The organism is Dethiothermospora halolimnae, from assembly GCF_037577855.1.
In the GTDB taxonomy this organism is placed as follows: domain Bacteria; phylum Bacillota; class Clostridia; order Tissierellales; family VENL01; genus Dethiothermospora; species Dethiothermospora halolimnae.
This window is the reverse complement of record NZ_JBAKFX010000029.1, coordinates 1-48,717: the sequence shown is the minus strand read 5'-3', so window position 1 is coordinate 48,717 and position 48,717 is coordinate 1. Positions and strand designations below refer to the sequence as shown.

Here is a 48,717-nt window from a genome sequence, read left to right as displayed (position 1 = left end):
CTTTACAAGTTTATCTTCACAGTATGAAAAATTCAGATTGTCTTAGTGAACCGCCGTATACCGAACGGTACGTACGGTGGTGTGAGAGGCCGGTAGATAAATTAATTATCTACCTCCTACTCTATATAAATAAATGATATAATAAACCAAAGGATTAAAAAATTTCTTGAGGTGGTATTATGTATAAGATATTTTTAGTTGAAGATGATGAAGGATTAGTCAAGCATGTGAAAGATTTTTTAGAAAAATATAGTTATGAGGTATTTACAGTGGAGGATTTCAAAGATATAGAGGCTGAATTTGATAGGGTTAAACCCCATTTAGTTCTTCTTGATATAAATCTTCCCTATTATGATGGTTTTTATATTTGTAAGATTTTAAGAAAAAGATCAAATGTACCTATAATCATAATTTCTGCTAGAACTTCAGAGGTAGAACAGGTCATGGGTATGGAGTTTGGGGCAGATGATTATATAACAAAGCCCTTTAGCTTTCAGTTGCTATTAGCCAAGTTAAAGGCTAATATAAGACGAAATTATAGGATGCTAAAAGATGAAAATACTTTAAAGATAAATGGTTTGTATCTAAATGATAGAAACTTTAATATGTATTTTGATAGAAAGAATATAGCATTAACTAAAAATGAGTTTAAATTGTTAAAAAAACTTATGGAGAATAAGGATAATGTAGTAACTAGAGAAGAGCTTTTAGAGGTATTATGGGATAACGAGTTATTTGTTGAGGACAATACATTAAATGTAAATGTTACTAGGGTGAGGAATCGATTAAAGGAGATAGGTATAAAAGGGGCAATAAAAACTAAACGGGGTATTGGATATAGTTTGGATTCTAATATGATAGGATGATTTTATGAAGAATATTATAAAAAAATATTTAAAAGATAATATAGCAAAGACATTATTATACTTTTCAAATACATTTATCATAATATTATTTTTTTACTTGTATACCGATGGAAAGGTTCCTATTAAATATCCATTAATTGTTTCTTTTTTTATATACTTTCTATTTATATCAATACCCCTTTATAGATATATAAAGTTTAATAAAAGTATTAGAAAATCTATAGACAATCCCAATTATGGTATAGAAGTAGATACATATGAAAGGGAAGAAGTACTAAGGGTAATAACCGCTATTCATAGTCAATATAATAAAAAAATATATAAATTAAAAAATCAAATGAAGGATAGTACTAAATTTTTCTCCCAGTGGGTTCATAATATGAAGACTCCTTTATCTGTAATAGGTTTAATAATTCAAAAGATAGAAGATAAAAAAGATTATGATGATGAACTGATTATGGAATTCAAAAGGGAAAATAGTAGACTAAATGATAATCTAGAACAGATCTTAAACCTTATAAGAATTGAAGATTTTAGCACTGACTATACTCCAGAGGTAGTAAACTTATATGATTCACTAAAACAAGTTATTAATGATGAAAGAAGTAATTTTATTTATAGTAAGGTTTATCCTAAAATATTATTTAGTAAAGAAGATGTATATATATTAACTGATAAAAAATGGAATCAATTTATGTTAAAGCAAATCATTTCTAATGGGATAAAATACAGTAGAGGAGAAAAGGGTAAAAATATATTTTTTGATATAGAAAAAAAAGACAAGTATATATATTTCTCCATTGAAGATCAAGGTATTGGTATACCATTTTATGACCTCGATAGAGTGTTTGAACCATTTTTTACAGGAGAAAATGGACGAAAATATAAGAACTCTTCAGGAATAGGGCTGTATATATGTAGTGTTATAGCAGATAAATTAGGTCAAGAACTTACTATAGATTCTAAAGAAGGTGAAGGTACCACGGTAAAGATAAGATACCTTTCAAAAATGTAATGCAGTTGTAAGATAATTAGATTTCTAACAATTCCTAATGGATATAAAATAAAAATAAATAATAAGATGGGAGGTTAGAGATTATGGTTTTAGAAACAAAAGGTCTTATAAAGGTATATGGAGGCAAAAATGAAAGTAATACTACAAATGCTCTAAATGGGGTTAATATAAAGGTGAAAAGGGGAGAATTTGTGGGGGTTATGGGACCATCGGGAAGTGGTAAGACTACACTTCTAAATATATTGGGAGGGATAGATAAAGCTACATCCGGTGAAGTAAAAATAAATGGTAAAAATATAGATGATTTAAATAAAAACTCCCTAGCTTTATTTAGGAGAGAAAATATTGGGTATATTTTTCAAGATTTCAACCTTTTAGATAGTTTAACTGTAAAAGAAAATGTTATGTTACCTATGATTTTAGATGGTAATAGGTCTAGTAAAATGGAAAATAAATCAAAGGTTATTATGGAGTTCTTTGATATATATGATATAGGTGATAAATATCCCTATAATATATCTGGGGGACAGCAGCAAAGGACAGCAATCTGTAGAGCCCTTATAAATGATCCAGTTATTGTCCTTGCAGATGAACCAACAGGTAATCTTGATTCAAAGTCATCTAATAATGTAATGGATAATCTAAAGAGAATGAATGAAGGTCGGGGAAGTACTATACTCATGGTTACCCATGATGCCTTTGCAGCGAGTTTTTGTCATAGAGTAATATTTATAAAAGATGGAAAAATACATATGGAAATAATGAAAAAGAAAAATAGAAAAGAATTTTTTGATAGGATATTAGACTGCCTTGCAGTAATGGGTGGTGATAGAAGATGACATTTAAAGATATAGCAATTAAAAATTTTAAATTTAATGTCAAAAGATATATATCATATATAGGATGTAGTTTATTTTCTATAACAGTATTATTTATCTATAGTACCTTACTTTACAATAAAGAAATAGAGAGGGCGGTTAAGCACACTCCAATTGAAGGTATGATAAATATGATTTTTGGTGCCCTTGTTGTATTTTCTTTTGTTTTTATAAGTTATTCATATATTTCTTTTACAAAGTCTAGGGGAAAAGAATTCGGATTATTTTTAACATTGGGAATGACTAAAAAGGATATAAATAGGATAATAAGGGTTGAAAATAGTTTGATAGTCATAATATCCCTTATAGTTGGATTATTAATAGCTACTGTGTTTTCAAGGGTATTTTTTATGATAATAGTAAGAATATTAAATATAGGCATAGAGGGCTATGCCTTAAGCTATAAAAGCTATATATTAACCAGTGGAGTTTTTTTGGTATCTTTATTGATAATACTAATATTAACTAAATTTTATATAGGAAAACTAGAAATAACCGATATTATAAAAGTATCACGAAAAGGTGATATATATAAAGGTTATCGTCCTTTGTTAGGGATTTTAGGACTTATATTGTTAATATTATCTTTTTTATTAATGTACTTTACATTTACAGGAAAAATATCTAAAAGGACAGGGGGGATGGTATCTTTATATATAATAATGTGCTTAGTAGGATTATATTTAACCATATCTCAGTTTGGAAATATATTAATATACTTTACAAAAAAGAATAAAGAAATATATTTTAGAAATATAATAGGCTTAACGGATATAAGTTATAGATTTAGGCAATACAAAAATATACTTTATACTATAACGGTATTAAGTGCAACAGTAGTATTTTTTATAGGGTTATGTTATGGGGTCTATATGGGAATTCCAGATATGATTAAGGCTGAACAACCCTATGACATGATGTATATTGAAACAAATACTAGAAATAATATCCCTAGTGCTGAGCTAGATAAAATATTAAAAAGTGGAGATACAAAGCTTACTGAAAAAAAACATATGGAATTTTTGCAAATGAAAATAGCCACAAGACAGAAGGGTCAATACAGATGGTGGACTAGATTTATTCCAATAATATCGGATCAAATACTAAAGGAGATATTAGAAGTAGATATAGATGTAAGTAGAGGTAAAGCTATTTTATGGAAGACTAGTGATGAGGTTATGTCACTATCTGAAAATGAAAAATCTATAAAGGTATCTGATGAAGCTAGTGGTAAAGCATATGACTTTCAATTACAAGGTGAGGGGTCTGGAGCATTTATAAATAAATCGGCAGATAGCACCCACTTTATAATAATAGATAACCAGGATTATCAAAGAGTATTAAAGGATATAAGTAAGTCGAAAGTAGGGGAATTTCATTTGTTTAATTTTAAAGACTGGAAAAAGACAGAAAGTATCCATGATAAACTTTTAGAAAAAATACTCAAAGTAAATAATATATCAACGGATAAAGATAAATATCAATTACGATATGCTTGGAAATTAAGACTAAATTTTGTTTCGAAAGTAGTGGAATACAATGCTATGCTTAAAGAAAATGGTTTTTATCTATTTATTATGATATTTATAGGGTTACTATTTTTTATTTCCAGTGGAGTAGTTTTATATTTTAAAATATATAATGATATAGAAATAGGAAAAAAAAGATATAGAAAATTGCTGAAAGTAGGTATAACAGACATTGAAATGAAAAAAATAATATCGAAGGAACTAAAGGTTATGTTTTTTATTCCATTGATCATGGGAAGTTTTATCGGTATAGGATATATAGCTATAATGATGATGGATATATCTATATACAGTGAATTAATCTTAAACTCTATAATTGTTGTAGCAATATATTTCTTGTTTCAAATGGTATTTTACTTTATAACAAAGAAAAAATATATAGCTGAGGTAATAGAGTAATATGAAGGTATATAAAGGTCGTAAAGATTTTAACATTCTTTGGCATAATAGGTCTTCAAGAAGAAAACCTAAGGGCTTTAATATATTTAAGCCTACATAAATTTATGGACTCACCAATTCCCTGATCTCTGCACCTTGCACCCTGCACAGAACAAAGAAGCGCCAACGGCGCCTTTGTTCTTTTTTTGGGGAATATTTAATAGTTTATATCAAATACTAATGGAAATAGCCCTAGGAGGAAGATATTTTGAATAAAGAAGTTATTTCAGAAAAACAAGGGATATCTCTTTTAGTATTATTTATAGTTGGAGGATCTTCAATATTTGCTCAAGCATTGTCAGCGGATAGAAATGTTTGGTTAGCATATATACTAGCTATATTGACCGGATTTCCATTAATGCTAGTATATGCAAGGCTTCATTGTATATTTCCAGGTAAAAACTTTTTAGATATTATTGAAATTTGTTTTGGCAGTATAATATCTAAAATAATTATATTAATATATATATGGATTTCCATTTTTATAGCTGGAGATATAGTTGTTATATATAGTCAATTTATAAACTTAATTAGTTTTCCAGAGACTCCCCAAATAATTACTAAGTTATCTTTGATAATACTATGTATTTTAGGAGCTAAGAAGGGAATAGAAGTTTTAGGGAGAAGTAGTAGACTCTTTCTTATAGTACTACTTATTTATTTAGTTGCTATAGTAGTATTTTTAATACCTGAGATGGATATTGAAAAGCTTAAACCAATACTTTATGAAGGTGCTAAACCTGTTTTTATGGGAACCCTTAGTGTATTGGCTTTTCCTATTATGCAAATCGTGATTTTTACTATGACTTTTTCAACATTTAGTAAAAAAACTTCTCCTTATAAAATATATATTTTAGGAATGTTAATAGGAATAGGATATCTAGCCATACTTTCTACAAATAATATTTTAGTTTGGGGTTTAAATGTAACAGAGAGCTATTATTATCCTTTATATACTACCATTGCAGGAATAAATATATCTAACTTGGGACAAAGAATAGAATTAGGAATAATTATTATATTTTTTTTAGGAGGATTTATTAAAATATCAATACTAATAGTTAGTGCATGTAAAGGTGTTGGAAAAATATTTAATTTTAAAGATTATAAGATTATAATAATTCCCATAGCATTATTAGTAACCAATCTATCCCATATTCAATATAAGAGTGTAATGTATTATTATGAGTTTAATAGAGAAGTGTGGCCTTATTATCATCTTCCATTTCAAATATTTTTACCATTAATAATATGGATTATAGCAGAGATTAAAAAGAAAAGAGCAAAACTTATACAATAAGTGGATATAATAAAATGATATGAGGCTATATAATGTATAACAATAATAAAATTTAGTTGCTGGGGGGGTTCGTAATCCCACAGCTTGTTGAAAAATACAGTTTATGGCATGATAGGTCTTCTAGAAGAAGACTTAAGGGCTTCAATATATTGAAGCCCTACATAAACTTATGGACTCACCAATTCTCTGCTCTCTGTACATTGAACTCTGGGCAGAACAAAGAAGCGCCGACGGCGCTTTTGTTTTTTATAAAAAAAGTACAAGCTTTAACTTAAATTCTTAAAAAATCTTAATAATATCTAGACAAACGATAATTTAATACTTTATAAAATAAATAAAAATAAATTAGGTATATGAAAACATAATAACTGAATTTTCTGAATAAACATAAAAGAGAAACAAAATACTCATTTTTAGTTTAATCTTTGGAGGGAGGGGTTTAAAGGTTAGAGATTTAGGTACTCAAATGGAACTATGAAAGAGGTGGAAGAGTTGGGAAGGTTTATTTTTAAAAGGTTAATATCAATGCTCATAACTATCATTTTAGTAACAACATTTACATTTATATTAATGCATTCTATACCTGGGGGACCTTTTACAAAGGAGAAAAAGGTACCTCCAGCTATAGAAGAAGCACTGGAAGAAAAATACAACTTAAATGATCCACTACCTATACAATATATTGATTATCTAAAGGGAATTGCAACATTTGATTTGGGACCGTCATTTCAATATGAAGGTATGTCGGTAAATAAGCTTATAAAAGATGGATTTCCAACATCTGCAAAGATAGGGGGGCTCTCTGTATTATTAACATTAATAGTAGGAATTCCCTTTGGAATATTATCGGCATTAAAACAAAATAGCTGGCAGGATTATACAGTTATGTTCTTAGCAACATTAGGAATAACAATACCTGCATTTGTGTTAGCGACTATATTGATTTATTTCTTTTCACTTAAGTTAGGATTATTTCCTACCTTTGGTATAGATGATTGGACAGGATACATATTGCCAGTAATAGCACTATCGGGTTACTCTCTATCTTTTATAACAAGACTCACACGCTCAAGTATGTTAGAGACTATGCAGCAGGATTATATAAGAACGGTGAGGGCAAAGGGAATACCAGAAAGAATCGTTATATTTAAACATGCACTAAGAAACTCCATCTTACCGGTTGTAACCTATGTAGGACCAATGGTGGCAGCTATCTTAACGGGATCATTTGTAATAGAGAGGATTTTCGCATTACCGGGAATGGGAAGACACTTTGTTCAAAGTATAACAAATAGAGATTATACCACCATTATGGGAATAACAGTATTCTATGCAGCATTTTTAGTAATTATGGTGTTTATAGTGGATGTTATTTATGTATTAGTAGACCCAAGAATTAAATTTGACAAGTAGAGAGGGGGAAAACATATGGAAGACTTAAAAAATAATGATGAAATCATATCAAAGGAAATGTGGGAAAGAATTGATGAAGAAGATAAGGATAATGAAGCAATAAATAGAAAAAGCCTTACTTATTTTCAAGATTCATGGAGACGACTAAAGAAAAATAAACTAGCAATGATAGGGTTAGGGGTAGTTGTTTTATTAATTTTGATAGCCATATTTGGCCCTCTCTTCTCGCCCTATAGCTATTCTGATCAAAATTTAAGGTTTGCCAGTTTGAGCCCTAGATTGGGATTACATAAAATATCAGATAATACATATGTGCACTTAGCCAGTGGACTTAAATTATATATTACATCTAAAGATGGGAAAGTTTTAAAGTTACTAGATCCAATAAAACAAGATGTAATAAAGAAAAATAAGGTATATGAGATAAATGGTGAGAAAGTTATTGTTGATTTTAGTAAAAAGCCATTCGATCTTTTAAATGAAAGTGGGGACCAATTTCCATATTATAAAAAGGTATGGAATAAAACCTACTATCTAGGTTCCGATGACCTTGGCAGGGATGTTTTAGTAAGGGTTATTTATGGAGCTAGAATTTCATTACTTATAGCTTTTATTGCAACTATTGTTAACTTTTTTATAGGAATATTATATGGAGGAATATCAGGCTATGCCGGTGGTAAAGTAGATAATATTATGATGCGTATTGTTGATATTATAAGTACGGTTCCCCTTATGCTTTATGTAATTCTGTTAATGGTGGTTTTAGGCTCAGGGTTAAAACCAATAATTATAGCTTTAGGGTCGGTTTATTGGGTTCAAATGGCTAGGATAGTTAGAGGTCAAGTGTTGAGTTTGAAGGAAGAAGAGTATGTTATGTCCGCTAGAGTAATAGGAGCAAGCCACTTTAGAATATTACTTAGACACCTATTACCAAATGCCATGGGTCCCATAATTGTTTCTATGACTATGATGATTCCAAGGGCAATATTTGTAGAGGCATTTTTAAGTTTCATAGGATTGGGAGTTTCGGCACCAAAGGCTTCCTGGGGTACTTTAGCAAATGATGCGTTGGCTTCTTTAAGATCTTATCCATACCAGTTATTTTCTCCAGCTATTGCGATTTGTATAACCATGCTTGCATTTAACTTCTTAGGAGATGGGTTAAGGGATGCTTTAGACCCACGGTTACGTAAATAGAAAAGGGGTGTAGATAATGGCAGAAACATTATTGGAAGTAAAAAAATTAAAAACTTCTTTTTTCACACATTTAGGAGAGGCTCAGGCGGTTAGAGGAGTTAGTTTTGAAGTTAATAAAGGGGAAGCAATAGGAATAGTAGGGGAATCTGGTAGTGGTAAAAGTGTTACCTCATTATCCATAATGAAGCTATTGCAGCATCCAGGTAAAATAGTAGATGGAGAGATATTATTTAAGGAGCAAGATATAGTTAAAAAATCAAATAGAGAAATGTTAAAAATAAGAGGCAATCAAATAGCTATGATATTTCAAGATCCTATGACATCCCTTAATCCTGTATATACAGTTGGAAATCAGATTGTGGAGGCTATAATAAGACATCAAAAATTAAATAAAAAACAAGCTAGAAAAAAGGCAATAAATATGTTAAAACTGGTGGGAATACCATCACCAGAAAAGAGAATTAACAATTATCCCTATGAATTCAGTGGGGGCATGAGACAGAGGGTAATGATAGCAATAGCCCTTTCTTGTGAGCCTGACTTACTTATAGCAGATGAACCAACTACAGCTTTAGATGTAACTATACAGGATCAGATATTAAAGTTAATGAAGGACTTAAAAGAGAAAATAGATACATCTATTATAGTTATAACCCATGACCTAGGTGTAGTTGCCGATGTATGTTCAAGGATTGTAGTTATGTATGGTGGACTTATTATGGAACAGGGAACATCTAGGGATATATTTTATAATCCCAAACACCCTTATACTGTGGGATTATTAAAATCCATACCTAGGCTGGATTTAGGGGAAAAGAAAAGACTTATACCTATACCAGGTTCTCCTCCTGATTCAATCCATCCATCAAAGGGATGCCCCTTTGCTGATAGGTGTCCCCATGCTATGAGAATATGTAAAGAAAGATTGTCTCCATATTTTAACATAGATGAAAAACATAAGGCAATGTGCTGGCTACTCCATAGAGAAGCACCTAAAGTTGATATTAAAATAGGTGTTCAAAAGGGGGCAATATGATGGAAGAAAAAACAAAGGATATTTTAGTTGAAGTAAAGAATCTAAAGAAATATTTTTCCGTAAAAAAAGGGTTTTTCGGAAAAAACACCGTTTATACTAAAGCGGTGGATGATGTGAGTTTTTATATTAGAAAGGGAGAAACCTTTGGTTTAGTTGGAGAATCAGGGTGTGGAAAAACAACTACAGGAAGATGTATTACAAGACTATATGATATAACAAGTGGGGAAATTTACTTTAGGGGCAAGGAAATTGGTAGGGTAAAGGAGCGAAGTTTAAAAAATATCAGAAAAGAAATACAAATGATTTTTCAAGATCCATATGCTTCCTTAAACTCTAGGATGACTGTTAGAGATATTATAGGAGAACCACTGGATATACATAATATTGGCAATGAAAGTGAAAGACAAGAGATAATCTATGAACTTTTAAATAAAGTAGGATTAAAAAAAGAGCACTCAAATAGATTTCCCCATGAATTTAGTGGTGGACAAAGACAGCGTATAGGAATAGCTAGAGCATTGGCAGTTGAACCTAGTTTTATTGTCTGTGATGAACCAATATCAGCATTAGATGTATCCATACAGGCTCAAGTGGTCAATATGCTTGAAGATCTTCAAAAGGATATGGGGCTTACTTATCTTTTTATTGCCCACGACTTATCTATGGTTAAGCATATTTCAGATAGAATAGGGGTTATGTATCTTGGTAAAATTGTAGAAATAGCATCTAGTAAAGAACTTTATAATAAGCCTAAACACCCTTATACTAAGGCATTATTATCTGCTATACCTATCCCAGATCCAGATGTTACAGAGAAACGTCAAACGGTAGTTTTAGAAGGGGAGGTACCAAGCCCTATTAACCCACCGGCTGGTTGTAGATTTAGAACAAGATGTAAATATGCTATGGATATATGTAAAGAGAAGGAACCAAAACTAAATGATGTTGATGAAGAACATTTTGTAGCCTGTCACTTACTAAAGTCTAGTAGTTAGAAAGACAGATATATTGGTAATATGTCTAAGTAATTAAAATTTTATAAAAAAATATAAAAAAGGGGGATATTTATGTTAAAAAGAGTAATATCAATAATGTTGGTTATGATGTTAATTATGACCGGATTTGTCGGTTGTGGTAATGATGATGACACCTCAACTGATGATACTAAGAAAGAGGATGTAGCGGAAAAGGATGTTAAAGAGGAAAAAGAAGAAAAAACAGAAGAAAAAGAGGAAAAGAAGGAAACAGAAGTTTCTCAAGTATTTACTTATAATATGGGAGCTGAACCGGAAACTTTAGACCCGGGAAAAGCTACAGAAACTGTTGGTATTAATATTCTTAATAACACTTGTGAAGGCCTAACAAGGGTTGAAAAAGATGGTACCATAGGGCCAGGAGTAGCGGAAAAATGGGATGTAAATGAAAATGGTAATGAGTATACCTTTTATCTAAGAAAAAATGCAAAGTGGTCCGATGGTAAGCCTGTTACAGCCAAGGATTTTGAATACTCAATGAAAAGAGTACTAAAACCAGATACCGCTGCTGATTATGCATATTTCTTATATCCTATAAAAAATGCTGAGGCAGCCAATAAAGGTGAAATAGATTTAGATGAAGTGGGAGTAAAAGCTATAGATGATAATACTTTAAAGATAACCCTTAATGAACCTGTAAACTACTTCTTATCATTACTAACATTTGTTACAACTTTTCCAGTTAGGGAAGATGTAGTGAGTCAAGATCCAGAGGGATGGGGAATATGTGATGACGGAATGGTAGGTAATGGTCCATTTTATGTAAAACAATGGAAGCATAATGAAAAGGCTATTTTACTAAAAAATCCCCATTATTGGGACGCAGACAATGTTAAACTTGAAAAATTTGTGGGAACTTTTATTGATGAAGAATCCACTGCATTAGCAGGATTCGAAGCGGGGGATTTAGATGGTACAGATACAGTTCCAGTTGCTGAAATCCCAAGGTTAATGTCGGAAAGTGATGAGTTTCATATTTTACCAGGATTAGGTTTATATTATTATGTATTCAATAATAATGTGGCCCCCTTTGATAATGAAACAGTAAGAAAGGCCTTAACAATAGCCATAGATAGAGAGGCAATTGTGAATACAGTAACTATGGATGGAGCAATTCCAGCAAGTGGTTTAGTCCCCAGTGGATTAAATTATGGAGGAGAGGAGTTTAGGAAAGCTGGTAGCGATTATGATATTAAGCCTAAAGCCCAAATTGAGAAAGCTAAAAAATTATTAGCTGAAGCTGGGTATCCAGAAGGAAAAGATTTCCCTAAGATTACGATTAATTATAACAATAGTGAAAGACATAAAAAAATAGCAGAAGCAATTCAAGAGATGTGGAAAAAGAATTTAAATATAGATGTGGAACTGGCAAATCAAGAATGGAAAGTTCATTTAGCTACATTGGAAGAGGGAAACTATCAAGTAGCAAGGATTGGTTGGGGAGCTGATTATGTTCATCCTATGACATTCTTTGATATGTGGTGTAAGGGTAGTGGAAATAACTATTCAGGGTATTTTAATGACGATTTTGATAACTTAGTTAAAAAGGCAATGGTTACCCTTGATGAAGAAAAGGCTGCTGAGATACTCCATGAAGCTGAGGATATGTGGATGAATAGATACACTGTTTGTCCAATTTATTATAATACAGACCCAGACCTTATGAAGAATTATGTTAAGGGATGGTGGAAGAGTCCAGTTGAAATATTATATTTAAGGGATATATATATAGAAAAGTAAAGAAGTCTAATCAATAAAAATTTCTTAAGCCAATTAATTGTTTCTAATTTTAAGCCAATTAGTTGTTGGGGGATTCATAATCCCCCAACTAATTTTTTTATTTTCTTTATTGTTTTAATCTATTATTATTTCTTAGTTCATGTTCCTTAATTACCACTTCACTAAAAATATTATCTACGTTGGTTTTATCCTTATTTTGAACATTAATATAGTTTGCCATCATTTTCTCAAACTCTCCTATAGTCAAAGGCTTAGCATGTCTTTTTAACTCATATCCCAGTTGTCCATTTGCTTCAAGGGTAGCAGTTTTCACATGGGATATACTGGATATACCCTGTTGTCTAAGTCTTATCTCCAGTTGATCTACTGTTAATCTTAACTTTTTTAAGTTCTTAGGAACAACTTTTCCATTTTCAATAATAACCTTTGATTTACCAGTTATAAAGTTTTCAAAAGCATTTGACTTAATCTGTATCCATTCTACAAATAATAAAAATCCTATAAATATGGCTGCAATACCTAGGGTTCTTAGTACACTTTTATTACCAATAGGTTGAACTATTAAAGAACCTATAGATATCATTATTATAGTTTGGGCTATTGTCATTTGGGAAATTGATTTTCTCCCAGCAACTCTTAAAAGTATAGTTCCTCCAGCTATCAGTGCTAAAATTCTTGCGAAAAATTCCATTAGCTCCCTCCTTTATACTATAAATATATTATGATACAAAACCTTATTTTAAATTCTTATTGTTGCTTATAAATAATAATGTAGAATTGAAGGGGTTAACAAAAATATACTCTTATGTTATTATTTAATGGTGATGAAGTGATAGAATGTGTCTATAAAATATAATAGTGGAGGTATGAAAATGAAAAGAATAATATCAATATTAATATCAACGTTGATGATATTTTCAATAGTATCATTGGGATTTGCAGAAGATAATAAGTTGGAAGAATTAAATAGTGAAGGTATTATTGAAAAACTTGATGATGGAACTTTTGGGTTAGATAATGTTATAACTAGAGGAGAGTTGGTAAAAATAGCTATAAAACTTTTGGAAATAGATAATGAAGTTGTAGAAAATGATAATGTATATACGGATATAAAAAGTGATAATCCATTAAATAAGTATATATCTATTGCATGTAAAAAGAATTTAATAAATGGATATGAAGATGGTACTTTTAGGCCCAGTAAACCTATTACATATGGTGAATTTATTACGGTGATGATTAGAGTATTAGGACAAGAACCAAGAGATGGGATTTGGCCCCAAAATTATATAAAAGTTGGTGAAAAATTAGGTTTGATAAATAATATAAAAGATCCCAATAAAACTATAAAAGGGAAAGAAGCCTATAATATTATATATAAAGTTTTTGATAGGTTAAAATTAAAGATTGCCATGGTAACTGATTTAGGCGGAATAAACGATGCCTCCTTTAATCAATTATCTTGGGAAGGACTTAAAAAAGTTGGGGAAGATTTTGATGTTAATATAGGATATGCAGAGTCAATGAGGGATTCTGATTATATTGAAAATTTAAACAATCTTAAGAAGGATAATAATGATTTAATTTTTGGAATTGGTTATAAATTAGCTTGGGATACATTAAAACAAGCAAAGTCAAATCCCAAGGTAAACTATGGTCTTATAGATGTAATAGTGGAGGACATACCTAAAAATATGACATGTGTATTATTTAAAACTGAAGAAGGATCTTTTTTAGCTGGGTATTTAGCAGCAAAGATGACAGAGACTAATAAGATAGGCTTTGTAGGAGGCATGGAAGGAGAAATAATAGATACTTTTCATTATGGATACATAGCAGGAGCAAAATACGGAAATCCAAATATAGAAATAGTAGTAGAATATGCAGATACTTTCGCAGATGCTGAAAGGGGAAAAGAAATTGCCAATAAAATGTATGATAACGGTGTAGATATAATATTTCACGCTGCGGGAGGAACTGGAAATGGAGTGATAGAGTCCGCTAAAAAAAATGATACATATGTCATAGGGGTAGATAGGGACCAAAGCTATTTAGCTCCAGAGAACGTTTTAACATCTGTTATAAAAAAAATAGATGAAGCACTCTATGATGTATCTAAGGAGTTTATAAATGGAACCCTAAAAGGAGGAAATACATTATATTATGGTATTAGGGAAAATGGTATTGGCTTGTCAAAGACTACAAGTAAGTTAGTTCCTAAAGATATTTTAGAAGATATAGAAAAAGTTAAAGATAAGATTTCAAGTGGAGAAATAGTCGTTCCTAAAAATCAAAGGGAATATACAAAGTTTCTAAAAAATAAATAATACTGTAAAAATAGGTCAGGGGATACATAACTAGACCTAGTAGCCCTAATATCAATAAGGGAACCAATTGGGGACTATTTTGGAAAGTTGAAAGATAAACTTAATTATATTCATTTAATAGGTGGTGATGGTTCCAGTGATACCCATATGATGTTGGGAGAGGGAATTATACCATTTAAGGAGTTTTTTCACAATGCAGAGGAATATAATTATGATGGATACTTAACCTTTGAATTGGGAAGTGCATATATACATGATCTATCTTTATACATAAATATGGCAATGGATAAAATAAAAGGTTATTTAAAATAGTCAGTATTAACTGGCTATTTTTTCTAAACTTAATAAAAAATATGTCGATATATTAAATGTGGATTGCAATAATTAGTTATTATAACAAAATATGATTTCTAAAGAGGAATTTGACGATTTATGCTGAAATAAGTATTAACGTACAAAAAAATATGGAGATGGGAGTTGGTATTTTGAATACAGATATAATGTATAACAGAAATAAATTAGTTGTAAAACTAATGTGGTTTGCGATAGGATTAGCATTTTTTAGTAGTTTAGCAGGGAAGGTTCCCACTGGTGTTTTAAAAACTATCGGTATAGCAGGATCAGTTATTGGCATTACTATAACAATTTTAACTTATAAAAGAATATTAGAAAATTATATAATGTACGTAGCTGGATTTGGATTGTCTTTATTATTATTTTTAAACATAATGGAGCTCCCCAGTTTATTAGTTTATTTAGGAGTATATTTTGATATTGCAATTATTACTGTATATCATAATCACAAACCTATAATATTTACTGGTATATTAAATCTAATAATCACAAACTATTGTTACTTCGTATATGGAGACATAATGTTTTCTCAATATGGTAAAGTTGCTTTAATTGTTTTAAATCAATCGAATATATTAGTCACAGTTATGTTGGCATTCCAAGCTAAAATAGGGCTTAATATGACAAAAAAATTAAAAGCTATTAATGAAAATTCAAATAGAGACAAAGAGAAGATTAAAGATCTGTTTGTTCAAATAAAAGATACAATAAATTCATTGAGTAATTTTAGTACAAATTTAAGAGTTAATGTAACAGGGGTTGGAGAGATATCTGATGAAATAGCAGCAGCTTTTTCGGAGATAGCTTCGAGTATAGATTCTCAGGCCCAAAGTGTCAATGATATAAATGAATCCATGGAAGTAAGTAACAATGAAATAAAGTCCTTAGGAGGAAGTTCCACTGACATGAGGAAATTATCAGAAGGAACTTCGGTAATAACTAAAAAAGGAAATGAAAGTATAAATTCATTAAATCGAGAAATAGATACTGTTAATGAAAATATAGTAGATACAGTTGATATTATGAAAGATTTTAATGCCCAATCTAAAAAGATAACTGAGATATTAAATGTTATAGGAAGTATAGCGGAACAGACAAATTTACTTGCCCTTAATGCGGCAATAGAGGCGGCTAGAGCAGGGGAACATGGAAAAGGCTTTGCAGTTGTGGCAGATGAGATAAGAAAGCTAGCTGAAGACTCTAAAAACTCTACAGATGAGATATCAAGTATATTGGTTACTGTTCAAAATAAGGCGGATAATGTAACTAATAAAGTTAATAATGTTCAATATTCCTTTGAATCAAGTAAAGATATAATTAGTAATGTAAATGACATATTTAAAGAGATAAGTGAAAACACTAAAAATGTTTTAGATAGATCAGTTAAAATGGATAATAGAATAAAAAAAGCAGAAGAAATGTCACAGCATATAGTTAATGAAGTTGTGTCCATAGCAAGTGTTACAGAGGAAAATGCTGCATCTGTAGAACAATTAACAGCCAGCGCCGACGAGCAAAATAAAAAGGTGGAAAATATAACTAGTAGCTTTGAAGAACTGGAAAAATTAACAAATGAATTAGAAAATATGGTAAATAGAGATAAATAAAACTCCGGAATCCGGAGTTTTATTTATTTTTTAGCTGTGGGAGAATAAATAGACCTATAAAAAATTTGTATACATATATCTAAATTTGTATGTTAATATATAGTTATAAAAAATATACGAGGAGGGATATTTTGAAAATATTTAAGAGAAGTCTTAAAACAAGATTATTTTCCATAATAGTATTGTCTACTATATTACCGGTTCTAATATTATCATTAATATTAAGTCCCCAGATAAAGAAGAGCATTGGTACTAACATAGATAACAATCTAAAAAAGAATTTAGAAATATCTAAAATTAAAATTAAAGAGAAGGAAGAAGAGGCCTTATTTTTAGCGGAAAGATACGCATCCAATAGTGAAATAGTTGAAGCTTTAAAAAGTAAAGATAGAGAAAAACTAAGTGAAGTAATGAAGCCAATATATAATAGGTTAAAAGAAGAGGCTGATGTAAAGGTTTTTGAAGTTGAAGATAAAAATGCAATAGTATTTTTAAGGGCCCATGGAGACAAATATGGAGATGATAAAAGTGATAATACCTCTATTAATAGTGCATTAAAGGGAAAAAAGCTATCAGGATTCGAATCAGGGAAAAGTGGTTTAGCTGTTAGAGGGTTTGCCCCGATAAAGGATAATGGAGAAATAATAGGGGTATTACAGGTAGGTTTCGATGATAGTTTTCTTAATTCTATAGATAAATTGATATCAGGTGATATGAACATATATATAGGAAATAAGTTATATAAAACTTCAAATGACCAGATGAAAGATAAAGTAGGAAAAGATATCTTAAAAGAAGAGCTGCGAAATAGGATAATTAAAGAGAAAGAAGTTGAATTAATGGAGGATAACTATGTTAAGATATATAGACCTATACAAAACCCTATAGGGGATGAAACTGTGGGTATAGTGTCAGTATCTGAAAACATAGCTATTTTATTAGATAGCCAACAACAGTTAACTAAATTGATAGTCATAATAGTTATTATAGCATTGTTAATATCAATAGGATTAGCCATATTGTTTAGTAGAAGTATAACTAATCCAATAAATAAAATAAAAAACTTTATGGGAGAATTGGCAAAGGGAAATTTAGATAAGGAAATAGATATAAAAAATAAAGAAGATGAAGTGGGACAATTAGGTGTAAGTGCCATAAAAATGTCTGATAATATAAAGGAATTAATAAAAGAGATAAAGGATACATCAAAAATATTGGTGGACTCATCAGCTGAACTTGAAGTTATAACCGATGAAAATGTTAGGGCAAATAATGAAGTTGCCAACACAGCCAATAATGTTGTAGAAAAATCCCATACTCAAATAACTAATACAGAAAAGGCAACAACTACAATTGAAGAAATGACAAAGGGAGTAGGTTATATAGCCAAAGCCTCCAGTTTAGCAACGGAATCTGCTATTTCAGCCAGTAATGAATCTAAAAATGGTGATGATATAGTCAAAAGTGCAGCCAATAAAATGAACTTAGCCAATGACAAAGTTGACGATTTATCAAAGACAATAAAGTCCCTAGATTCAAACTCAGAGGAAATAGGAAAAATACTAGGTATTATAAATGGAATATCGGAGGAAATAAATCTATTATCCCTAAATGCGGCAATAGAGGCTGCTAGAGCGGGGGAACAGGGAAAGGGATTTGCCGTTGTAGCAGATGAGATAGGGAAACTGGCAAACCAGTCGGAGGAGTCAGCTGTTAAAATTATAAATATAATAAAGGAAATGCAGAATAAAACTAAGGAGTCAATAGAAGGGATGGAGTTGGTGAATAAAGAAGTTAAAGAAGGTACATCGGTGGTTAATAAAGCAAGGGAAGCCTTTAAGAAAATAGCCAAATCCATAGAAAAGGTATCTGGACAGATACAGGAAGTATCTGCAACTGCTGAAGAGTTATCTGCAAGTTCTGATGAAATTTATGATTCAGTAGAAAATATTAATAATATTACAAAAAATACAGGACGTGATTATGAAGAAGTAGCCGCTGCCACTGAAGAACAGTTAGCATCAATGGAAGAAATAGCATCATCGGCGGAACAGTTAAATCAAATAGGTGAAAAACTAAATGAATTGGTGGCTAGATTTAATGTATAAAAAAGAAGATTAGCTAATAATAGGAAGTATATTTAGGGAATCGAAAGAAATATGTATATAACCAAAAGGGAAAAGGGAAACAGAGGGTATTGATATGTTAACCGAAATTGAAATAGGATATAAACTATAATAGACTATTAATGACAACTACAAATACAGAAAGGGATGAGATATATCGATACCACCTCTATGGAAGTATCAAAAACGGAAGAAGAAGGGATATCCCTATTGGAACAATTACTTTTCTTTGTACCACTGGGAGCCACTTCTTTATTAATAAGTGTGACCCATTCATTATTTAATGCAGCTATAGCTAGATTGCCCAATCCAGAGCTATATGGTTCGGCATTTCAAGTAGGTAAAAGTTTGATGCAGGTTGTACAAAATCCTGTTGCAATGATAAAACAAATGATGGCTGCATTAATCAAAGATAAGGAAAGTTATTATAAAGTAAGAAATTTTACTATAATATTAGTAACATCTGTGTTATTGTTTTTTACTATATTAGTATTTTCAGGGGGAGCAGAATGGATTTTTAAAAATCTTATGGGAGTAAAAGAGGATGTACTTAAACATGCCTTAACTGTTGTTAAGATTCTTATAATTTTTCCTGCTGCAGTTTCTTTGAGGAATTTTATGCAAGGAGTTGCTATAAAATTTAGAAGAACTCCATTAGTTACTATTGCTACCATAGCCAGGGTGACATTTGTTAGCATAATAATTTTATTTATTAGTAAAATAACCTTTATTCCACCATCAATGATACCATCCTTTATGTTTTTAGGAGCAGTCTTTGTTGAAGCTATTACAGTAACAATAGGAGTCAAGTTATCTATAAAAGATATACCAACATCTATTGAGGGGTTAAATACTAGAAAAGTAAATATGAATGTAAGGGAGATAAACTATAGGTTAATAATTGGATTCTTTGCCCCCCTTGTTATAACCTCTTTTATAAGGGCATTGGCAAAACCCATAATAGACTCAGGTTTAGCTAGAACTATTGATCCTAAGACGGCGATTTTCACATATGGTGTTGCATGGGGTCTAGGAGTAATAGTTGTGAGTCCCCTTATGATGTTTCATCAAGTACCCCTTAATTTTATAGAAGGAAATAATAAAGAACAGATAAATTCAGTAAAGAAATTCGCAATAATCCTTGGTATATTCCTATCATCTATATTAGGATTAATGGCATTTAGTCCTATAGGAACTATTATTCTGACAAACATAATAGGGGTTAGTGACAAAATCGCATTATTATCGGTGGATGTATTAAAAGTAATGACAATATTACCAATGGCAATGGTAATAAGGCAGTTTTATTGGGGAATGCTTATGAAAGAGCATAAAACCAGTTATATTAGTATAGGTAAAATAATAAACTTAGTTATGCTATTTATTGCCATATTTATAGCAAATTTATTTAACCCTGCCAATGCAGCACTGGTTGGAATCATAGGAAAAGTATCATCAGAAGCCTTTGAGTCATTATATTTGTATATAATAAACAGGAAAGTAAAAGAGTAGAAGGATTAATCCTTCTACTCTTTTTTAACAGTTATTACACCATTTCTGCAATGGACAATTATTTAATTTACAGGCAAGATCAGAACAAGAACGTTTAGAATAAATACAGGGAATATCTAAAGACTTTGATTGTCTTTTTACTATCTTAGTTAAATTATGTTCTATGTAATCATAAAGAACAATAACCATATCCACATCATCGGGTATTTTTTTATTTCTCATGCCTTTTTTTCTACCGGGCCAATGGTGATAATCTTTTATGCCATTACTAGATAATACATCAGGGATATTACCCAATCTGTCTCCTCCCACTACTAAAGCTGTCATAGTTTCACCTCCAATTTTTAAACTACAATAAAATATTTAGAATCAAGTTTATTTATAATTATTTTTTATTGTGATATTGAAAATCGTTATCAATATTATATCATATCTCATAATGTATATCAATAGGAGGAAGGCTATGGGACAACCTAACAAATATTTTGTATATCATGACATAAATGTTATATAATAAATTTAAAATAACAGTTCTAAACTTCTATCCCCTCCAATAAAAATAAATTGGAGGGGATAGGTTTGTACAAAAAAATTATTTTATTATTTATTGTTATTACGTTAATACCTACAATTGTTATATCGGATAATTCTAAAAATGATAGAGTAGTGGCAGAAATAATTGAGATAACCAAGACAAAGGGAGAAGATAATAATAATAATATATTAAAAGTGAAAATTCTAGAAGGAAAATATAAAAATAAATTAACTTATATTAAATATGAAAGAATAGTAAGTTCATCCTTTGACTTTGATTTAAGTGTTGGGGATAAAATATTAATTGATATAAGTGTAGATGAAAATACCAGAGGAAAGACAACTTTTATAAATGTATGGAGATTAAGTCATATAAAAGTCTTAGGAATAATATTTTTAGTAGTTCTTATTATATTTGGAAGGCTAAAGGGATTATTATCACTGACATCATTGCTCTTCTCGGGATTTATTATTATAAAGTGCTTAATACCATTGATTATAAAAGGATATAATCCTATTGTAGTATCAATAGTTTGTTCATCTATAATAATTATAGTGAGTTTTATATTAATAGCAGGATTTACTAAAAAATCGTTAGTAGCAGTATTAGGAACCTTAGGAGGAACGTTCTCAGCAGGAATAATATCATATATATATAGTAAATTATGTATTATAACGGGATTAGCCGATGAAAATGTAATGTTTTTAGTAACAAACTTAGGAATAGAAATTGATTTTAGAGGATTATACATGGGGGCAGTTATAGTTGGGACTATAGGAGTTGTAATGGACGTAAGTATGTCTATTACATCGGTGATTTTTGAAATTAAGAAAAAAAATCCTCAAATAAGGGGAAAAGAGTTATTTCAATCAGGATTAACGGTGGGAAAAGATGTTATGGCAACCATGGTAAATACCCTTGTATTAGCCTATGTGGGAAGTTTTATGCCAGTTCTTATAAGTTATGTTTATTCGGAAGTTCCGATGAAATATGCCCTAAATACCGAACTAATATCAGTTGAGATAATAAGATCTTTGTGTGGTAGTATAGGGCTCATACTTACCATACCTTTAACCTGTATATTTGCTGTGTCATCTGTTTTAAAGAAAAAGTAGGGGATTCCTAGTCCCTATTGTTGCTAGGGATTAGGAATCCTTGGTGTTGCTGGGGGATTCGTAATCCCCCAGCCAAATAGTTATTCTAAATAGGTAGAAAATTACTTTCAATAAAGTAAACTATCAATCCAAATATTAATGCCGGTATTGTAGTTATCACTGTGGCCCATAAAGAGGATTTTTTATCAATTGCTAATAATGGGAATAGAGCATCTCCATCTTGGGATATGGCGTTTGCAAGTAAAGCTGCAAAGGGAACCATACCCTTTGTAAATAAAGCCACGAAAATAACCTGTGGTCCACAACCAGGTATAAGACCAATAAGAGCCCCAATGAAAACTGTTGTTAAAGCAGCAGAAGTCATAAAGCTACTTATCATTTCTTCACCAGCTCCATAGTCTCCTCCACCTAATGCAAATACACTGATTTCATATATTAAATAGGCAACAAAAACCCATGTTCCAACAAATGCAGTTTCTTGAGCATTGTGTATTAGGGTCTCTTTAAGGGAGGTAGATTTTAGCTCGGTTTCTTCATGGGTATCATCTTGAAAGAACTTCTTACCCATAAACATCATTACTATTGACAGTATGGTACCACCTATACCTAATATGGCACCAAGATTAGGTATAGCCAAGGTGTTTACATCAACTTGGAATAGTAACATTATACCTAAAATCAATCCAACAGCTATAACTATCCAATAAAAAGAGAAGCCATGATGGGTGAACTTATAGCCCAAACCTTCTGGTTTTTGGTGCCCTTTGGCTCTATGGTGAAGAGCTAAGTCCACATCGTCTCCTTCATTGTGACCAACGTGACATTTATTGCCATTACATTCCATTTCGTATAACATATGGTCAGCTTTCTTATGAATTTCATCCCGTTCCTTCTTTGATAATCTTTTCATTTTAGATAAAAGTTTGTCACCAACATTAAAATAATCAACAATATATCCTGTTAATATGGCAGCTATAAATGATATTACACTAACAAGTAAATAATGAAAGGGTAATACTGATATGATTACAAAGGCTGAGTCTCCCATAGTGGCAATAAGGGTTGCTATAACAGCACCGAAACTTACTGAACCTTTAATGAAAAGGGGCATTATAAATATAGCACCACCGCAACCGGGGGTTAAACCCAGTAAAGCTCCTATAACTGGTTGCCATTTTTTAGACTTTTCGATTCCTTCTATAAATGCACCGGATTTTTTATAATTGATATAACCAAATAATAACAGTACTGCTCCCACAAAGACAGTAACTTGCAAAAATGAGTCTTCTGCACTTTTTAATATGATGTCTATTATATCTTTTATCATGTCAACCTCCTTTAAAAACAATTTCCGTTCTATTATACCCTATGTGTAAACATTAAAACAGAGTAAAATAGTAGAGATTATATTATTTAGATGCTGAACATGCTCTTACCTAAAGTATTAACTAATAAATCTGAGTATGTAGAGGGGAATTCATTCTCCGATATGATAATGTATAGAAAGATATAGCTCTTTTTATTGCCTAGTTCTAGTTGCTGGGGGATTCCTAATTCCCCAGCTTATTAATGACTTTAAATATGGTATTATTATATTTTGTATTATATTATTACATTTTATATGATATAATGTAATAAAATGGCTTTGCTTAGGAGGGGTTGGGTGGATAAAAAAGTATTTACTGTGGATGAGGTATCTAAAATATTAGGTATGCATCCAAGGACGATAAGACGTTATATCAGAGAAGATAAACTTAAGGCAGGAAAAATAGGTGGTCAATGGAGGATAAAGAAAAAGGATTTAACAAAACTTATGGATGATGAAGACTATATAGAAAGTAAGAAAATAGAAGTAACCAATAACCTAAGGGGTTTTGTAGAAGATAATTTTAATAAAGTAGAAGGGAAAATAAAGGTATGTTCAATAGTTGATGTATATGTGGAATCTATAGAAGAATTAAAACCTATAACTAATGTGTTGATGGATTTAATTAATAGTGAAGATTCAGATAGAAAAACTTTAAAATTTGAGTATATTTTCTTAGATGAAGAAAATAAGGCAAGATTTACTCTTTGGGGGAATCCAAAGTTTATTTCTAAGATGATTAAGGCAATATCAGATTTTGAATAAAATAAAAAGGGGAGAGTTACTTTGAAACTTACAAATAAAGGGGATATTATAGAGGTTTGTAAAAAGTTAAAAAAGGATATAGTAGAAGATGATTTTAATAAATATTGGAATGGATTTATTAAGTCAGACTTAGCATTATATGATGACAAGAATGTATATTTTATTGATTATAGTAATGACAGGGATGTTTATATAGATAAATGGAATAGTAATTTTTTCGGGAGTACGGTTATAAAATATAATGATAAATATATGGCAATATGGGATATAAAAACCTTAAAACCAAATACATCATATGAAAAATTATATTCTGGTATAGTTCATGAAATGTTTCACTGTTATCAAAATGAAATCGGGGATAAAAGATATCCAAATGAAGTTATGGCTGTTAATTATCCCATTAATAAAGAAAATATTACACTAAGAACCCTTGAAAGGAAATATTTATTAAGAGCTGTATTTGAAAAAGATATAGAGGAGAAAAATAAATTAATATCGCAATTTATTTCATACAGAGAAAAAAGAAAAGGCATAATTGGTGATTATTTGGATTATGAATTAGGGTTAGAGAGTATGGAAGGCACAGCCATGTATGTTGAATATAAAGGGTTTTTAGAAAAAAGTTTGTTGCCTAGAGAATTTGTATTGTCAAAATATGGATTAGATCTATCTGATTATCCAAAAGACCTTAAAAAGCTTAGACCCAGTTGCTATAGTGCAGGTGTCTTTATTTGTTTATTGTTAGATAAATTAGTTCCAGATTGGAAAGTAAAATATATTCAGTCACAAAAATTTTTATATGATATTTTAAAAGGAAATATTAAATTAGTACAGAATAGTGTTTCAATTGAAGATTATTCTATTGGGGAATACTTAATTCAAATAGATAAAGTAAGTCGTTTTAGAGAAATAAACAAAGTGAAAAGTGGTAAAAAATATAAGATTATATTAAGAGGAGATATGGGTTTAGCTGGTTTTGATCCTATGAATATTGTAAAGTACAAAGACAAAATACTTCATAAGCATTTTATTAAAATTAGAACCAATGATAAAGAGTATTTCATAAAAGGTTCAGCAACATGTAAACATAAAGACTCTTTTTGGAAAGTCGAAGAAGTAGAAATATATACAAATAAAGAGCCAGTTATTTATGATGGTAAACTAGTTATAGGTAATAAAGCCCACCTAGAAGGTTCTATTAGTAATAAAGATAACATATATCGTGTTAATTTATAAAAAATCTTTAGATTCTCTAAATAAAAGAAGGATTAAGAACTTTTAAATAGAATAAATATAAATATAACTATTTAACTTGATAAAGCAATGAGGAGGTAAATTATGCAGTATAGAAAATTTGGAAAACTGGATTTTGAAGTTTCAGCCTTAGGTTTTGGATGTATGAGATTTCCTGTTATTGATAACGATAGTAGTAAAATAGATGAAGAGGAAGCTACTAAAATGTTAAGATATGCCATAGATAATGGGGTGAATTATATAGATACAGCCTATCCCTATCATCAAAAGATGAGTGAACCCTTTGTAGGTAGAGCTTTAAAGGATGGTTATAGGGAAAAAGTAAAATTAGCTACAAAACTTCCCATATGGCTTTGTGAGAAATATGAAGATTTTGAAAAGTATTTAGATGAACAACTTGAAAAATTACAGACTGATTATATTGATTTTTATCTAGTTCATGCTCTAAATAAGGATACATGGAAAACCTGTAAAGAGTTAGATGTATTTAAGTTTTTAGATAAGGCAATTGAAAGTGGAAAGATTAAATATGCAGGATTTTCTTTTCATGATGAATTAGATTTATTTAAAGAGATAACGGATGCCTATGATTGGACATTTTGCCAAATACAACTTAATTATATGGATGAATATTACCAAGCAGGATTAGAAGGCCTTAAATACGCAGCAGATAGGGATTTAGCTGTCATCATAATGGAGCCTCTTAAGGGGGGAAAACTTGCTAAAAAGCCAAGTGAAGATATTAAAAAGATTTGGAGTAAATCAGAAACTGAAAGAACTCCTGCAGAGTGGGCTTTAAGATGGGTATGGAATTTCCCAGAAGTAACTCTACTGTTAAGCGGTATGAGTACAATGGAGCAGATAAAGGAGAATATAGAGACCTCAAAAGATGCTTATCCAAAGTCTTTATCTAAAAAAGAAGTAGAGTTGATAGATGAAGTTAAGGAAATATATAAGGATAAAACAAAAATAGGATGTACAGAGTGTAAATACTGTATGCCATGTCCAAATGATGTCATGATACCAAATATTTTTTCACTATATAATGATGGACATATGTATAGTATTAAAGATGAAGTTAAGAATACCTATAATAAAATAATGGAGAGGGAAAAAGATGGTTCTAAATGTATAGAGTGTGGGAAATGTGAGAGGGAATGTCCTCAAAACCTTCCAATAATTGAACATCTAAAAACTATTCATAAAGAATTTGCAAATTAGGGGTTTGGTATATACCAAGCCCTTATTTTTTTAATATATAGATTCTGAATATATTCAGGACAACTTTAAAGCCATATAGTATATAACAATAATAAAATTTAATTGCTGGGGGATTCGTAATCCACAGCTTATTGAAAAATATAGTTTTTGGCATAATAGGTCTTCTGGAAGAAGACCTGAGGGATTCGATACATTGAATCCCTACATAAATTTACGGACTCACCAATGCCCTGCTCTCTGCACTGAACAAAGAAGCGACTTTAGTTTCCTTTTGTTCTTATAATAAATATTTTAATGTAAACAGTATAAAATATAAATAGTAGTTAAAAATATAATTTAAAATAAATAATATATACTAGGGGTGATTACTATAAAGTTTAAAGTAATGATATTTATGATATTAGTTGTTATTATTAGCTTAGTCATATACTCTGTGCCCAGAGATGTAGATAAGACTTATAGTGGTTATCTATATTCATTAGATGGTGATTTTGGTAAATCCATAACTATATCTGTAAAAGGAACTATTTATCCTAAACTTTTTTCATCCAATAGGTTTATTGGTAACTTGGCTGTAGATAACGAAGTAGTTAAGGTAAATACTTCTCATCAAGGGGAAGGATTCTTTCAGGGGTTAAAAAGTAAACTTTTAAAAGACAACTATACAACCTTTGCCTTTAGTAGTGAAAGAGGATATACTTCTACAAAGGGAAATATAACCTTTTCCAAAGATTTTAATAAAGTATTTGGAGCCTTAGATATACTTAATGAAAAATACAATATAAAGTGTCAATTTGCAGCCCCTTCAGATAATGTTATAGAGGCAAATTCATTAGGAGAATCGATACTTTAAAATTATTTAATAACTAATTTAATGAATAACTTGATTTTATTAGCTATTTAAGTTAGAATGATATCTAATAAAATTAAATAGTAACTCTGTATAAACTCGGTAATAGGGTCCGAAAGTTTCTACCAAACCACCATAAATGGTTTGACTACAGGGGGAATAGGTTTATTGATTATATCATTAATAATACTTAAAAACTCCTGTCATTGGCGACGGGAGTTTTTCTATTAATATAAAGTTAATCATCATGTGTTGATAAGTTTACAATCTTAAACTAAAACTTAAACTCAAAAAAAAGAGGGGGCATAACAAATGGAATCATTAAAAAATAAAATTTTAAATGAGGGAAGAGTAGAAGGTAATGACATATTAAAAGTAGATAACTTCCTTAATCATAGATTAGATATAGACTTTCTAAATGAAATGGGAAAAGAATTTAAAAAACGTTTTGAAGGTAAATCAATAAACAAGATCCTTACCATTGAGGCTTCAGGAATAGCAATAGCCGCCATAGCTGCTCAATATTTCAATGTACCAGTGGTCTTTGCCAAGAAAACTCAGTCCAAAAACCTTGATAAAGAAGTATATGAAACTGAAGTATATTCATTTACTAAGGCTAAATATTATAGTGTTAAAGTAAATAAAAAATATCTAAATAAAGAAGACAATATATTAGTATTAGACGACTTTTTGGCAAATGGTAGAGCTGCCATGGGGCTTAAGGATATAGTAGAACAAGCAGAAGCTAACCTTGTTGGGGTGGGTATAGTAATAGAGAAATCTTTCCAGGAAGGGTGTAAACTACTTGAAGAAAATAATGTTAACTTAGAGTCCCTTGTTAAAATAAAGAGCATCAAAGATGGACAGATAGTATTTAAATAATTGTTTTTATTTAAGGCCTGAATATATTCAGGCCAATTTTAATGTCACTTGGCACAGAAGAATAATAAAATTTAGTTATTAGGTACTCGTAACTTCTGTTGTTGCTGGGGATTCGTAACTTCTGTTGTTACTGGGGGCTCCGTAACTTCTGTTGTTACTGGAGGAACCGCAGTTTCTGTTGTTACTAGGGGGATTCGTAATCCCTGTTGTTGCTGGGGGATTCATAATCCCACAGCTTATTAACAAATACAGTCTTTGGCATAATAGGTCTTCTAGAAAAAAACTTAAGGATTCAATGTATTGAATCCCTACATAAATTTCTCGTCTCACCAACTCCCTGCTCTTTGCACATTACACTAAACGAATAAACACCAAAGGTACATTTGTTTTAAAAGTTGTATTTTTTGTAACAAATAGAAACTAACCTTAATAAAGTATGAAAATTAGCCATTGAGACCATTAATATCAAATGATTCGAACAATTGACATAAATTTATTAAACAGTTATACTGTGAGTGTAGAAATAAAACGTTTTCATGGAGTAGTAAAAATTTTTAAAATAGACTGTTAAAAAAATAACGAATATATTAATAGGGGGGTTTTTTATATGAGGACTATCAGTGTTTGTATAGGAAGTGCATGTCACTTGAAAGGATCTTACAATGTTATTAACGGGTTACAAAAAAGGATAAAGGATAATGGGTTGGATGATAAGATACAAGTTAAAGCTTCATTTTGTTTAGGAGAATGTACCAAGGCAGTATCAGTAAAAATTGATGATGGCCCTATTTATTCTGCCGATGAGAATAAATTAGATGAGTTTTTCGATAAATATATAGTTAGGGGGATTTAACTTGAGTTTTTTAAACTTTTCTGAGGCTAATTGTAAGAACTGTTATAAATGCTTAAGACATTGTCCTGTTAAGGCTATAAAAATAAAGGATGAACAGGCACAAATAGTAGAGGATAAATGCATTGGATGTAGTGAATGTTTAGTTATATGCCCTCAAAATGCAAGACAAATTAAAAGTAGTGTAGCAAATGTTAAAAGGGCTATAGTTGAAAATAAAAGAGTTATTGCCACAATAGCACCATCATTTATTGGAGGATTTAATTTAAAAGATGCTGGACAAATGGTTACAGCATTAAAGAAGCTTGGCTTCAATCATGTTGAAGAAACTGCAATAGGTGCTGAGGTCATTGCCACTCTATATAAAAATTATATAAATTCAAATGACCAGAAAAATTATATAACGACCTGTTGCCCTGCAGCTAATAATTTAATAGAAAAGTATTATCCATCACTAATTGAATATATGCTTCCTATGGTATCTCCAATGGTAGCCCATGGAAAATTAATTAGGGAATATTATGGTCATGATAGTTATGTTGTTTTTATTGGACCTTGTACTGCAAAGAAAATTGAAGCAGCAGATGTTAGGGATGAAGGGGTAATAGATGCAGTTTTAACATTTGAAGAGATGGAAGTATGGTTTGAAGAAGAAGGAATTAAACTAGATGCCCTTTTAGGAGAAGCCTTTGATAGTGAGTCTTTTAAAAAGGGAAGTAGTTTTCCAGTTGGAGGAGGAGTTCTTTCTAGTTTCATAGATGATAATAGTAAGCTAGATGTTATAGCGGTTAGTGGAATAAAAGAATGTATGGATTTGTTTGATAGTGTGGAAAAGGGACAGTTAGAAAACTACTGTATAGAGGTTAATGTATGTAAAGGAAGCTGTATTGGCGGTATGGCAATGCCTAAAAATGATGAAAGTATATTTGTAAGGAAAGAGAGAGTTAAAAATTATGTGAAAGATAAAAAAGATATATCTAAAAAAGGCGAATTTCAAATTCCTAAAAACATAGACTATGGTAAATATTTCTTTGAACATAAAGTGGATTTTGATGTTGCTGATGAGGAAATAGAAAAAGTATTAAATAGAATGGGAAAATATAAACTTGAAGATGAATTAAACTGTGGTGGATGTGGATATAACACATGTAGAGAAAAGGCTAAAGCTGTTGTTTTAGGGATGGCAGAGATAAATATGTGTTTACCATTTATGAGGGGTAAAGCAGAAAGTCTTAAGAATTTAATCTTTGAAAATAGTCCAAATGCTATTATGCTTGTTGATAATAATATGTTAATTAAAGAAATAAATCCAATGGTAGAGAAAATATTTGATATAGAAGCATCGAGGGCAAAAAATAGTCCTTTATCAATGCTTATAGATGATAAGGAGTTTATAGAAGTTAGGGATACAAAGAAAAATATAATTAAAAGAAAAGCTTTTTATCCATCCCATAATGTTGTATTACTTCAAAATATAATTTATGTTGAAAAACAAAATGTTTTGTTAGCTATTATGGTGGATATAACTAAAGAAGAAAAAAGTAAAGGAGAACTATCCAAAGTAAAGGAAAGTACATTAGACGCAGCACAAAAGGTAATAGAGAAACAAATGAGAGTTGCCCAAGAAATAGCCAGTCTCCTCGGTGAAACCACTGCTGAGACTAAATCAACATTGACTAAATTAAAAAATATAACTATTGGAGAAAAGGGTGATCTATAATGGGATATTTTATAGATGTGGCATACGATAGTTTAAATAAATTTGGTGAAGAGCTTTGTGGAGATAAGGTTGAAATAATTAAAAATAAAGATGAAGTAATACTTGTTATGTCAGATGGATTAGGAAGTGGGGTAAAGGCCAATATATTAGCTACTTTAACCACTAAGATAGCAGCAACTATGTTGAGGGAAGGGTCCAGTATAGGTGAAACAGTTGATACAGTTGTAAATACCCTTCCAGTATGTAATGTAAGAAAGCTTGCATATTCAACATTTACAATAATGAAGATAAAAAATAATGGAGATGTATATATAGTAGAGTATGATAATCCTCCTATATTTTTTATAAGGGATAATAAAGTGGTAAATTTGGAAAAAAGAGAGTTTATAATTAATGATAAATTAATTAAAGAAAGTAATTTTAGACTGAAAAAAGGAGATACTTTGACAGCTGTAAGTGATGGGGTTATACATGCAGGTGTTGGAGGTATATTAAACCTAGGTTGGCAGTGGGAAAATGTAGCAGAATATCTAGAAAGGATTTCTTCTTTAGAGAAAAGTGCTAAATATATAACCAAAAGTTTAGCAGAAGTTTGTAATAACTTTTATATTAATAAACCTGGAGATGACACTACTGTTGTATCGGTGAAATTAAGGGAGCCAGAGGTTGTAAATTTATTTACAGGACCACCTACTGATGAGAGTAAAGACCCTTGGGTGGTAAAGCAACTGATGAAGGGTAATGGAAAAAAAGTAGTTTGTGGAGGAACAGCAGCTAATATAGTATCAAGGGAATTAAAAGAAGAAATAATAGTAAATTTAGACTATATCGATAAAGAAGTACCACCTACAGCTAAAATTAAGGGGATAGACTTAGTTACTGAAGGAGTACTGACATTAAGTAAGGCAGTGGAAAAGTTAAAGGGGTTTACCGGTTCTGATATTAATGGTAATATTACACTTCTTGGTGGAAAAGATGGAGCATCTCAATTGGTGAAATTACTTGTTGAGGATTGTACCCATTTAAATTTATATGTGGGTAAAGCCGTAAATCCAGCCCATCAAAATCCAGATTTTCCTGTTGATTTAAGTATAAAACTCAAAATAGTTAGTGATTTAATAAGACTAATAAGGTCTTTAGGGAAAGACGTAAATGTTATATATATAAACTAGGGGAGGGGACCATATGAGGAAGTTTGAAAATCAAGTACAGTTGGCAAAGTACAAAGTACTTAGAGAGGTAAGTAGGCTAGCGATGGAAGGGACATTAATAGAGAGAAGACATGAAATACCTAAAACCCTTGATCCTGGACCTGAAGCGAGAACAAGATGTTGTATATATAAAGAAAGGGCAGTTACAGAAGAAAGGGTAACCACAGCAATGGGTGGGGATAAAAGTAATCCAAATATAATAGAAATTCTTGATGCTGCCTGTGATGCTTGTCCTATTGATAGATTTGTAGTTACAGAGGCATGTAGAGGATGTTTGGCCCATAGATGTTCAGAAGCTTGCCCAGTAAATGCTATTGATTTTGTTGGTCATAGAGCTTATATAGATCAAAGTAAATGTATAGAATGTGGAAAATGTAGAGAAGCTTGTCCATATAATGCAATATCAGATGTTGCCAGACCATGTAAGAAGGCCTGTAAAGCAGGGGCATTATCAATAGATAAAGAGAAGAAAGTAGTAATAGATAATGAAAAATGTATACAGTGTGGAGCATGTGTATATCAATGTCCCTTTGGTGCAATAATGGATAAATCTTATATAGTGGATGTCATAAATTTACTTAAGAGGTCAAAGGTAGAGGATGTGAAACCCTATGCCATAATAGCGCCGGCTATATCTAGTCAATTTACCTATGCTAAGATAGAGCAGGTTATAACTGCAATTAAAAAACTAGGCTTTAGTGATGTAATAGAGGTGGCTCTTGGTGCTGATATGGTAGCTTTACATGAAACAAAAGAATTTGCTGAAAATGTTGATACTAAAAATTTTATAACTAGTTCCTGTTGTCCAGCCTTTGTAGAACATATAAATAAAAATTATCCAGAGCTAAAAGGGAATATGTCAACAACGGTATCCCCTATGATTGCAATATCTAGATTAATCAAGAAAATTGATGATAAAGCTAAGGTAGTATTTATTGGCCCTTGTACTGCAAAGAAAATGGAAATAAAACAAGATGATCTGGTAGGAAGTACCGACTATGTATTGACCTTTGAAGAGTTAACTGCTATGATCGATGCAGCTGGAATAAAGATAGAAGAATGTGAAGAGGGATTATTAAATAATGCGTCTTTCTTTGGAAGGATATTTGCTAGAACAGGAGGATTAGCAGATTCAATAAAACATGTTATAGAAGAGGAGAATTTAGAAGCTGATTTTAAGCCAATTAGCTGTGATGGATTAGAGGAATGTGATAAGGCATTAAAACTAGCTAAATTTAATAAATTAAAAGGGAATTTTATAGAAGGAATGGCATGTAAAGGTGGTTGTATAGGTGGTGCAGCATCTCTACATCATGGTCCTAAAGATAAAAAGGAAGTTGATAAATACGGAAAGTTGGCTTTAGAAGAAAGGGTAACAGATTCACTACAGATATTTGAAGTAGAAGATATAAATTTAGAGAGAAATTATAAATAATATAACAAAAAGTCCTAAGGTATCGGCCTTAGGACTTTTTTCTTATAAATCTCTGCACCTTGTACCCTGCACAGAACAAAGAAGGGAGAAAGTCGCCTTTGTTCATAAAATAGGTTGACTTTCAAAACGTTTTAATATAAAATAATTTTAAAGTAAAATAATTTTATATTAAAATAAAGGAGAATGACCATGAAAGATTTGACAAAAGGACATGAAGGAAAACTTATTTTTTATTTTGCATTACCTATGCTTATAGGTAATATATTTCAACAACTTTATAATACTGTGGATAGTATTATAGTTGGAAATTTTCTAGGAAAAGAAGCCCTTGCTGCAGTATCAACTAGTTTCCCTGTATTATTTTTACTTATATCATTAATAATGGGCATAACCATGGGTTCAACTATACTTATATCCCAATTTTATGGAGCAAAGGATTACGCAAACCTTAAAAAAACCATAGACACTACTTATATATTTTTATTTGTAGGATCAATTTTAATAACCATATTAGGACTGGTATTAAGTGGACCTATATTGAAGCTGTTAAATACACCAGGAAATATACTGCCCCAGGCTAAATCTTATATAAATGTTATATTTATAGGGATAGTAGCCATGTTTGGCTATAACTCTATAAGTGCAATTTTAAGGGGATTAGGGGATTCTAAAACACCTCTTAAGTTTTTAATAATATCAACTATTTTAAATATTATATTAGATGTTTTATTTATAGTTGTATTTAAGTTTGGAGTATCAGGAGCTGCATGGGCAACAGTAATAGCTCAAGGGTTCTCTTTTATATATGGAATTTACCATTTAAATAAACACCATGAGGTTTTAAAGTTTAATGTAAAAGATATGGAATTTGATAAAGCAATATTTTTTAAAAGTTTAAAAATAGGATTACCTTCGGGAGTACAACAGGTTTTGTTTTCTTTAGGTATGATGGCCATACAATCAATTATTAATCCCTTTGGAGAAACAACAATGGCAGCCTTTGGAGCGGGTTCTAGATTAAATTCCTTTGGAACTATGCCTATTATGAACTTTGGATCTGCAATATCAGCCTTCGTTGGTCAAAATTTAGGTGCTGGTAAAAATGAAAGGGTTAAAAAAGGATATAAATATACTTTACTTATGTCTGTATCTATGTCTATAATAATAACAGTATTAGTATTTATTTTTGGAGAGAAAATGGTATGGTTATTTAATAAGGATCCAGAGGTTATAAAAATAGGAACAAGTTATCTAAAAATCGTTAGTTCTTTTTATGCTGTGGTAAGTATAATGTTTATAACTACAGGAGTATTAAGGGGAGCTGGGGATACCTTTGTTCCCATGATAATATCTATATTAACATTATGGTTAATTAGAATTCCAGTAGCAACCTTCTTATCAGAACGAATAGGTACAAATGGTATATGGGCTTCAGTACCTGCTGGATGGACTATTGGTATGGTTTTAACTATAGGATATTATATGAGTGGTAGATGGAAGAAAAAAGTTGTTATAAAAAGGGGTCTTAACTATGAACAATAGACAAATAGCTGAGGAGTTTATTAAGGCTATGATAAAGATAAATAAATATATGAGGGGTTCTAAACATGATAACGAAAAAAACAAGTTATCATCAACTGATAAGCAATTTAGAACTTTGATGTATTTGAAAAAGGTGGAAAAGAGTCCATTAAAAAAACTTGGAGAAGGTCTTAATGTATCAAAATCAAGCCTATGTATTATGCTTAATAAAATGGTTGAAAATGATTTAGTTAAAAGAGAGACGGACAGTGAAGATAGAAGAAATACCTTCTATAGTCTAAGTGAAGGTGGAATAAAATTTTTAGATGAGGAAATAGATAGGAGATACAACTCTTTAGCTGAAAATATTGGGAAAAAACTAGGCACTGAAGATAGGCAATTGTTTTTGGAAAGTTTGAAAAATATTAATTTATTAATGGATAAATTAGCTGAATAAAAAATATATATTGACAAATAATAAAGTAAATATTATAATAATCCATAAATAGTTGAAATAAGGATTCATAATTCAAGACTGTGATGAGAAGAGTAGATATCAGATGTAGTTATAGCGAGTCGATGATGGTGGAAGATCGATACGAAACTTTTATTGAAAAACGTCTCGGAGTCTCTAACCGAAATCACCTTGAGAGTAGGATTAGACGGAGCCATACCGTTATAAAATGGACAGTATGAAAGTACTGATAAAAGTGGTCATTAACAATATCGTAGCTTCGAATTCATTCGAAGGTTTCATTTGGGTGACTATTAGAGTGGTACCGCGGAAGATAACCCTTTCGTCTCTAAATTAATTTAGAGATGAAAGGGTTTTTTAGTTTATAAACCTGGGACAGAGGGACAGTCCCTCTGTCCCAGGTTTTACTCAAAAAGGAGGTAATAAAATGGAAAATGTATTAATAAAGAAGCTTTATAGAGAGAGTGATAAATACTTAGATAAAGATATAAAAATTTCTGGATGGGTAAGAACTGCTAGAGGTTCAAAAAACTTTGGATTTATAGAAGTTAATGACGGTAGTTTCTTTAAGAACTTACAAGTAGTTATTGATGATTCACTAGAAAACTTCGATGAACTAAAAAAAATAAAAATAAGTTCAGCAATATTAGTAGAGGGTAAGTTGGTGGAAACTCCAAATGCCAAACAACCATTTGAAATACAAGCTAAAAGTGTATCCCTTGATGCTGATTCAGAATCTGACTATCCCCTTCAAAAGAAAAGACATACTTTTGAATATTTAAGGACTATAGCCCATTTAAGACCTAGAAGTAATGCATTTTCAGCAGTATTTAGGGTTAGATCTATAGCATCATATGCAATCCATAAGTTTTTCCAGGATAGAAACTTTGTATATGTAAATACTCCAATAGTAACTGCCAGTGATGCAGAGGGTGCAGGGGAGATGTTTAGGGTATCAACATTAGACCCAAATAATCTACCAACAGATGATGCAGGAAAGATAGACTTTTCAAAGGACTTCTTTGGAAAGGAAACTAACTTAACTGTTAGTGGTCAGCTAGAAGCCGAGGCATATGCCCTTGCATTTAGAAATGTATATAATTTTGGACCAACATTTAGAGCTGAAAACTCAAACACTGCTAGACATGCAGCAGAATTCTGGATGATGGAACCGGAGATAGCCTTTGCAGACTTAAAGGATGATATGGACCTTGCTGAGGACATGATGAAATATGTAATAGAATATGTAATGGACCATGCCCCTGAAGAAATGGAGTTCTTTAATAAATTTGTTGATAAAGGATTACTAGACAGATTAAAAAATATTATAAACTCTGATTTTGGTCATATAACTTATACAGAAGCGATAGAAAAACTTAAAGAATCAGGTAAGAAATTTGAATATCCAGTTCAGTGGGGAGAAGACTTACAAACTGAACATGAGAGATATTTAACAGAAGAAGTTTATAAAAAACCTGTTTTTGTGACAGACTATCCTAAAGACATAAAAGCTTTCTATATGAGATTAAATGATGATAACAAAACCGTTGCGGCTATGGACCTATTAGTTCCTGGAGTAGGAGAAATAATAGGAGGTAGTCAAAGAGAAGAGAGAATAGATATATTAGATCAGAGAGTAAAAGAACTAGGTATAGATTCAAAAGACCTATGGTGGTATATGGAATTAAGAAAATATGGTGGAACTAAACATGCCGGGTTTGGACTAGGTTTTGAAAGACTGGTTATGTACCTAACTGGTATGAAAAACATAAGGGACGTAATTCCATTCCCAAGAACAGTTAAATCAGCAGAATTTTAATTTTTATTGACAGAATAGTTTTTTTCTGCTAATATTACTACAAAACAATAGTTATGCTTTGAAGGGAAGTAGTAGGTTATTAAACACTTACAGAGAGCTATCGATTGGTGGAAGATAGTAGTGGTTTATAACTGAACTCGTCCCGGAGCTGTTAAGGTGAAATAAAGTAGCTTTAACCGGTATATACCGTTATCATAATATAAGGGAACAACTAACTCAACTTATATATTCAAAAGTGATATTTTATTGTTTAACTAATTTTGAATATATAAATAGTATTTACTGTATAACAGTTTCGGAATTGTTAATTGTTAATGGTTAATTAAAAGAGTAAATACTTAGAAGTGAGTAGGAATTTTAAAGAGTTGTTGTTAATTAGAGTGGTACCGCGATAGTATTAAAACCTTTCGTCTCTAAACTTTAGAGATGAAGGGTTTTTTTAGTGCAAATAAAACCTGGGACAGAGGGACTGTCCCTCTGTCCCAGGTTTAGTACTAGTTGTTGGGGGATTCGTAATCCCCCAACTAATGCTTAAAAACAAGGAGGTAGAATAATGGAAAATTATAATCCAAGTAGTATAGAAAAAAAATGGCAAGATATTTGGGATGAAAAGGGGACTTTTTATGCCAGCAATGATTCAGATAAGGAGAAATTTTATTCATTAATAGAGTTTCCCTATCCATCGGGAAAGGGACTTCATGTTGGACATCCAAGACCATATACAGCCCTTGATGTAGTTTCTCGTAAGAGAAGGTTAGAGGGATATAATGTATTATATCCAATAGGTTGGGATGCCTTTGGATTACCGACTGAAAATTATGCTATAAAAAATCAGATACATCCAAGGATAGTAACTGAGAAAAATGTTGCTAAATTTAAAGAGCAGCTAAAATCTTTAGGATTTTCCTTTGATTGGTCTAGGGAGATAAATACAACTGACCCAGAGTATTATAAGTGGACCCAATGGATATTCTTAAAATTATTTGAAAAGGGTCTTGCATATAAAAAAGAGGTACCAATAAACTGGTGTACTGATTGTAAGGTGGGACTTGCCAATGAAGAAGTTGTAAATGGTGTATGTGAACGTTGTAATGGAGAAGTTGTACAAAAGGTTAAAAATCAATGGATGCTAAAGATAACTGAATATGCAGAAAAGCTAATTAAAGACTTAGATCTAGTTGATTATATAGATAGGGTAAAAATACAACAGAAAAACTGGGTAGGTCGTTCTGAAGGTATGGAGGTTGACTTTGAAATAGCAGGAAAGGGTGAAAAGCTAAGGGTATTTACTACACGTCCTGATACATTATTTGGAGCAACTTACATGGTTATATCCCCAGAACATCCTATGATTAAAGAGTATGCTTCTGATATTAACAATATGGATGATATAGAAAACTATAAAATAGAAGCTGGGAAGAAATCAGACTTTGAAAGAACTGAATTAAATAAAGATAAAACAGGGGTAGAAATAGACGGACTTAAGGCTGTAAACCCTGTTACAGGAAAGGAAATACCTATTTGGGTATCAGACTATGTACTTATGTCATATGGTACAGGAGCTATAATGAGTGTTCCCGCCCATGATACTAGGGACTGGGAGTTTGCCAAGAAATTTAATCTACCAATAGTTGAAGTTGTAAAGGGCGGAGATGTAGATAAAGAGGCATTTGTAGATATAAGCACGGGAGTTATGACTAACTCAGATTTTCTAGATGGCTTAAAAGTAGAAGATGCTAAGAAGAAAATTAGTGATTGGTTAGAAGAAAAGAAATTAGGAGAAAGAAAAATAAATTATAAGCTTAGAGACTGGGTATTTTCTCGTCAAAGATATTGGGGAGAGCCAATTCCTCTAGTTTATTGTGAAAAATGTGGTTGGGTTCCAGTTCCAGAGGAAGAGTTACCAATAACATTACCAGAAGTAGAAAAATATGAACCTAGCGAAACTGGAGAATCTCCACTGGCTAATATTAGAGATTGGGTAGAGACTACTTGTCCTAAATGTGGTGGACATGGAGAAAGGGAAACTGATACCATGCCCCAATGGGCAGGTTCATCATGGTATTTCTTAAGATATACTGATCCTAATAATAGTGAAGCATTAGCTTCAGAAGAGGCTCTTAAGTATTGGTTACCAATAGATTGGTATAATGGTGGTATGGAACATACAACTCTTCACTTATTGTACTCAAGATTTTGGCATAAGTTCTTATATGATATAGGGGTAGTAAATGTTCCAGAGCCATATCAAAAGAGAACATCCCACGGTATGATACTAGGTGAGAATAATGAAAAGATGTCTAAATCAAGAGGAAATGTTGTTAACCCTGATGAAATAATAGAGGAATTTGGTGCAGATACATTAAGGGTATATGAAATGTTTATAGGGGACTTTGAAAAGAGTGTACCATGGTCAAACAATGGAGTTAAAGGCTGTAGAAGATTTTTAGATAGGGTATGGAGACTACAAGATATATTAGAAGATGGAGATAACTACTCTAAGGAATTAGAATCAAATATGCACAAGACTATTAAAAAGGTAACAGAGGACTATGAAAGTCTTAAGTTTAATACAGCTATTGCAGCATTAATGTCATTAATAAATGACTTTAATAGCAATAAGAAGGTAAATAAAGCTGAAATGAAGACCTTCTTAATCCTATTAAATCCAGTTGCTCCCCATATAACTGAAGAAATGTGGACATTACTTGGTTATCAAGGAATGTTAAATGAAGCTAATTGGCCAGAATTTGATGAAGATAAAACTGTAGATGATGAAATAGAAATGGCTGTTCAAGTTAATGGAAAAGTGAGAGGTAAGATAATTATACCAGTGGATGCTGATAAGAATATTGCCAATGAAAAAGCAATGGCAGATGATAATATTAAGAAGTTTATTGAAGGTAAAAATATAGTTAAAGAGATATTTATACCAGGTAAGATTTATAATATAGTTGTTAAGTAGATTAGAAAAAATAAATATTTTTCATATAAAAAACACCCCCACCATTTATAAATGATGGGGGATTTTTTTGATTGAAAGTATTAACATGCTTATGGAGAGATAGGGATAAAAATGGACAAGGTCCTTTGGTTGACTAGAAATATATGGTATAATTATAATGTAGAGGAAAAAGTCACAGTTGGGGGAGTATATCACATTTTGAATTATGATTACTATAAAAAGTGAAGAAATATTAAGTAAGAAAACATTAACTTTTTAAAAAACATTTTAAATCAAGTACAGTATTTATAATATCCATTATTATGACTTTTTTATATTAAAATAACTTGTCATAAACATAGAATTAGTAGTATCTTATATATGATTTTTAAATGGATTAAAATTACAAGGAGGGTTCAAGATGAACATTGAGTTTAAGCCGATTGATAGAACGAATTATAATGAGTGTATAGAACTTAGTTTAAAGGAAGAACAAAGGAAATTTGTGGCTCCAAATATGTTTTCTTTAGTACAAGCAGCATATGAGCCTAATTTATATCCATTAGGTATTTATAAAGACAATAAAATGGTGGGTTTTATTTTATATGATTTTGATGATGAAATCAAAGGATGGTCAATGAGTAGATTTATGGTTGATAAAAAGTATCAAAAAAAAGGGATTGGTAAAATAGCTTTGCAAAAATTTATAGAATTTTTTAAAAATAAATATGGAGGAATAAAACTTTATACAAGCGCCGAAGTTGATAATCAGGTAGCTATTGATTTATATGAAAAATTTGGTTTTGAGAAAAAAGAAGAGTTTGAATATGAGGCAGGGGGAAGGATTTACAGAGAGGTTAGAATGAGTATTCAATTTTAATAACTTAATTTTATTTTATACAAGTTATATTTTGTCCTTTTTAGAAAAAGTTATAGATTAATAGTATATAATACTCAACTTCAAATTTAGTAATAGAGATAATTATACAACTATAAGGTTATTGTTAATTATTACATTAGAGTTTACATAAGACAAGGAGGAAATGGAAATGAAAAGGTGTTCTTGGTGTGGAGATGATGAACTATATATAAAGTATCACGACGAAGAATGGGGGGATCCTGTTCATGATGATAATAAACATTTTGAATTTTTAGTTTTAGAATCAGCTCAAGCAGGACTTAGTTGGATAACTATACTAAGAAAAAGGGAAAATTATAGAAAAGCCTATGATGATTTTGATCCTAAAATAGTGGCTAAATATGATGATAAAAAGATAGAAGAATTAAGGCAAAATAAAGGTATTATTAGAAACAAAAGAAAAATAGAGGCCTCTATAAATAATGCTAAAAGATTTTTGGAAGTACAGAAAGAGTTTGGGAGTTTTGATAAATATATTTGGTCATTTGTTGATAATAAACCTATAAAAAATCAATGGAAAAATGATAGTGAAGTACCTGCAAATACAGAATTATCAGATAGGATAGCAAAGGAGCTTAAAAAAAGAGGTTTTAAATTTATAGGTACAACTATAATATACTCCTATATGCAAGCTATAGGAATGGTAAACGATCATATAGCGGACTGTTTTAGATATAATCAAATATAATTTATTACAAAAGGAACCTTGATTTATCAAGGTCTTTTTTTACAGAAAATCAGGCATAAATATATGTAGCGCTTCAATATATTGAAGTTCTACATATATTTATGGTCTCCCAATTCCCTGCTCTCTGCACCTTGCACTTTGCACAGAACAAAGAAGCGCCAAAGGCCTCTTTGTTCTTTTTTTAAAATTTTTTATTGACAAAACAAAAAAGACTATATATAATATATCTCAATAACTAATAATAATTAATTATAATGTATAAATATACAATATAATTATAAATATAAATTTGATTAAATATATATTTAATTAAGTTTATAAAAACAAAGGAGGAGATTTTGTGTTTAAAAAAGGTTTGTTGGTATTTATAAGTCTAGTAATGGTTATATCTCTATTTGGATGTGGAAGTTCTGAGGAAGATGTATCTAAACTAGAGAAGATTAAGAAGGATGGAAAAATAGTATTGGGAACATCGGCTGATTATCCACCCTATGAATTTCACAAAGAAATTGATGGAAAGGATAAAATTGTAGGTTTTGATATCGAGATAGCTAAGAAGATTGCAGAGGATTTAGGTGTTGAATTAGAGATAAAGGATATGCAGTTTAAAGGATTATTACCAGCACTTAAAACTGATAAAGTTGATTTTGTTATAGCCGGAATGACTCCAGATAAAGAGAGGGCAAAGGAAGTTGATTTTTCAAATATTTATTATAATGCAGAACATGGATTGGTTATTTTAGAAAAAAATAAGGATAAATATAAGTCAGTAGAAGATTTTAAGGGTAAAACAATAGGTGTACAGAAAGGGGCAATTCAAGAAAGAATTGCAAAAGAGCAGATAGCAGATGTTAAGCTTAAAAGCTTAGGAAAAGTAACAGACTTAATGCTTCAACTTAAAAAGGGCAGAATAGATGGAGTTTTAGTTGAAGATGTGGTAGGTAGTGCATATGTAAGAAACAATGAAGGTCTACTTTTAACAGATATAGTTCTTAAAGACGATGATGGAGGTTCTGCCATAGCTATTAAAAAAGGAAATAAAGAGCTTGTGGAAAAAATAAATAAAACAATAAAAGCGCTTAAAGAGGAAAAATTAATAAAGGAATTTGCAATAAAAGCGAATGAGATGCTACAAGAATAAAGTAATTTAAAAACTAAAGAAAAGAAGAAAGGGAGTGCATATATGGACTTTTCATTCCTTAGTGATTATTATAAGTTTTTCTTAATAGGAGCTAGAAATACAATATTTATCTCAATATTTTCAGTTTTATTTGGCACTATATTAGGACTTATTTTAGCACTTATGAAAACATCTAAAAATAAAGTACTTAAAGTTATATCAACAGCCTATGTGGAGTTTGTCAGGGGAACTCCCTTGTTAATACAACTTTATATTATATATTATGGGTTACCGTTAAATTTACCGGAGATACCATCGGGAATATTGGCATTAACCTTAAATAGTAGTGCTTATGTGGCTGAGATAGTTAGGTCGGGAATACAGTCTATAGACATAGGCCAGATGGAAGCGGCAAGGTCTATGGGAATGAGTGAAGGAATGGCTATGAGATATGTTATAATACCTCAAGCTCTTAAAAATATAATACCAGCTTTAGGAAATGAATTTATTACTGTTATAAAGGAATCGGCCATTGTATCAGTAATAGGAGTTCCAGAACTTATGTATAATTCTGAAACAGTAACAGGAAATATATTTAAACCCTTTGAGCCATTAATAGTAGCAGCATTATTATACTTTGCATTGACATTTACACTATCCAAAGGTTTAAGTAAGATAGAAGGGAGGTTGAGAGTAGTTGATAAAAGTGTATGATGTATATAAAAGTTTTGGAGATTTAGAAGTGTTAAGGGGAATCACAACACATGTAAATAAGGGGGAAGTAGTTGTATTAATAGGACCAAGTGGATCGGGGAAAAGTACTTTTTTAAGATGTTTAAATTTATTAGAAACTCCCACAAAGGGAGATATATTATTTAGAGATGAACATTTACTTAAAAATGAAATTAATATAAATAAAAAAAGACAAAATATTGGAATGGTATTTCAAAATTTTAATTTATTTAACAATATGAATGTACTTAAGAATATCTCTTTTGCTCCTAATAAAGTTGGAAAAATAGATAAAGAACAAAGTGAAAAAATAGCCTATGATTTACTAGTTAGGGTAGGGCTTAGGGATAAGGCTAAATCCTATCCTAGTCAATTATCTGGAGGTCAAAAGCAAAGAGTTGCAATAGCAAGGTCTTTAGCTATGTCCCCAGATGTAATGCTCTTTGATGAACCTACATCGGCCTTGGACCCAGAAATGGTTGGAGAAGTTTTAGCTGTCATGAAAGAATTGGCTAAAGAAGGTATGACTATGGTCATAGTAACCCATGAGATAGGATTTGCTAAAGAGGTAGCAGATAGAGTTGTATTTATGGATAAAGGCTTAGTGGTTGAAGAAGGAAGTCCAAATGACATATTTAGTAGTCCTAAACACTGGAGAACAAAGACATTTTTAGAGAAGGTTTTAGTATAATAAATTAAGTATAGGGCTTTCATATATGGAAGCCCTAAGTATAGTGCTAGTAATTGTATATTATTACTATATTATTTTTTATGGGTTATAATATCATAAAAAGGGGTGATATTATGGAAGTTGGTTTTAAAGTTTGGCTAAAAGAAAATGATAAAAAAGTATTTGGAAAGGGGCCAAAAGAGTTATTGTTAAAAATAGAAGAATTAGGCTCAATAAGACAGGCTTCTATTGATATGGGGATGTCCTATAGTAAAGCATGGAAGCTTGTAGCTAATCTTGAAGAAACTTTAAATATAAAAATACTAGAAAAGACAATAGGAGGTTCCCATGGAGGTAGTTCTTTACTAACAGAAGAAGCAAGGAAGTTAATTAAGAAATATGAAGCCTTTGAAAAAGAGGCCCAAGAAAAAATCAAAGATCTCTATCATGAGATTTTTTAATTTTAAACCGTTATTTTTGTAAAAATACAACGATGATTTAGGAGGAGGGTATATGAGGAAACAAGTATATTTTTTATTGATGGGAATTATAATTTTTAGTTTAGTTGGGTGCAAAGGTAGTGGTGATGATAAAAGTGTAACTATTTCTGCAGCTGCTAGCCTTACAGATGCACTATTAGATATAGAATCACAGTTTGAAAAAGAAACTGGTATAGATATTACATATAATTTTGCATCATCAGGAACACTACAGAAGCAAATAGAAGAAGGGGCACCAGTAGATGCTTTTATTTCGGCATCATTAAAAAAGATGGATATGTTGCAGGAAAAGAACTTTATAGATAGGAATACTAGAAAAAATATATTAAAAAATAGATTAGTTTTAATAGTATCAAAGGAGTATAAAGATAGAATTTCAAAGGTTGAAGATTTATTAAATGAAGGCATCAAGCTTAGCATTGGAACTCCAGAATCAGTACCGGCAGGACGGTATGCTAAACAAAGTATTGTTAATATGGGTTTCTGGGATAAGCTAGAGGATAAAATAGTATATGCTAAAGATGTAAGGCAAGTGGTAACTTATGTTGATAATGGAGATGTTGATGTTGGAATAGTATATAGTTCTGATACTACTATTATGAAAAACTCTATAAAAAAAGAGTTAATTAAGGAAGAGTATCATGATGGTATAGTCTATCCTGTGGCTATAATTAAATCATCAGAGAAAAAGGATCTAACAAAAAAATTTGTAAAATATCTAAATACAGAAGAAGCTAAGAATATATTTAAAAGGTATGGATTTAACATATTTAAGTAGGTAGGTTGATAAAATGATAATAAAACCGGTTATATTATCCCTAAAGGTAGCAACGATAGCCACAATAATAACCCTTATAATTGGAATAATATTGGCTAGGGTATTTACTAAATATAATTTTAAATTTAAAAGGGGAGTAGAGATACTGATATTGTTACCCATGGTACTTCCACCTTCCGTCATAGGATATGGACTTTTAAAAATAATAGGAAGAGGGGGGTTAATAGGAGGCTTTTTATATGAAAATTTTGATATAACATTAGTATTTAACTGGATTGCTGCATGTATAGCTGCAGTGGTGGTGTCACTACCTTTGATGTATCAAAACTGTAAAACTGGATTTGAAAATATTAATAATAGTTATGAAAAAGTAGCTAGAACCCTTGGGGCCACAGAAAATATTATATTTTGGAAAATAACTATACCTATTGCCCTGCCTAATATCTTAACAGGCACCATATTAGCCTTTGCAAGGGCAGTTGGAGAGTTTGGAGCCACATTGATGGTTGCAGGAAATATACCGGGTAAAACCCAGACAATTCCCTTGGCTATATTTTTTGCAGTGGATAGAGGAGATATAAGATCTGCTAATATACTTATGGGTATAACTATTATATTTAGTTTTAGTATTATTTACATATTAAATAGATGGGTTGGAAGTAAAGAATAAAGAATAAAGAGTAAAGAATAAAGAATAGAGAATAAAGAATAGATAAGGAAACCTTCGACTGAAGTCGAAGCTAGTTTAAATTAAAGAAGAAAGGTAGGGACAGGGCATGCCCTGTCCAAAGGGTAACCATAAAACACTCTTTTGAAACCTAGGGGGGATTCATTCTCCTCTATAAATGTATAGAGAAATAGTTAAAATAGAATTAATCCATATCTAAATGAAAAATGCTTTGAAAAAAATACATCATAATAGTAAACTTTATATGTAGAGAAAAATAAAGAATAGATAAAGGAACCTTCGACTGAAGTCGAAGCTAAATTAGATTAAAAAAGAAAGAAGAGAGAAGAAAGAAAAATATAGGGAAGCTAATCTTCCTTGTATGTAGGGACAGGGCATGTGCTATCTGTTGGATACGGCATAAACTATCGGACTGAAATAGACAGGAGAATTCATTCTCCAAAACCTTAGTAGATACATTATAATTTAAGAAAGGAGTTATATATGATAAATATAGATAACACTACAGAAGAGGAACTTAAAAATTTAACAAAAGAAAAATTAAAAAATTATATTTTAAATATTAATGATAAGCAGTTAACAAGAATCGGAATTTTAAGTCTTTTAGAAATGATACAAAGTATTATAGATGTTAAAGATGGGCTAGAGGAGGGTAAAGAACTATTAGAAGACAGATTATCTGAAGAGTATGATGATATTATTAATCTGTATAAGGATATAGAAATTATAGGAAAGGATATATTTAATATCTTAAAAGATCAAGGTGACAATAAGATTGAGGAAAAACATGTTTTTGAGTTAAGAGAAAAAGCACATAAACTGCTATTAGGTATGTCGGGATATATAACAGAGATAGCTTATATAAATGAGATTGCTAATGGGGTATTAGAAAAAGAGAAGTTCAATAAAAGCTATAATAATATGGTCCAAAACATTGATTTAAAAAAGTTTTATGATAATGTGTATAAATTTCTAACAGAAGATATGAATACATTACATATAAAAGCCATGGAAATAGTAAGGGTAGTTCCAATGAAAATAGCAAAGCAAAAATACTATGACATAATAAAAACGGCTATAAAGAAAAGCTTGGGAAACAGTAGTGAAACTAAGACTGATAGATTAATAAAAAGGTATAAATCGATATTCAATGGTACTATGGAAATAGAGTATGGGCAGGGGTTTGACTTTTACTTTAGAAAAACCCATGAATTTAAGCAATTTGATTTTAAAACTGCATCTATTGATGAAGTTGAAAAGGTATATAATGATACTACAAAAATCTTAGTAGAGATGAATGATATAACAGAGATGATAAGGGAAATAGGCCTTATTATTAATAGGATTATTATTATTTTATTTTCAATAGATAAGATTTCAAATAAAAAAGAACAAGTTATAAACATTATAGAGATATATAATGATGACAAAAGACAAAGGGAACTTTCTAAACTGTTAAAAGAGGGATTTAAAGAAGTAAATGAGGAATTTACTAAGGACAATATAAATCTAGAAAAAATTATAGGTGTTTATATAGATAAGGATAGAAATATAGATGAAGATATTAATAAAGAACTTATGGTTACAAAGGAGTATTTGGCATATTTAAATGATAACTATTTAGAGGATATAGATTTACTAATAGACAAAGAAGGGGAAATAGCAACTCAAGACTATTTAGAACAATCAGTGGATAATTTAACCCAATATATAAATAGAAATATTAAGGGAATGTCTAATAAGCAAAGAAAAGTAAGAATGAGAAGGTTATTATATCTTACAGATTTTCCCTTTGAAAAACCGGAAGATTTCTTTAATTATTTAAAGAATTCCATAGAAAATAATTCTTCTAAAGATGATATTATCTTAAGTATAAATAAGGTTGCAAGTGTTATGGCAAGTTATAAGAGTAAAAAATAATGGGTTGGGGGATTACGAATCCCCCAACAACTAAGGAAGGCTGGCATTGTATTCCGAATCCCCAACAACTGAGAATGGTTGCTGGGGGATTCGTAATCCCCCAGCTAGTTAAATAAAACTCCTAAATTTTAAGCAAAAAAGACATAAAATCTAGAAATATCTCTAGATTTTATGTCTTTTTTGCTTAAATAAAAAATTAGTTATATAAACATTAAATAATGTCTATAATAAACAAGTAGATAGACCAGCTAGTAAAAGTCAAGAGTATTTAAGTGAAAAAATTTAAATTCTCTAATATTAAATTTATGCACGACAAAAAGACCTTTGAAAAACACGAACAATGGCCAAATTTAGGCTTTTAAAATTG

General features: G+C 30.8%; 41 protein-coding genes, 1 riboswitch and 2 other annotated features. Of the genes, 38 read left to right on the top strand and 3 right to left on the bottom strand.

From position 1 onward, the window contains the following. Positions 1-179: 179 nt before the first annotated feature. From V6137_RS12265 to V6137_RS12220, 10 genes are all read left to right on the top strand, one after another. Complete coding sequence (locus V6137_RS12265; protein WP_425448233.1) at positions 180-866, top strand: response regulator transcription factor; 687 nt, start codon at positions 180-182, stop codon at positions 864-866. Between the two features lie 4 nt (positions 867-870). Beyond that, positions 871-1,881 (top strand): sensor histidine kinase, encoded by a 1,011-nt coding sequence (locus V6137_RS12260; protein ID WP_425448232.1) that lies wholly within the window; start codon positions 871-873, stop codon positions 1,879-1,881. 83 nt (positions 1,882-1,964) lie between these two features. Beyond that, positions 1,965-2,720 (top strand): ABC transporter ATP-binding protein, encoded by a 756-nt coding sequence (locus tag V6137_RS12255; RefSeq protein WP_425448231.1) that lies wholly within the window; start codon positions 1,965-1,967, stop codon positions 2,718-2,720. After that, positions 2,717-4,687, top strand: coding sequence for an FtsX-like permease family protein (locus V6137_RS12250; protein ID WP_425448230.1), 1,971 nt, complete (start codon positions 2,717-2,719; stop codon positions 4,685-4,687). The genes V6137_RS12255 and V6137_RS12250 overlap by 4 nt, the downstream gene beginning before the upstream one ends. A 247-nt stretch (positions 4,688-4,934) precedes the next feature. After that, positions 4,935-6,026, top strand: a complete 1,092-nt coding sequence (locus V6137_RS12245; protein WP_425448229.1) for a GerAB/ArcD/ProY family transporter — start codon at positions 4,935-4,937, stop codon at positions 6,024-6,026. 474 nt (positions 6,027-6,500) lie between these two features. Then, positions 6,501-7,439, top strand: coding sequence for an ABC transporter permease (locus tag V6137_RS12240; protein WP_425448228.1), 939 nt, complete (start codon positions 6,501-6,503; stop codon positions 7,437-7,439). Between the two features lie 15 nt (positions 7,440-7,454). Continuing rightward, positions 7,455-8,636 (top strand): ABC transporter permease, encoded by a 1,182-nt coding sequence (locus V6137_RS12235; RefSeq protein ID WP_425448227.1) that lies wholly within the window; start codon positions 7,455-7,457, stop codon positions 8,634-8,636. Positions 8,637-8,652: 16 nt separating this feature from the next. Then, positions 8,653-9,672, top strand: a complete 1,020-nt coding sequence (locus tag V6137_RS12230; protein ID WP_425448226.1) for an ABC transporter ATP-binding protein — start codon at positions 8,653-8,655, stop codon at positions 9,670-9,672. After that, positions 9,672-10,667 (top strand): ABC transporter ATP-binding protein, encoded by a 996-nt coding sequence (locus V6137_RS12225; RefSeq protein WP_425448225.1) that lies wholly within the window; start codon positions 9,672-9,674, stop codon positions 10,665-10,667. The genes V6137_RS12230 and V6137_RS12225 overlap by 1 nt, the downstream gene beginning before the upstream one ends. A gap of 72 nt (positions 10,668-10,739) precedes the next feature. Continuing rightward, positions 10,740-12,446: a peptide ABC transporter substrate-binding protein gene (locus tag V6137_RS12220; RefSeq protein ID WP_425448224.1), complete on the top strand. Its 1,707-nt coding sequence runs from the start codon at positions 10,740-10,742 to the stop codon at positions 12,444-12,446. A 106-nt stretch (positions 12,447-12,552) separates the two neighbouring features. Here the strand turns inward: V6137_RS12220 and V6137_RS12215 are convergent, their stop codons facing one another. Next, a complete protein-coding gene (locus tag V6137_RS12215; protein WP_425448223.1) occupies positions 12,553-13,137 on the bottom strand; it encodes a DUF421 domain-containing protein in 585 nt (194 codons plus the stop codon). Between the two features lie 181 nt (positions 13,138-13,318). Here V6137_RS12215 and V6137_RS12210 point away from each other — a divergent pair, with 181 nt between their 5' ends. The 5 genes from V6137_RS12210 to V6137_RS12190 all read left to right on the top strand — a co-directional run bounded on the left by V6137_RS12210 (position 13,319) and on the right by V6137_RS12190 (position 20,372). Next, positions 13,319-14,773, top strand: coding sequence for a BMP family ABC transporter substrate-binding protein (locus V6137_RS12210; RefSeq protein ID WP_425448222.1), 1,455 nt, complete (start codon positions 13,319-13,321; stop codon positions 14,771-14,773). 87 nt (positions 14,774-14,860) lie between these two features. Continuing rightward, on the top strand, positions 14,861-15,085 hold the full coding sequence (locus V6137_RS12205; RefSeq protein WP_425448221.1) for a TIM barrel protein: 225 nt from the start codon (positions 14,861-14,863) through the stop codon (positions 15,083-15,085). A gap of 173 nt (positions 15,086-15,258) precedes the next feature. Further along, on the top strand, positions 15,259-16,734 hold the full coding sequence (locus V6137_RS12200) for a methyl-accepting chemotaxis protein (RefSeq protein WP_425448220.1): 1,476 nt from the start codon (positions 15,259-15,261) through the stop codon (positions 16,732-16,734). A gap of 131 nt (positions 16,735-16,865) precedes the next feature. Continuing rightward, positions 16,866-18,842: a methyl-accepting chemotaxis protein gene (locus tag V6137_RS12195; protein WP_425448219.1), complete on the top strand. Its 1,977-nt coding sequence runs from the start codon at positions 16,866-16,868 to the stop codon at positions 18,840-18,842. A gap of 189 nt (positions 18,843-19,031) precedes the next feature. Then, entirely contained in the window at positions 19,032-20,372 is a 1,341-nt protein-coding gene (locus tag V6137_RS12190) for a hypothetical protein (protein ID WP_425448218.1), read from the top strand. A gap of 24 nt (positions 20,373-20,396) precedes the next feature. On the opposite strand, the gene V6137_RS12185 is transcribed toward V6137_RS12190, so the two are convergent. After that, a complete protein-coding gene (locus tag V6137_RS12185) occupies positions 20,397-20,699 on the bottom strand; it encodes a DUF2325 domain-containing protein (protein ID WP_425448217.1) in 303 nt (100 codons plus the stop codon). 252 nt (positions 20,700-20,951) lie between these two features. Between V6137_RS12185 and V6137_RS12180 the strand changes: the two genes are divergently transcribed. Then, a complete protein-coding gene (locus V6137_RS12180; RefSeq protein WP_425448216.1) occupies positions 20,952-22,022 on the top strand; it encodes a YibE/F family protein in 1,071 nt (356 codons plus the stop codon). An 85-nt stretch (positions 22,023-22,107) separates the two neighbouring features. On the opposite strand, the gene V6137_RS12175 is transcribed toward V6137_RS12180, so the two are convergent. Next, positions 22,108-23,349, bottom strand: a complete 1,242-nt coding sequence (locus V6137_RS12175; RefSeq protein WP_425448215.1) for a putative manganese transporter — start codon at positions 23,347-23,349, stop codon at positions 22,108-22,110. Between the two features lie 336 nt (positions 23,350-23,685). On the opposite strand from V6137_RS12175, the gene V6137_RS12170 reads away from it, so the two are divergent. The 22 genes from V6137_RS12170 to V6137_RS12065 all read left to right on the top strand — a co-directional run bounded on the left by V6137_RS12170 (position 23,686) and on the right by V6137_RS12065 (position 48,350). Next, positions 23,686-24,153, top strand: a complete 468-nt coding sequence (locus V6137_RS12170) for a helix-turn-helix domain-containing protein (protein WP_425448214.1) — start codon at positions 23,686-23,688, stop codon at positions 24,151-24,153. Positions 24,154-24,174: 21 nt separating this feature from the next. Next, positions 24,175-25,389, top strand: a complete 1,215-nt coding sequence (locus V6137_RS12165) for a hypothetical protein (RefSeq protein ID WP_425448213.1) — start codon at positions 24,175-24,177, stop codon at positions 25,387-25,389. A gap of 102 nt (positions 25,390-25,491) precedes the next feature. Next, positions 25,492-26,628: an aldo/keto reductase gene (locus V6137_RS12160; RefSeq protein WP_425448212.1), complete on the top strand. Its 1,137-nt coding sequence runs from the start codon at positions 25,492-25,494 to the stop codon at positions 26,626-26,628. A gap of 385 nt (positions 26,629-27,013) precedes the next feature. Continuing rightward, positions 27,014-27,481 carry a hypothetical protein gene (locus V6137_RS12155; RefSeq protein WP_425448211.1) on the top strand — a complete coding sequence of 156 codons (468 nt, stop codon included), beginning with the start codon at positions 27,014-27,016 and terminating at the stop codon, positions 27,479-27,481. Between the two features lie 66 nt (positions 27,482-27,547). Then, a riboswitch (purine riboswitch) is annotated at positions 27,548-27,649 on the top strand. 141 nt (positions 27,650-27,790) lie between these two features. Then, the gene (locus V6137_RS12150; protein WP_425448210.1) at positions 27,791-28,360 is read left to right on the top strand and encodes a xanthine phosphoribosyltransferase; all 570 of its coding nucleotides are present in this window, start codon (positions 27,791-27,793) and stop codon (positions 28,358-28,360) included. Between the two features lie 607 nt (positions 28,361-28,967). Then, positions 28,968-29,213 carry a (2Fe-2S) ferredoxin domain-containing protein gene (locus V6137_RS12145; RefSeq protein WP_425448209.1) on the top strand — a complete coding sequence of 82 codons (246 nt, stop codon included), beginning with the start codon at positions 28,968-28,970 and terminating at the stop codon, positions 29,211-29,213. Position 29,214: 1 nt separating this feature from the next. After that, entirely contained in the window at positions 29,215-30,930 is a 1,716-nt protein-coding gene (locus V6137_RS12140) for a [Fe-Fe] hydrogenase large subunit C-terminal domain-containing protein (RefSeq protein WP_425448208.1), read from the top strand. After that, positions 30,930-32,102, top strand: a complete 1,173-nt coding sequence (locus tag V6137_RS12135) for a SpoIIE family protein phosphatase (RefSeq protein ID WP_425448207.1) — start codon at positions 30,930-30,932, stop codon at positions 32,100-32,102. Before V6137_RS12140 ends, V6137_RS12135 begins: the two co-directional genes overlap by 1 nt. 13 nt (positions 32,103-32,115) lie before the next feature. Next, complete coding sequence (locus V6137_RS12130; RefSeq protein WP_425448206.1) at positions 32,116-33,576, top strand: 4Fe-4S dicluster domain-containing protein; 1,461 nt, start codon at positions 32,116-32,118, stop codon at positions 33,574-33,576. Positions 33,577-33,765: 189 nt separating this feature from the next. Then, the gene (locus V6137_RS12125) at positions 33,766-35,118 is read left to right on the top strand and encodes an MATE family efflux transporter (protein ID WP_425448205.1); all 1,353 of its coding nucleotides are present in this window, start codon (positions 33,766-33,768) and stop codon (positions 35,116-35,118) included. Beyond that, on the top strand, positions 35,108-35,554 hold the full coding sequence (locus tag V6137_RS12120; protein ID WP_425448204.1) for a MarR family winged helix-turn-helix transcriptional regulator: 447 nt from the start codon (positions 35,108-35,110) through the stop codon (positions 35,552-35,554). The genes V6137_RS12125 and V6137_RS12120 overlap by 11 nt, the downstream gene beginning before the upstream one ends. A 71-nt stretch (positions 35,555-35,625) precedes the next feature. Further along, positions 35,626-35,905 (top strand) — a binding site (T-box leader). Between the two features lie 94 nt (positions 35,906-35,999). Next, positions 36,000-37,391, top strand: coding sequence for an asparagine--tRNA ligase (gene asnS / locus V6137_RS12115; RefSeq protein WP_425448203.1), 1,392 nt, complete (start codon positions 36,000-36,002; stop codon positions 37,389-37,391). Positions 37,392-37,440: 49 nt separating this feature from the next. Continuing rightward, positions 37,441-37,606 (top strand) — a binding site (T-box leader). Positions 37,607-37,944: 338 nt separating this feature from the next. Continuing rightward, positions 37,945-40,356, top strand: coding sequence for a leucine--tRNA ligase (gene leuS / locus V6137_RS12110; RefSeq protein WP_425448202.1), 2,412 nt, complete (start codon positions 37,945-37,947; stop codon positions 40,354-40,356). A 400-nt stretch (positions 40,357-40,756) separates the two neighbouring features. Continuing rightward, a complete protein-coding gene (locus V6137_RS12105) occupies positions 40,757-41,215 on the top strand; it encodes a GNAT family N-acetyltransferase (protein WP_425448201.1) in 459 nt (152 codons plus the stop codon). A gap of 169 nt (positions 41,216-41,384) precedes the next feature. Continuing rightward, positions 41,385-41,942: a DNA-3-methyladenine glycosylase I gene (locus V6137_RS12100; RefSeq protein WP_425448200.1), complete on the top strand. Its 558-nt coding sequence runs from the start codon at positions 41,385-41,387 to the stop codon at positions 41,940-41,942. A 340-nt stretch (positions 41,943-42,282) separates the two neighbouring features. After that, complete coding sequence (locus tag V6137_RS12095) at positions 42,283-43,083, top strand: transporter substrate-binding domain-containing protein (RefSeq protein WP_425448199.1); 801 nt, start codon at positions 42,283-42,285, stop codon at positions 43,081-43,083. 42 nt (positions 43,084-43,125) lie between these two features. Next, entirely contained in the window at positions 43,126-43,776 is a 651-nt protein-coding gene (locus tag V6137_RS12090; protein ID WP_425448198.1) for an amino acid ABC transporter permease, read from the top strand. After that, positions 43,760-44,485 carry an amino acid ABC transporter ATP-binding protein gene (locus V6137_RS12085; RefSeq protein ID WP_425448197.1) on the top strand — a complete coding sequence of 242 codons (726 nt, stop codon included), beginning with the start codon at positions 43,760-43,762 and terminating at the stop codon, positions 44,483-44,485. Before V6137_RS12090 ends, V6137_RS12085 begins: the two co-directional genes overlap by 17 nt. Positions 44,486-44,598: 113 nt before the next feature. Continuing rightward, positions 44,599-44,925 (top strand): winged helix-turn-helix domain-containing protein, encoded by a 327-nt coding sequence (locus V6137_RS12080; RefSeq protein ID WP_425448196.1) that lies wholly within the window; start codon positions 44,599-44,601, stop codon positions 44,923-44,925. Positions 44,926-44,977: 52 nt separating this feature from the next. Beyond that, a complete protein-coding gene (modA, locus tag V6137_RS12075; RefSeq protein WP_425448195.1) occupies positions 44,978-45,742 on the top strand; it encodes a molybdate ABC transporter substrate-binding protein in 765 nt (254 codons plus the stop codon). 13 nt (positions 45,743-45,755) lie between these two features. Continuing rightward, on the top strand, positions 45,756-46,412 hold the full coding sequence (modB, locus tag V6137_RS12070) for a molybdate ABC transporter permease subunit (protein ID WP_425448194.1): 657 nt from the start codon (positions 45,756-45,758) through the stop codon (positions 46,410-46,412). Between the two features lie 501 nt (positions 46,413-46,913). After that, positions 46,914-48,350, top strand: coding sequence for a hypothetical protein (locus V6137_RS12065; RefSeq protein WP_425448193.1), 1,437 nt, complete (start codon positions 46,914-46,916; stop codon positions 48,348-48,350). The last annotated feature ends 367 nt before the right edge of the window (positions 48,351-48,717 follow it).

Bases quoted from the DNA above. Each gene is read 5' to 3' on its own strand.
- V6137_RS12240 (WP_425448228.1), top strand. From the start codon at position 6,501: ATGAAAGAGGTGGAAGAGTTGGGAAGGTTTATTTTTAAAAGGTTAATA.
- V6137_RS12130 (WP_425448206.1), top strand. From the start codon at position 32,116: ATGAGGAAGTTTGAAAATCAAGTACAGTTGGCAAAGTACAAAGTACTT.
- V6137_RS12125 (WP_425448205.1), top strand. From the start codon at position 33,766: ATGAAAGATTTGACAAAAGGACATGAAGGAAAACTTATTTTTTATTTT.
- modA (WP_425448195.1), top strand. From the start codon at position 44,978: ATGAGGAAACAAGTATATTTTTTATTGATGGGAATTATAATTTTTAGT.
- V6137_RS12230 (WP_425448226.1), top strand. From the start codon at position 8,653: ATGGCAGAAACATTATTGGAAGTAAAAAAATTAAAAACTTCTTTTTTC.
- V6137_RS12065 (WP_425448193.1), top strand. From the start codon at position 46,914: ATGATAAATATAGATAACACTACAGAAGAGGAACTTAAAAATTTAACA.
- V6137_RS12100 (WP_425448200.1), top strand. From the start codon at position 41,385: ATGAAAAGGTGTTCTTGGTGTGGAGATGATGAACTATATATAAAGTAT.
- V6137_RS12185 (WP_425448217.1), bottom strand. From the start codon at position 20,699: ATGACAGCTTTAGTAGTGGGAGGAGACAGATTGGGTAATATCCCTGAT.
- V6137_RS12145 (WP_425448209.1), top strand. From the start codon at position 28,968: ATGAGGACTATCAGTGTTTGTATAGGAAGTGCATGTCACTTGAAAGGA.
- V6137_RS12150 (WP_425448210.1), top strand. From the start codon at position 27,791: ATGGAATCATTAAAAAATAAAATTTTAAATGAGGGAAGAGTAGAAGGT.
- V6137_RS12250 (WP_425448230.1), top strand. From the start codon at position 2,717: ATGACATTTAAAGATATAGCAATTAAAAATTTTAAATTTAATGTCAAA.
- V6137_RS12225 (WP_425448225.1), top strand. From the start codon at position 9,672: ATGGAAGAAAAAACAAAGGATATTTTAGTTGAAGTAAAGAATCTAAAG.
- V6137_RS12255 (WP_425448231.1), top strand. From the start codon at position 1,965: ATGGTTTTAGAAACAAAAGGTCTTATAAAGGTATATGGAGGCAAAAAT.
- V6137_RS12155 (WP_425448211.1), top strand. From the start codon at position 27,014: ATGATATTTATGATATTAGTTGTTATTATTAGCTTAGTCATATACTCT.
- V6137_RS12265 (WP_425448233.1), top strand. From the start codon at position 180: ATGTATAAGATATTTTTAGTTGAAGATGATGAAGGATTAGTCAAGCAT.
- asnS (WP_425448203.1), top strand. From the start codon at position 36,000: ATGGAAAATGTATTAATAAAGAAGCTTTATAGAGAGAGTGATAAATAC.
- V6137_RS12210 (WP_425448222.1), top strand. From the start codon at position 13,319: ATGAAAAGAATAATATCAATATTAATATCAACGTTGATGATATTTTCA.
- leuS (WP_425448202.1), top strand. From the start codon at position 37,945: ATGGAAAATTATAATCCAAGTAGTATAGAAAAAAAATGGCAAGATATT.
- V6137_RS12190 (WP_425448218.1), top strand. From the start codon at position 19,032: ATGGAAGTATCAAAAACGGAAGAAGAAGGGATATCCCTATTGGAACAA.
- V6137_RS12080 (WP_425448196.1), top strand. From the start codon at position 44,599: ATGGAAGTTGGTTTTAAAGTTTGGCTAAAAGAAAATGATAAAAAAGTA.
- V6137_RS12105 (WP_425448201.1), top strand. From the start codon at position 40,757: ATGAACATTGAGTTTAAGCCGATTGATAGAACGAATTATAATGAGTGT.
- V6137_RS12120 (WP_425448204.1), top strand. From the start codon at position 35,108: ATGAACAATAGACAAATAGCTGAGGAGTTTATTAAGGCTATGATAAAG.
- V6137_RS12260 (WP_425448232.1), top strand. From the start codon at position 871: ATGAAGAATATTATAAAAAAATATTTAAAAGATAATATAGCAAAGACA.
- V6137_RS12160 (WP_425448212.1), top strand. From the start codon at position 25,492: ATGCAGTATAGAAAATTTGGAAAACTGGATTTTGAAGTTTCAGCCTTA.
- modB (WP_425448194.1), top strand. From the start codon at position 45,756: ATGATAATAAAACCGGTTATATTATCCCTAAAGGTAGCAACGATAGCC.
- V6137_RS12215 (WP_425448223.1), bottom strand. From the start codon at position 13,137: ATGGAATTTTTCGCAAGAATTTTAGCACTGATAGCTGGAGGAACTATA.
- V6137_RS12235 (WP_425448227.1), top strand. From the start codon at position 7,455: ATGGAAGACTTAAAAAATAATGATGAAATCATATCAAAGGAAATGTGG.
- V6137_RS12220 (WP_425448224.1), top strand. From the start codon at position 10,740: ATGTTAAAAAGAGTAATATCAATAATGTTGGTTATGATGTTAATTATG.
- V6137_RS12135 (WP_425448207.1), top strand. From the start codon at position 30,930: ATGGGATATTTTATAGATGTGGCATACGATAGTTTAAATAAATTTGGT.
- V6137_RS12090 (WP_425448198.1), top strand. From the start codon at position 43,126: ATGGACTTTTCATTCCTTAGTGATTATTATAAGTTTTTCTTAATAGGA.
- V6137_RS12175 (WP_425448215.1), bottom strand. From the start codon at position 23,349: ATGATAAAAGATATAATAGACATCATATTAAAAAGTGCAGAAGACTCA.